This is a genomic window from Piscinibacter lacus (genome assembly GCF_016735685.1).
GTDB lineage: Bacteria > Pseudomonadota > Gammaproteobacteria > Burkholderiales > Burkholderiaceae_C > Aquariibacter > Aquariibacter lacus.
The window spans coordinates 1-57,671 of sequence record NZ_JAERRA010000002.1 but is presented as its reverse complement, the minus strand read 5'-3'; the positions used below and the strand labels follow the sequence as shown (position 1 = coordinate 57,671).

Genomic DNA, 57,671 nt, shown 5'->3' with positions numbered 1-57,671 from the left:
CTCATGTTGCCGGGCACGATCATGGTGTTGTTGGTTCGCGCGAGCTGGGCATAGGCCTCGACGGCGCGCTCGGCCACCTTGAGCTGCACGGCCTGCTCGCCGCCGGGCTCGCGGATGGCCGCAGCGATCTTGCGGATGGCTTCGGCGGTGGCCTCGGCGACGGCGCCAATGGCGGCGGCCTCGCCCTGGGCCTTGTTGATCTCGGCCTGCTTCTCGCCCTCGGAGCGGGCGATGAAGCTCTCGCGCTCGCCGGTGGCGATGTTGATCTGTTCCTGCTTGCGGCCTTCGGACGCGGCGATCAGGCCGCGCTTCTCGCGTTCGGCGGTGATCTGCTGCTGCATCGCGCGCAGGATCTCGGCCGGCGGCGTCAAGTCCTTGATCTCATAGCGCAGCACCTTCACGCCCCAGTTCAGCGCGGCTTCGTCCAGCGCGCTGACGACGGCGCTGTTGATGGCCTCGCGTTCCTCGAAGGTCTTGTCCAGCTCCATCTTGCCGATCACGCTGCGCAGCGTGGTCTGGGCCAGTTGGGTGATCGCGGCGACGTAGTTGCTGGAGCCATAGCTCGCCCGCATCGGGTCGGTCACCTGGAAATACAGCACGCCGTCGACGGTGAGCTGGGTGTTGTCGCGGGTGATGCAGACCTGGCTGGGCACGTCGAGCGGGATCTCCTTGAGCGAGTGCTTGTAGGCCAGGCGGTCGATGAAGGGCACCAGTAGGTTCAGGCCGGGGGTGAGCGTGGCGTGGTACTTGCCGAGCCGCTCGACGACCCAGGCGTTCTGCTGCGGCACGATGCGCAGCGACTGGCTGACGAAGACGATGACCGCGATCAGCAGGACGAAGGCAATGGCTTCCATGGGGCGGGCTCCGGGGCAGGGCGGGCGCGGTGGGGGCACCGGCCGGGGGTCTTCAGGGCTGGGCGGCTTTAAGCACGAGGCGGTTACCCTCGATGGCGACGATGACATGCCAGCCGGGCTGCGGCGTGCCCGGGCCGGCATGGCGGGCCTGCCAGCGCGCGCCGCGGTACTGCACCTCGGACAGGCCCTGGGGCGACCAGGCCGGCACGTCGACCCGGCTGCCGAGGTCGAGGTTCATGTTGGCGTCCTGCGCGGCCGGAGGCCGGGGTCGGCGGCTGCGGACCTGGATCCAGCCGGCCACCGCCAGCCCGCCGGTGGCCGCGGCGGCCAGCAACTGCCCGCTCAGGGACAGGCCCAGCAGGGCGGCCAGGGCGCCGGCCACGGCGCCCAGGGCCAGCATCAGCAGGAAGAAGGTGCCGCTGGTCAGCTCGGCAATCACCAGCACGCCGGCCAGCACCCACCACAGGGTGCTCGGGCTGAATCCAGTGTCCATGGTCGGGGTCCTTCTCGGCGGCGCGTGATCCAGGCCGGCCCGCGGCCCGTCGCCACAGTATGGCCTGCGGGGCCGCCACGGTCCGTCGGTCGCGGGGTATCTCGTGTCTGTCACCCAGCCATCACGGTGCGCTTCGGGCCTGCCCCTACACTGATCCGCTGGGTCGTCCGACCCGCTCCCGAACCGCCCTTCCGACCCCTGCCGCCATGCTGCGTTTCCGCTTTCCCATCGTCATCATTGACGAGGACTACCGCTCGGACAACACCTCCGGCCTCGGCATCCGCGCGCTGGCGGACGCGATCGAGAAAGAGGGCATGGAAGTGCTCGGCGTCACCAGCTACGGCGACCTGAGCCAGTTCGCGCAACAGCAGAGCCGGGCCAGCGCCTTCATCCTGTCGATCGACGACGAGGAGTTCACCCAGGGCCCGGACCTCGACCCGGCCGTGCTGAGCCTGCGCAAGTTCATCGCCGAGATTCGCTTCCGCAACCCGGACATCCCGATCTACCTCTACGGCGAGACGCGCACCAGCCAGCACCTGCCCAACGATGTGCTGCGCGAACTGCACGGCTTCATCCACATGTTCGAGGACACGCCGGAGTTCGTGGCCCGCCACATCATCCGCGAGGCCAAGAGCTACCTCGACAGTCTGGCGCCGCCCTTCTTCAAGGCGCTGATGGACTATGCGCAGGACGGCTCCTACAGCTGGCACTGCCCGGGGCACTCGGGCGGCGTGGCCTTCCTGAAGAGCCCGGTCGGCCAGATGTTCCACCAGTTCTTCGGCGAGAACATGCTGCGCGCCGACGTCTGCAATGCGGTCGAGGAACTCGGCCAACTGCTGGACCACACCGGCCCGATCGCGCAGAGCGAGAAGAATGCCGCGCGCATCTTCAATGCCGACCACTGCTTCTTCGTCACCAACGGCACCAGCACCAGCAACAAGATGGTCTGGCACCACACGGTGGCGCCGGGCGATGTGGTGGTGGTCGACCGCAACTGCCACAAGAGCATCCTGCACAGCATCATCATGACCGGCGCGGTGCCGGTCTTCCTGACGCCCACGCGCAATCACTACGGGATCATCGGCCCCATCCCCGAGAGCGAGTTCGAGCCCGAGACCATCCGCCGCAAGGTCGCCGCCAACCCGCTGCTGCAGGGCGTGGACCCGGCCACCGTGAAGCCGCGCATCCTCACCCTCACGCAGAGCACCTACGACGGGGTGCTCTACAACACCGAGACGATCAAGGCCAAGCTCGACGGCTGGATCGACACCCTGCACTTCGACGAGGCCTGGCTGCCGCATGCGGCCTTCCACCCCTTCTACGGCAGCTTCCACGCCATGGGCAAGAACCGCCCGCGGCCCAAGCAGGCGGTGGTCTATGCCACCCAGTCCACCCACAAGTTGCTGGCAGGCCTCAGCCAGGCCAGCCAAGTGCTGGTGCAGGACGCGCAGCAGCAGAAGCTGGACCGCCACCTCTTCAACGAGGCTTACCTGATGCACACCAGCACCAGCCCGCAGTACGCCATCATCGCGAGCTGCGACGTGGCCGCCGCGATGATGGAGCCGCCCGCCGGCACCGCGCTGGTCGAGGAGAGCATCCGCGAGGCGCTGGACTTCCGCCGCGCGATGCGCAAGGTCGACACCGAGTTCGGCCACGACTGGTGGTTCAAGGTCTGGGGCCCGGATGCCCTGGTCGACGAAGGTATCGGCCGCGCCGACGGCTGGATGCTGCATGCCGACGAGGTTTGGCACGGCTTCGGCCCACTGGCCGCGGGCTTCAACATGCTCGACCCGATCAAGTCCACCCTGATCACGCCGGGCCTGGACATGGACGGCAAGTTCGCCGAAACCGGCATCCCGGCGTCCATCGTCACCAAGTTCCTGGCCGAGCATGGCGTGGTCGTCGAGAAGACCGGCCTCTACAGCTTCTTCATCATGTTCACCATCGGCATCACCAAGGGCCGCTGGAACACCCTGCTGACCGCGTTGCAGCAGTTCAAGGACGACTACGACCGCAACCAGCCGATGTGGCGCGTGCTGCCCGAGTTCGTCGCCAAGCACCCGCGCTATGAGCGCATGGGCTTGCGTGATCTCTGCCAGGCCATCCACACCATGTATGCCCAGGGCGACATCGCGCGGCTGACCACCGAGATGTACCTGTCCGACCTGCAGCCCGCGATGAAGCCGGCCGATGCCTATGCGCGCATCGCGCATCGCGACACCGAGCGGGTGGAGATCGACCAGCTCGAAGGCCGCATCACGACCAGCCTGCTGACCCCCTATCCGCCGGGCATTCCGCTGCTGATCCCGGGCGAGCGCTTCAACAAGAAGATCGTCGACTACCTGCGCTTCGTGCGCCAGTTCAACGAGGCCTTTCCCGGCTTTGCGACCGATGTGCACGGCCTCGTCGAAGAAGAAGGCCCGGACGGCCAGAAGCGCTACGGCGTGGACTGCGTGCGCAGCGCGGCCTGAAGCCTGGCCCGGCCGGCCGGACGCCGGCCGGCTCGCGCCAGTCTCACTTGCGCAGCAGGAACTTGGGGATGCCCGGGCGGCGCAGCCAGCCGATCCCGCGGCCGATCCCGTTGCGCGTCGATTGCCCCAGCTTCTTCAGCCAGATGCGGTTGGGCAGGTAGCGCACGTTCTGCACCGCGTACTGCCTGTAGAGCTGCTGCAGCCGCGAGCGCTTGAGGCAGCTCTGCTTGTCGATGCCGCGGGTGCGCCACTCTTCGTTCATCCAGTGGAAGACATGCCAGTCCGGGTGGAACTTGGGCATGCCCTGACCGTACTCGACCACCACGTCCCAGCGGTCGAGGTTGCTGAAGTCGCGGCGGATGTACTTCGTCAGGCCGAACTGCCGGATCCCCTCGTTCAGGATCTCGATCGGCAGCAGCCAGTTGGTGTTATCGGCATCGACGCAGGCCATCGCCCGCTCGTGGCAATGCCGCATCAGCTCGGAGCCCTTGGGCGCCTTCATCACATTGCCCACCACCGGCAGCACGTCGTGCTCGCGGAAGGCGTATTCGGTGTCGATGTCCAGCGGCCGCAGGCAGGTGACGTCCATGTCGCTCCACCAGCCGCCCACCTCGTGCAGCAGCTTGTAGCGGAAGATGTCCGAGAAGCCGGCGTAGCTGCCCTTGCCGTGGCCCCACTGGTTGCGATGCTTGTAGTTGAAGACCTGCTCGCGGGGAATGATCTCGCTGGCATCGCGGCGCACCACGCCCGGCGGCAAGTCCTGGGTCAGCACGTCGTAATGCCACAGCACGAACTGGTGGCCGTGGGCCAGGTAGGACTGCATCGTCAGCAGCTCGATCGGACTCAGATGCGTGCCGATCCACATGCCGTGCACCACAAGGTTGTCGGCCTTCATGGGCTGTGCGCTGCCGGGCGGTTGTGAGGAGGGAGCGGCACGGCCGGCTTCAGGCCGCGCTGGCGTCCAGGCCGCCCATGACCTGGCGGAAACCGGCGTCCACATAGGTGATCTCGCCGGTCACGCCGCCGGCAAGGTCCGACATCAGGAAAGCCACCACATTGCCGACATCGTCGATGCTGACATTGCGGCGCAGCGGCGCGGTCTGCTCGACCACGTCGAGGATCTTGCCGAAGCCCTTGATGCCGGAGGCGGCCAGCGTCTTGATCGGGCCGGCCGACACGCCGTTGACGCGCACGCCGCGCGGCCCCAGGCCGGCAGCCAGGTAGCGCACGCTGGCCTCCAGCGAGGCTTTGGCCAGGCCCATGGTGTTGTAGTTGGGAACGGCGCGCTCGGCGCCCAGGTAGGTGAGGGTGGTCAGCGCGGCGGTGGCGCTCAGGCGCGGCGCAGCAGCCTTAGCCATGGCCGGGAAGCTGTAGGCCGAAATGTCGTGGGCGATGCGGAAGCCCTCGCGCGACAGGCCGTCCAGGAACTCGCCGGCAATCGCCTCGCGCGGGGCGAAGCCGATGGAGTGGACGAAGCCGTCGAAGCTCGGCCAGGCTTCGCCCAGCTCGGCGAACAGGCGCTCAATCTGCGCGTCCTCGGCCACGTCGCAGTCGAAGACCAGGCGGCTGCCGAACTCGGCCGCGAACTCGGTGATGCGCGACTTGAAGCGCTCGCCCTGGTAGCTGAAGGCCAGCTCGGCGCCCTCGCGGTGGCAGGCCCGGGCGATGCCGTAGGCGATGGAACGGTTGGACAGCAGTCCGGTGATCAGCAGCTTCTTGCCGGCGAGGAATCCCATGGTCTTCTCCTGGAGCCGGGCCGCGTCCGGAACGGCGCGCACCCTGGGTAGGCGTCGGATTCTGTCACCGCCCCGGGCCTTGACACCTGCTCTTGCTTGCCGCTACTACCGATTGCGGCTAGAATCCGTCCTTCGCTAGACCATGCCGATAGACAAAGAAAGGGCGGGATATCCGGCCCTTTTTTTATGCCTGCGTCATATGCGGCCCTCGATCGCCTTGCCCGTCCTGCCCGCCTTGCCTTTTGGCGCGCGGCGCGGCCGCAGGAGGCTGCGGGCCACGGCAGGCTCGGTCTGGCGACTTTCGGAGGGCCTTCCCGGCCCCGCAGGTCCGCGACGGCGGGGCGCCCAGGCGCCGGCTGGCGACGGTCGCAAGGCGCCGGGTCGGGTGGGACGCCGGGGGTCGCCGGCCGTCATGGTTTTTTGCTCCGCAAGGAGCCCGGATCACCCGCCCACACGACTGCATGAACGGCCCTGCCGCCATCGAAACGACCGTCACCGGCCTCGGCTACGAGCTGGTCGAGATCGAACGCGCCGCCCAGGGCCTGCTGCGGATCACCATCGACCGCCTGCCCGGCCGGGCTTACCCTTCCGGCGGCGGCGAATTCATCACGGTCGAGGATTGCGAGCTGGTCACCCGGCAGCTTCAGTACGTGCTCGAAGTCGAGGGCGTCGACTACCACCGGCTGGAGGTCTCCTCCCCTGGCCTGGACCGGCCGCTGAAGACCGAGGCGCATTTCGCCCGCTTCGTCGGCGAGCAGGTCCGCATCTCGCTTAAGCAGCCCTTCCAGGGGCGCAAGCATTACGAAGGCCGTCTGGCCGCTGCCACCGGCCCCGAGGCCGGCTGGGAGCTGCATTTCCACGACGGCAAGACCGACCAGGTGCTGGGCTTCGCGCTCGCCGAGCTGCGCGAATCGCGCCTGGTCCCGGTCATCGATTTCAAGGGGCGCAAGGCGCGCGGCACGCCGCCGCCCGCGCCCGTGCAGGAACACGGAGGTCACGAAGAATGAACCGCGAACTGTTGATGCTGGTCGATGCGATCTCGCGCGAGAAGAACGTCGATCGCGAGGTGGTGTTCGGCGCCGTCGAGCTGGCCCTGGCCTCGGCCAGCAAGAAGTTCCACGGCGCGGAAGTCGACATGCGCGTCTCGATCGACCGCGAGACGGGCGAGTACGAGACCTTCCGCCGCTGGCTGGTCGTGCCCGACAGCGCGGGCCTGCAGTCGCCCGATGCCGAGGAGCTGCTGTCCGACGCGCAGGACCGCATCCCCGACATCGAGGAAGGCGACTACATCGAGGAAACCGTCGAGTCGGTGCCGATCGGCCGCATCGGCGCGCAGGCGGCCAAGCAGGTCATCCTGCAGAAGATCCGCGACGCCGAGCGCGAGCAACTGCTCAACGACTTCCTGTCGCGTGGCGACAAGGTCTTCGTCGGCACGGTCAAGCGCGCCGACAAGGGCGACCTGATCGTCGAGTCGGGCCGGGTCGAGGGCCGCCTCAAGCGCAGCGAGATGATCCCCAAGGAGAATCTGCGCACGGGCGACCGCGTGCGGGCCTACATCGGCGAGGTCGACACCACCGTGCGCGGCCCGCAGATCATGCTGTCGCGCAGCTCGCCGAGCTTCATGACCGAGCTGTTCCGCCAGGAAGTGCCCGAGATCGAGCAGGGCCTGCTGGAGATCAAGAGCTGCGCCCGCGATGCCGGCAGCCGCGCCAAGATCGCCGTGCTCTCGCATGACAAGCGGGTCGACCCGATCGGCACCTGCGTCGGCGTGCGTGGCTCGCGCGTGACCGCGGTGACCAATGAGCTGGCCGGCGAGCGGGTCGACATCGTGCTGTGGTCCGAGGATCCGGCGCAGTTCGTGATCGGCGCGCTGGCCCCGGCCAATGTGCAGAGCATCGTCGTCGACGAGGAACGCCATGCCATGGACGTGGTGGTCGACGAGGAAAACCTCGCGATCGCCATCGGCCGTGGCGGCCAGAACGTGCGCCTGGCCAGCGAGCTGACCGGCTGGCGCATCAACATCATGACCGCCGAGGAATCCCAGGCCAAGCAGGCCGAGGAGGTCGACCACATCCGCGTGCTCTTCACCGAGAAGCTCGATGTGGACGCCGAGGTGGCCGACATCCTGATCGCCGAGGGCTTCACCAGCCTCGAAGAGGTGGCCTATGTGCCGCTGCAGGAAATGCTCGAAATCGAGGCCTTCGACGAGGACACCGTCAACGAGCTGCGCACCCGGGCCAAGGATGCGCTGCTGACGATGGAGATCGCGAAGGAAGAGAAGCTGGAGGAGGTCTCCCAGGACCTCCGCGATCTCGACGGCCTGAACGCCGAGATGATCGCCAAGCTGGCCGATGGCGGGATCCACACCCGCGACGACCTGGCCGACCTGGCCGTCGACGAACTGGTCGAGATGACCGCTGTCGACGAAGCCCAGGCCAAGGCGCTGATCATGAAGGCGCGCGAACACTGGTTCGACGTTTGAGCGCTGCCCGCGCCGCACGCCGCCCTTCATCGATCAAGCACGCAGAACACCAAGGATTTCGCCCATGGCAGTGACCACCGTCGCCCAGTTTGCCGCCGAGTTGAACCGTCCGGCCAACGCCCTGCTGGAGCAGCTCCAGGCCGCCGGTGTGGCCAAGGGCTCCGTCAGCGACGTGCTCAACGAGGCCGACAAGGAACGTCTGCTTGACTACCTGCGCCAGTCCCACGGCACCGCCGGCGGGGACCGCAAGAAGATCACGCTGACCCGCAAGTCCACCTCCGAGATCAAGCAGGCCGATGCCACCGGCAAGGCCCGCACGATCCAGGTCGAGGTGCGCAAGAAGCGCGTCTTCGTCAAGCGCGATGACGCGCCGCTCGATGCAGGCGCCCAGGCCGCCGCCGAAGAGGTGGCCGAGGCCGAGCGCTTCGACGCCGAGGCCCAGGCCGCCGCCGAGGCCGAAGCCGCCGCCGAGGCCCAGCGCCGCGCCGACGAGGCCCGCGCCGCGGCCGAAGCCGAGGCCGCCGAGCGTGCCCGCCAGGACGAGGAAGCCCGCCGTGCCGACGAGGCCCGCCGCGCAGCCGAGGCCGCCGAGGCCGAGGCGCGCGCGGCCGAGGCCAAGGCGCAGGTGCAGATCGCCCAGGACCAGGTCCAGGCCTCGGCCGACGAGGCCCAGGCCGCCCGCAAGGTGGCCCAGCAACTGTCCCGCGATCGCGTGCAGGCCGAAGTGAGCGCTGCCCGCGCCGCAGCGGCCGGTCCGCTCCACCGCACGATGACCGCAGCCCCCGCACCGGCGCCTGCGCCGGCCCCTGCTGCGGCACCGGCCCCCACGCCGGCACCGGCTCCTGTCGCTGCGGCCACGCCGGCCGCGCCTGCACCGGCCGAGGCACCCGCCGCCGCGCCCAAGCCCACGCTGCGCGTGGTCAAGGCGGCCGACATCGAGGCCGAGGAGAAGGCCCGCCAGGTCGAGGCCGACAAGCGCCGCAAGGCGGCCGAGGCCGAGGCTGCGGCCATCCGCGCCATGATGTCCGCGCCGCGCAAGGTGCTGACCGCCAAGAAGCCGGAAGAGCCGGCCAAGCCCGCTGCCGCACCCGCCAAGGACGGCATCAAGGGCACCATCCACAAGCCTGCGGCGAAGCCGGGCGCCCCGGGCGCCGGCACGAGCGCCGCCAAGCCGGGCGAGAAGAAGTCCGTCAAGTCCGAGAAGCTCTCGTCGAGCTGGGCCGACGATGCCGCCAAGAAGCGCGCCGCCGCCGGCAAGGGCGGGGGCAGCGGCCGCAGCGACAACAGCCGCGGGGGCTGGAAGGCGCCGCGCGGCGGCCGCCGTGGCGACCGGGGCGACAGCGAGTCGACCTTCGTCGCGCCGACCGAAGCCCAGGTCTACGAGGTGCATGTGCCCGAGACCATCTCGGTGGCCGACCTCGCGCACAAGATGTCGGTCAAGGCCAGCGAGGTCATCAAGAAGATGATGCTGCTGGGCCAGATGGTCACCATCAACCAGCAGCTCGACCAGGAGACGGCGATGATCGTCGTCGAGGAAATGGGTCACAAGGCCTTCGCGGCCAAGCTCGACGACCCCGATGCCTTCCTGGAAGAGGAACACGCCGCGCAGGACGTCGAGTCCCTGCCGCGTCCGCCGGTCGTCACCGTGATGGGCCACGTCGACCACGGCAAGACCTCGCTGCTCGACCGCATCCGTGCGGCGCGCGTGGCGGCGGGCGAGGCCGGTGGCATCACCCAGCACATCGGCGCCTACCACGTCGAGACCGAGCGGGGCGTGATCACCTTCCTCGACACCCCGGGCCACGAGGCCTTCACGGCCATGCGGGCCCGCGGCGCCAAGGCCACCGACATCGTCATCCTGGTGGTGGCGGCCGACGACGGCGTGATGCCGCAGACCAAGGAAGCCATCCACCACGCGAAGGCGGCCGGCGTGCCCATCGTCGTGGCGATGAACAAGATCGACAAGCCCGATGCCAACCTGGAGCGCCTGAAGGGCGAACTGGTGGCCGAGCAGGTCGTGCCCGAGGAATTCGGCGGCGAATCGCCCTTCGTCCCGGTGTCGGCCAAGACCGGTCTGGGCATCGACGCGCTGCTCGAACAGGTGCTGCTGCAAGCCGAAGTGCTGGAGCTGACCGCCCCGGTCGAGGCGCATGCCAAGGGCCTGGTGATCGAAGCCAAGCTCGACAAGGGCCGCGGTCCGGTCGCCACCGTGCTGGTGCAGAGCGGCACGCTGAAGAAGGGCGATGTGGTGCTGGCCGGCGCAAGCTACGGCCGCGTCCGCGCCATGATCGACGAGGACGGCAAGACCACCGACAGCGCCGGCCCCTCGATCCCGGTCGAGATCCAGGGCCTGACCGAGGTGCCGGCCGCCGGCGACGAGTTCATGGTGCTGTCCGACGAGCGCCGCGCCCGCGAGATCGCCACCTTCCGCCAGGGCAAGTACCGCGACGTGAAGCTGGCCAAGCAGCGCGCCGCCACGCTCGAGAACATGTTCGAGAACCTCGGCCAGGGTGCGGCCCAGATGCTGCCGCTGATCGTCAAGGCCGACGTGCAGGGTTCGCAGGAGGCGCTGGCCACCTCGCTGCTCAAGCTGTCGACGCCCGAGGTCAAGGTGCAGATCGTGCACGCCGCGGTCGGTGGCATCAGCGAGTCCGACGTCAACCTGGCGATCGCCTCCAAGGCGGTCATCATCGGCTTCAACACGCGGGCCGATTCCGGTGCGCGCAAGCTGGCCGAAGGCAATGGCGTCGACCTGCGCTACTACAACATCATTTACGACGCGGTCGACGAGATCAAGGCGGCGATGGGCGGCATGCTGGCGCCCGAGCAGCGCGAGGAGATCATCGGCACGGCCGAGATCCGCACGGTCTTCGTCGCCTCCAAGATCGGCACGGTGGCAGGTTGCATGGTCACGCACGGCAAGGTCACGCGCAATGCGCGCTTCCGCCTGCTGCGCGAGAACGTGGTCATCTACACCGGCGAGCTCGATTCGCTCAAGCGCATGAAGGACGATGTGCGCGAAGTGGCCGAAGGTTTCGAGTGCGGCATCAAGCTCAAGAACTACAACGACATCAAGGAGCTGGATGTGCTGGAAATCTTCGAGATCAAGGAGATCGCGCGCACGCTCTGACCGCCCGCCGGTCGCAGACCCTGCACCCGACCTTCGCGGCCCGGCGGCCCGCCTGCTGCCGGGCCGTCTCGTTTACGCCCCGACCCCCTGAGCCCTCGCCCGCATGCGAACCAAGCGCAACCTTCCGAACCGCAGCTTCCGCGTCGCCGACCAGATCCAGCGCGATCTGTCGGAGCTGATCCGCGAGCTGAAGGATCCGCGCGTCGGCCTGCTGACGATCAGCGGCGTGCAGGTGACGCCCGACTATGCGCATGCCACCGTGCATTTCTCGCTGCTGGTCGGCGACCCGGTGGCTTGCGAGGAAGGCCTGAACGAGGCCGCCGGCTTCCTGCGCAACGGCCTGTTCAAGCGCCTGTCGATCCACACCGTGCCGACGCTGAAGTTCCGCTTCGACCGCACCACCGAGCGCGCGGCCGACATGAATGCGCTGATCGCGCAGGCCAATGCCAGCCGCGCGCTCGACGACGAGCCCGGCCCGACCTGAAGCCCATGCGCCCGAACACCGTCCGTCCTGCCCGCCTGCCGCGCCGCGCGCTGCATGGCGTGCTGCTGCTCGACAAGCCGCTGGGCTGGACGAGCAATGACGCGCTGCAGAAGGTCAAGGGCATGATGCGCGCCGAAAAGGCCGGCCACACCGGCACGCTCGATCCGCTGGCCAGCGGTCTGCTGCCGCTGTGCCTGGGCGCGGCGACCAAGTTCAGCCAGGTCAGCCTGGACGCCGACAAGACCTACCGCGCCACGCTCCAGCTTGGCGAGACCCGCGTCGGCGGCGACCGCGAGGGCGAAGTGCTGCTGCGCCGCCCCGAGGCCCTGGCCGCGCTGGACGCGCCACGCCTCGAAGCCGCCTGCGCCGCACTGCGCGGCCCGCAGTGGCAGACGCCGCCGATGCAGTCCGCGCTCAAGCACGAGGGCCGTGCGCTATACGACTACGCGCGCGCCGGCATCGAGATCGCGCGCGAACCGCGCCGCATCACGGTTCACAGCCTCGACATCCGCCACTGGCACGCTGACACGCTGGAGATCGACGTCCGCGTGAGCAAAGGCACTTACATCCGACAACTGGCCGAGGACCTGGGCGAGGCCCTGGGCTGCGGCGCGCACTTGGCCGGCCTGCGCCGTTTGGCCAGCGGGCCCGTGGGCCTGGATGCGGCGCTGACGCTGGACGCTTTGCAGGCCCTGACCCCGGCCGAGCGCGAGGCCCGCCTGCTGCCGCCGGACGTGCTGCTGGCCGACTGGCCCGCCCACACGCTGGACACCGAGGACGCCGCCCGCTTCCTGACCGGCCTGCGCCGCCGCGTGAAGGCGGCCGATGCCGAGGGCGTGCGCGTCTACGGCCCGCCGCCGCCGGCGGCCTGGGCGGCCGGCCACCGCGCGCCGGTCTTCCTCGGCAGCGCCCGCATCGTGGCCGGCGAGCTGATTCCCCTGCGCCTGCTGAGCCCGCCCGAGGTGCAGGCCCTGGCCGAAGGCCCGGGACCGATGCCCGAACGCCCACCGGACGATCCCGTCCGGGCGGCCCCGGCCCTGGCCGGCTGAGCCTCCCGCGCGGGCCGGCCGCTGCAGCCGAGCCCGCCCACCGACCGCCGCCCGGCGGTTGGCCCCCGGTCGGCGTGCCGCTTGCATGCCGTCCGCAGCCTCCTTGCGATGCGGCCCAAGCCGCGCCGCGCCCGCATCCGAACGCACCGAGAGAGTTCCATGAGCACGTCCCGCCAGATTCGCAATGTCGCGATCATTGCCCACGTCGACCACGGCAAGACCACCCTGGTCGACCAGCTGCTGCGTCAGAGCGGCACCTTCGCCGAGCACGAGAAGGTCGTCGACACCGTGATGGACAACAACGCGATCGAACGCGAGCGCGGCATCACCATCCTGGCCAAGAACTGCGCCGTGAGCTGGGAAGGCACGCACATCAACATCGTCGACACCCCGGGCCACGCCGACTTCGGCGGCGAGGTGGAGCGCGCGCTTTCGATGGTCGACGGCGTGGTGCTGCTGATCGATGCGCAGGAAGGCCCGATGCCGCAGACGCGCTTCGTCACCAAGAAGGCCCTGGCCCTGGGCCTCAAGCCCATCGTGCTGGTCAACAAGGTCGACAAGCCCGGGGCCAAGCCGCAGGCCGTGGTGAATGCCGCCTTCGACCTGTTCGACAAGCTCGGCGCGACCGACGAGCAGCTCGACTTCCCGGTGGTCTATGCCTCGGGCATCAACGGCTGGTCCTCGCTGGAAGAGGGCGCGCCGGGCGAGCAATGGGGCCCGGACATGTCGGCCCTGTTCAACACCATCCTCAAGCATGTGCCGCCGCAGCAGGGCGACCCGGCGGCGCCGCTGCAACTGCAGATCTCGGCGCTGGACTACTCCAGCTTCGTCGGCCGCATCGGTGTGGGCCGCATCAGCGCCGGCACGATCAAGCCCAACATGGACGTGGTGGTGATGGAGGGTCCGGACGGCAAGACCGTGAAGGGCCGCATCAACCAGGTGCTGACCTTCCAGGGCCTGGACCGCGTGCAGACCACCGAGGCCGGCCCCGGCGACATCGTGCTGATCAACGGCATCGAGGAGATCGGCATCGGCGTCACGGTGACCGACCCGCTCAACCCATCGCCGCTGCCCATGCTCAAGGTCGACGAGCCGACGCTGACGATGAACTTCTGCGTCAACACCAGCCCGCTGGCCGGTCGTGAAGGCAAGTTCGTCACCAGCCGCCAGATCTGGGACCGGCTGCAGAAGGAGCTGCAATCGAATGTGGCGCTGCGCGTCAAGGAGACCGACGAGGACGGCATCTTCGAAGTCTGCGGCCGAGGCGAACTGCACCTGACCATCCTGCTGGAGAACATGCGCCGCGAGGGCTACGAGCTGGCCGTGTCCAAGCCGCGCGTGATGTTCAAGGACATCGACGGCGTGAAGAGCGAGCCCATGGAGCTGGTCACCGCCGACGTCGAGGAACAGCACCAGGGCGGCGTGATGCAGGCCCTGGGCCTGCGCAAGGGCGAGATGATCAACATGGAGCCCGATGGCCACGGCCGCGTGCGCCTGGAGTACCGCATCCCGGCGCGCGGCCTGATCGGCTTCAGCAACGAGTTCATGAACCTGACCCGCGGCTCGGGCCTGATCTCGTCGATCTTCGACGGCTACGAGGCCCACAAGGGTGAGATCGGCGGCCGCAAGAACGGCGTGCTGATCAGCATGGACGACGGCGAGATCTTCACCTACGCCCTGGGCAAGCTCGACGACCGCGGTCGCATGTTCGTCAAGCCCAACGACCCGGTCTACGAAGGCATGATCGTCGGCATCCACAGCCGCGACAACGACCTCGTCGTCAACGCCACCCGCACCAAGCAGCTGACCAACTTCCGCGTCAGCGGCAAGGAAGACGCGATCAAGATCACCCCGCCGATCGAGTGCACGCTGGAGTACGGCGTGGACTTCATCGACGACGACGAGCTGGTCGAGATCACGCCCAAGAGCATCCGCCTTCGCAAGCGCCACCTGAAGGAGCATGAGCGCAAGCGGGCCAGCCGCGAGATGGTGGCCTGAGGCCGCTGCGCCTGCGCCGCGGGAGCTGAGCATGCAGATCCCGACCCCGCGCCTTCGGCTTGAAGTCGAGCTCGGCGGCCCCGTCGACGGGGCGCCGCTGCTGATGATCATGGGCCTGGGCATGCAGCTCATCGACTGGCCCGAGGGCCTGGTCGGCATGCTGCACGACCGCGGCTTCCGCACGATCCGCTTCGACAACCGCGATGTCGGCCTGTCCGAGCGCTTCGAGGCGCTCGGCACGCCCAATCTGGCATGGCAGGGCCTGAAGCACTGGCTGAATCTGCCCGTCCATGCGCCCTACACCCTGGACGCGCTGGCCGAGGACAGCCTGGCGCTACTTGACGCGCTGGGCCTGGCCCGCGTGCATGTGCTGGGCATCTCGATGGGCGGCATGGTGGCGCAACTGCTGGCCGCCCAGTCGCCCGGGCGCGTGCGCAGCCTCGCCTTGCTGATGAGCAGCAGCGGCGCGCGCGATCTGCCGGGGCCGCGTCCGCGCGTCCGCCAGGTGATGCTCTCGAGACCGGCCAGCATGCTGGAAGAGGCGGTGGTCGAGCATCAGGTCAAGGTCTTCACGGCCATCGGCAGCCCGGGTTTCCCGCCCGACCCGGACACCCTGCGTGCGCAGTGCCGCCGCGCGGTGCACCGCAGCCGTCAAGGCGGGCCGGGCGCGGCTTCGGGCTATGCCCGGCAGCTCGCGGCCGTGGTGGCCAGCCCCGACCGCAGCCCGCTCCTGCCCGCCCTGCGCCTGCCGACCGTGGTGGTCCATGGCCTGGACGACCCCTTGCTGCCCCCGGCCTGCGGCGAGCAGTTGGCGCGCCTGATCCCGGGCGCGCGGCTGGAGCTGATTCCTGGCCTGGGCCACGACCTGCCGCCTGCACTGTGGCCGCGTCTGGCCGATGCCGTGGCGGCCAATGCCCTGCGCGAGCCAGCGGCTTGAACGATCCGGCCGCGCGCGATCCTGGCGACGATTCCGTGACCACCGCTTCCAGCCTGATCCCCGCCGGGCCGGTCTCGCCCTGGCGCGTCTGCGTCGCGCCCATGCTGGACTGGACCGACCGCCACTGCCGCGTCTTCCACCGCCTGCTGAGCCGCCGCGCGCGGCTCTACACCGAGATGGTGACCACCGGCGCGCTGCTGCATGGCGACCAGGGGCGGCATCTCGATTTCGACGCGCGTGAGCACCCGCTTGCCCTGCAACTCGGCGGCAGCGAGCCGGCCGACCTGGCCGCCTGCGCCAAGCTGGCCGAGGCCTGGGGCTACGACGAGGTCAACCTGAACTGCGGCTGCCCGAGCAGCCGGGTGCAGCGCGGTGCCTTCGGCGCCTGCCTGATGGCCGAGCCGGCGCGGGTGGCCGAGGGGGTGAAGGCCATGCGCGAGGCGGTGGCGATCCCGGTCACCGTCAAGCACCGCATCGGCCTGGGTCGCGTCGAAGACTACGGCTTCGTGCGCGACTTCGTCGGCACCGTGGCCGAGGCCGGCTGCACGCTCTTCATCGTCCACGCCCGCAATGCCTGGCTGGACGGCCTGAGCCCCAAGGACAACCGCGAGGTGCCGCCGCTGCGCCACGACTGGGCGCAGCGCCTGAAGCGCGACTTCCCGCAGCTCGGCATCGTCGTCAATGGCGGCCTGGCCGAGCTGCCGGACCTGGCCGCGCAGCTTGCGCAACTCGATGGCGTGATGGTCGGCCGCGCCGCTTACCACCAGCCCTGGCGCCTGGCCGGATGGGATGCCGCCTTCTTCGGCGAGCCCGCGCCGGCCACCGCGGCCAGCCGCGATGCGGTGGAGGCTGCGCTGGTCGATTACATGGCGGCCCTGCCGGCGGGCACCCCGTGGACGCATGTGGCGCGCCACATGCTGGGCCTGCGCGACGGCCAGCCCGGCGCACGGCGCTGGCGTCAGATCTGGTCCGACCATCGGCTCAAGGCCGAGCCGGTGCGGCAGGTGGCGGCGCTGGCGCGACAAGCTTGTCACGATGCTGAGGCAGGCTCCACGGTACCGGCCTGAACGAGGGGCAGGGCGTGTTTCGATGGTCGCCGGGTGGCCGCGGCGCACGGGTCAGGGCATAGAATTTCTGGCAGTCCTCGGCACACACCTCGCTTGTGTCGGCGCTTGAATCGGGCGGATGCATCCCGTCCCCACCCAGCCGCGGATGGCTGCTCCGGACCGGATTTGCCGGTCGTCCGCTTTCCACACAATGCGAGTCCGAGGGGGTTTCCTAAGTGAACAAGAGTGAGCTGATCGACCTGATTGCCCAGCAAGCCGACATCTCCAAGGCCGCTGCCGGCCGCGCGCTGGAGGCGCTGATCACCGGCGTGACCAAGAGCCTCAAGAAGGGCGACAGCGTCTCGCTCGTCGGCTTCGGCACCTTCGCGGTGACCAAGCGCGCCGGCCGGGTCGGCCGCAACCCGCGCACCGGCGCGGAGATCAAGATCAAGTCCGCCAAGGTGCCGAAGTTCCGGCCCGGCAAGGCGCTCAAGGACGCCTTGAACTGAGGGGCGCAGGCCCCTGGGCATCGATCGGTGCGGGTGCTTAGCTCAGTCGGTAGAGCGGCGCCCTTACAAGGCGTAGGTCGGGGGTTCGAGCCCCTCAGCACCCACCAACGCACCGGTCCGGCCCCGACGGCTACACTGCGGCGCCCGCAACCCGGGGCCCCGGATACAAGGCGAACCCCGGTTCGCCTTTTTCGTTTCTCAAGCGCTGCGCACCGTCCACGATGTTCGACTTTGTCCGCAACAACCAGCGGGTCCTGCAGTTCGTTCTCGTGCTGCTGATCTTCCCGTCCTTTGTCTTCCTCGGCCTGCAGGGCTACGAGGGCTTCAACGAGGGCGGCGGCGACGCCGCCGAGGTCGGTGACCTGAAGATCAGCACCGCCGAGTGGGATGCCACCCACCGCGACAACATCGAGCGCCTGCGCGCCCAGGATGCCGAGCTCGACATCAAGCAGCTCGACACGCCCGAAGCCCGCGAGCAGACCCTGCTGAGCATGCTGCGCGAGCGCACCCTGCTGTTCGCCGCGCTGAAGCAGCACCTGGCGATCTCCGACGAGCGCCTGATGCGCCTGTTCCAGACGAATGCGGATTTCGCCTTCCTGCGCAACCCCGATGGCACGCTCAATCGCACATTGATCGAGGCTCAGGGCATGAGCGTGGAGCAGTTCGAGGCCCGGCTGCGCCAGGACCTGGCGGTGCGCCAGGTGCTGCTGGGCATCGGCAACAGCCCCACCGGCTCCAGCGTGGCCGCCGAATCGGCCCTCGACGCCCTGATGCAGCGTCGTGAGGTGCGCTTGGCCCGTTTCGAGGCGGGCCGCTACCTTGCGCAAGCCCAGCCGAGCGAGGCCGACATTGAGGCCCACTACAAGGATCCGGCGAATGCCGAGGCGCTGTCGACGCCCGAGCGGCTGAAGATCGAATACCTCGTGCTCGATGCCACCCAGATCGCCGCCAAGATCGAGCTGAGCGAGGCCGAGGTGCAGGCCGCCTACGACGCCAACATCGCGCTCTACAGCCAGCCCGAGGAGCGACGCGCCCGCCACATCCTCATCCAGTCCGATCCCAAGGATCCGGCCGAGAAGCGGGCCGCGGCCCAGGCCAAGGCGGCCGAGATCCTGGCCCTGCTGCGCGCCAAGCCCGAGCGCTTTGCCGAGCTGGCCAAGGAGCGCTCCGAGGACAGCGGCTCCGCCAGCAAGGGCGGCGACCTCGACTACTTCGGCCGTGGCGCGATGGCCAAGCCCTTCGAGGACATGGTCTTCAAGATGCCGGTCGGCGCGATCAGCGAGATCGTCGAGACCGAATTCGGCCTGCACATCATCCAGACCACCGGCGAGCGCGGCAAGGGCAAGCGCAGCTTCGCCGAGGTGCGCGAGGAGATCGAAGGCAGCCTGCGCAAGGAGCGCGCGCAGAAGCTCTACGCCGAACAGGCCGAGACCTTCAGCAACCTTGTCTACGAACAGTCCGACAGCCTGGCGCCGGCCGCCGAGAAGCTGGGCCTGACCGTGCAGACGGCCTCGCTGATCGGCCGTTCGCCCGTCAAGGACGACAAGGTCAGTCCGATGGGCAATGCCAAGTTCGTGGCCGCGGTCTTTGCCGAGCCGGTGCTGAAGGAAAAGCGCAACACCGATGCGGTCGACCTGGGCGGCAACCGCCTTGCGGCAGCTCGCGTCGTCGACTACCGCGAGAAGCGCAAGCTCAGCGTCGAGGAAGCGCGCGAGATCGTCCGCAGCCGTGTCGCCCTGGCCCTGGCGGCCGAGCAGGCCCGCAAGGACGGGCAGGCCGCGCTTGCGGCCTGGAAGACCGCAGAAGGTGCTGCCGCGGCCGAGGCAGGCCTGACCGCCCCGGTGAGCATCTCCCGCCCGAACCCCCAGGGCCTGACGGAAGCGGCCATGAATGCTGTGCTGGCCGCGCCCCCCGACAAGCTGCCCACCCTGCTTGGCATCGACCTGGGCGGTGACGGCTACCTGATCGCCCGCGTCGACAAGGTGCTGCCCCGCGACCCGGCAGCCGGCGATGCCAAGCAGCTCAAGGAGCAGTACGCTGCCCTCTGGGCCTCGGTCGAATCCGATGCCTATGTCGAAACGTTGAAGGCGCGCTACAAGGCACGCGTCCTCGCGCCCAAGGCGGTCAAGCCGGCTGAAGCGGCATCGCGCTGAGCTATACTTTGGCCTCTTTGGTGGCTGTAGCTCAGTTGGTAGAGTCCCAGATTGTGATTCTGGTCGTCGTGGGTTCGAGTCCCATCAGCCACCCCACCTGAGATTTGATCAAGCCAAGGGCCCTGACTTCGGAAGAAGTCAGGGCCCTCTGTCATTGAGGCCGCGGATCGGGCTCCGATGGGCTCAGCTCTCGGCGATCAGCGACCAGCTTGCGCTGGCATAGACCGTCGCGCCATCGGCGCTGCCATACTCCGCGTAGGCGGGGTTGCTGGGCACGCCGTGCCAGCCGCCCGGAGTCTTGCCCTCGCGGTAGATGCGGGCGTGCAGCCGCCCATGCGCATCGAGCACGAGCACCGGCCGGCCGGGCGTCGGCCGCAGGTTGCGATCCCAGACCATCAGGGTGCCGGTCGGGCGCTCGGGTGCGAGCGCCTCGTCTTCCAGCACCGTCTTGAACGTGGATGGCCCCCTCCCTGGGTTGGTCATCAGCGTCTCCGGATTCAGCAGGGCAGGCTTGGTGAATTCCTCGGGCAGCAGCTCCGGGTCCCACGCCTCGACTTGGGCGGGTGAACGCATGCGCTGCGGCGAAGCGAAGGGGCGAAGGTCGTGATCCGTCGGGTCCGCGCCGTACAGACGTTCCCACTCCGAGGCAGCAATCGTCTCGTCATAGAGCGCCAGGACATTGAGTCCGAAGTGATCAGCGATACGTCGTGCGGTCTCGTGCGACGGGCTGCGAACACGGCCGCTGCAGATCTTGTGCAGCGTGGGCTGGAAGCCGGGTGTCCCCATGGCCTTGGCCACAGGGAGGGCGCCCCCCGCATCCTCCACAAGACGCCGGATGAGCTTGTGAGGTGACATGCACTCACTATGCACCAGCGTGGAATGCGCATCTGCATGACATCAAGGGCAAAAAGACACATCCAATTCCACTCAGCATAGCAAGCGTGATGCAAGGGAATACTGCCTGACCGCGCGCAAGCGTCGACTCTGTAACGCGCACTGCACCTATGCTTTAGAGCATAACTGCACCGAGGGCCGGATGCTTGAGAAGCACAAAGAGTGAGCCTGAGGACGATTCGTCCATGCACTTGTAACGTGCTGTTCTTGCATGGAGATCCACGCTGGGCGACCACCCCCCCTTGAACACAGGGTGCTGTATGCAGGCAAGTCACAACAGAGAGCTGAAGCTTGCATGAAGACCGCTTGTATCCATACGTATCATTGACTGCTTGTTTACCATATGCTGACTATGCGACGAGTGCGAATGCTCGTGGCGCGGCAGCACCGGCATGAACGCGCCCGCTGGCGCGATCCATCGGAAGAAGCAAGGCAAGACATCACGTCAAGGAGTTGAGCTATGGGTCAAAGGACAGGGATCAGCGCGGACGTCTCGTCCTTGTTCTCTCGTTTGGGGCTGGGCGGGATCGAGTCCTACCGGCACTTCTCGCCGCGCTCGCTGCGGGGCGAGGCGGCGGCAAGGCCTTTGCACGAAGGCACCGCCAGGCAGCCGGCCGATGTCGATCAAAAGCCCGGCCCGATGGACTTGGCGGACGACGCTCGCCCCGATTCCGAAGCGGTACGCGTCAGTGCCGCGGCGCCGGCCGCGCGGCCCGAGCCGCAGCTCGTGCAGGGGGATGCACTTCAAGCCTCCGCAGAGCTTGATGCCGACGTGGATGGCCACGACGCGCTGACCCTTTCGCGTGTCGAGACACTGCCGTCGTCGCCCCCGGAGACAGAGACCTTACCGGCCTCACCGCGCGAGGACGACCTCCACCGCAACTTCACCTCCAGCACCCTGCCGCCCGCTTCGCTGATGGACGAGGCCGAGCTGCTCACCTCGCTCACGCCGCAACCGGGCGCCAGCTTCGAGCTGCCGGGCCTGGGCAGGGTCAACCTCGATTTCCGGCCGTCGCAGGCGGTGGAGCGGGCCGCGCCGGAGCGCACGCCGCGCGTCGTCTTCCACTCCATCCAGGGCGGGGCAGGTGTCAGCACCCTGGCGACCGGCCTGGCGGCGCAACTGGCGCAGGCCGGCTGGGCGCCGCGCATCCTTGACCTCAAGGGCACGGCCGAGGCCAGCCTCTTCTTCCCGCAGGCGCGCCGGGTGCCGGGCGCCGATGCCCTGGTGCTGGGCCGCGAGGGCGGGCCGCATGCCGTGGGCCTGCTCTGCCCTTCGACGCTGGACATCCCCGGCCACGGCGTCTGGCCGGTCTCGCTGATCGAGCGCTGCGAGCCGCAGTGCCGCGAGCTGTTCAGCGGACTGGCCGGCCAGGCCTTCATGATCTGCGACCTGCCTTCGGGTCACCATGAGCTGTGGCGCCGTTCCCTGGCCGATGCCGACCTGAACGTGATTCCGCTGCGCCCCGACGCCTTTGCGCTGCGCGCCGCCGAGGCCATGCTGCGGGTGCTTGAAGGCGAGCCCGGCAAGGCCCTGTTCGTGCTGAACACCTTCGACCCGGACGACCTCGTGCACCGACAGGTCGAAGCTTCGCTTCGCGAGCTGCTCGGACCGCAACTGGCCAGCCTGCCCGTCCTGCGCGATGCCGGCCTTGCCGCCAGCATGCTCAAGGGCGAGCCCTTCGCAGCCGAGCTGTTCCGTGGCGCCGGCTTCCAGGCCCTGTACGCGCATTGCGCGCTGGCCGCCCTGCAGCGGCTGCATCAGGCCTGATCCATGACGATTGAGAAGAACAAGCCCCTGCGGGGGCTGGGGAGCGGCTTTGCCTTCTGGGTGACCGTGCTGCTCGTGCTGGCGGTGATGGCGCCGATGGTGGTGGTGCCGCTGGACTGGCAGGGCCAGACCCTCATCTCGGTGCTGCTCTGCGTCTTCGCCTGGATCACGGCGCGGCGCATGCAGGGCCGGCGCTGGGTGACGCTGGTGCTGATCGGCATCTCGATCTACCTCACCTCGCGCTACGCCTACTGGCGCTTCACCGAGACCCTGGGCTTCGACGACCCGCGCTACGGCTGGGTCGACTACGTCGCCACCTTCGCGCTGCTCGGCGCCGAGGTCTATGCCTGGGTCATCCTCTTCCTCGGCTACATGCAGACCGCGCGGCCGCTGAACCGCAAGCCGGTGCCGATCGAGCGGCCGCTTGAGGACTGGCCGCATGTCGATGTCTACATCCCCACCTACAACGAGCCGCTGTCGGTGGTGGAGCCGACCATCATCGCCGCGCTGCACATCGACTGGCCGCGCGACAAGCTGCATGTCCACGTGCTCGACGACGGCACGCGCGATGAATTCCGCGCCTTTGCCGAGCGTGTCGGCGCCGGCTACATCGTCCGCGCGCAGCACACCCATGCCAAGGCCGGCAACCTCAACCATGCGATAACGAAGACGCACGGCGAGTTCATCGCCATCTTCGACTGCGACCACGTGCCGGCCCGCTCCTTCCTGCAGGTCACCATGGGCTGGATGCTGCGCGACCCGAAGATCGCGCTGCTCCAGACGCCCCACCACTTCTATTCGCCGGACCCCTTCGAGCGCAACCTCGGCCTCTTCCACGTCGTGCCCAACGAGGGCGAGCTGTTCTACGGCATCGTGCAGGACGGCAACGACCTCTGGGATGCCACCTTCTTCTGCGGCTCCTGCGCGGTGATGCGCCGCGACGCGCTGGAAGGCATCGGCGGCATCGCCGTCGAGACCGTCACCGAGGACGCCCACACCGCGCTCAAGCTGCAACGCCTGGGCTGGCGCACGGCGTACCTGAACATCCCGCAGGCCGCAGGCCTTGCCACCGAGAACCTGGCCAGCCACGTGGGCCAGCGCATCCGCTGGGCGCGCGGCATGACGCAGATCTTCCGCATCGACAACCCGCTGCTCGGCCGCGGGCTCAGCCTGTGGCAGCGCCTGTGCTACCTGAACGCGATGGCGCACTTCCTGTTTTCGATCCCGCGCCTCGTCTTCCTCACCGCACCGCTGGCCTTCCTGCTGCTCGACCTGCGGGTGCTCAGCGCCTATGCGCTGACCTTCGCCGCCTACTCGCTGCCCCACCTGGTCATGGCCAACATGACCAACTCCATCATCCAGGGCAGCCACCGGCATTCCTTCTGGAGCGAGGTCTACGAGACCGTGCTCGCGCCCTACATCCTGCTGCCGACGCTGCTGGCGCTCGTCAACCCCAAGCTGGGCAAGTTCAACGTCACGGCCAAGGGCGGCCTGATCGAGAAGGCCTATTTCGACCGCCGCATCGCCCGGCCCTACATGATCCTGTGGGGCCTGAACTTCGCCGGCCTGGTGGCGGCTGCCGTGCGCCTGGGCCTGGGGGCCGGCGAGGAGACCGCCACCGTCTGGATGACCGCCATCTGGACCGTCTACAACATGGTGATCATCGGCGCCGTTCTGGCCGTGGCCCGCGAGCAGCGCCAGTTGCGCGACCACGTGCGCGTGCCGCTGGAGGTGCCGGTGCAGCTCAGCAGCCCGCGCGGCCTGCAGGCGGCGCAGACGGTCGACATGTCCGACGGCGGCCTCAGCCTGCGCAGCCTCGATCCCCGCCGCCCGCTGACCTTCGAGGAAGGCAGCGAGCTGCTGCTCGACTGGAGCGGCGAGACCCATGCCCTGCCGGTTCGCTGGGTCGCTGGCGATGGCGCCTCGGCCCCGATGCGCCTGGCCTTCCTTGATCTGCAACTTCCGGAGCGTGTCAACGTGGTCCGACTCCTCTACACCCGTGCCGACGCCTGGCTCGGCCTGGGCGAATCCCGCGAGCCGGACCGCCCGCTGGCCAGCCTGGGCCTGCTTGCCCGCCTGGCCTGGCGCGGCAGCCGCGGCATGGTCGGCAGCCTGCTGGGCGGCCGCAGTGCCCCCGCAGCGGCGCTGCTGCTGGCCCTGGGGGGCCTGGGCGCCGGCCTGCTGCCCGGCCCGGCCGAAGCCGCCCCCGCGCGCCGCCCGGCGCCGGTGGAGATCGTCGAGCAAGCGCCGCCGCCCGGCCCCGGCTTCTCCGGCCAGTGGACCCTGGCCCAGATGGGCCTGCGCCAGGGCATGCGCCTGAGCGGCGTCAACGGCCAGCAGGCGCTGTACTTCGACATCCCGCAGGAGAAGCTGGTGCGTTCGGCCAGCGTCACCGTCAAGCTGCGCCATTCGCCTGCGCTGCTGGCCAAGCTCAGCCAGATCAACGTCTACCTGAACGGCTCGCTGCAATCGACCTATTCGGTCACCACCTCGGCCGAGGGGGCCAGCGACAAGCTCGACACCCGCGTGTTCGAGGTGCCGCTCGACGTGTATGCCCTCAAGGGCAGCAACAGCCTGTCCTTCCAGCTCCTCGGCCACTACACCCTGACCTGCGAGGACCCGACGCACAGCTCGCTGTGGGCCGAGATCCTGCCCGACACCCTGCTGCGCCTGGACGGCAGCGTGCTGCGCCTGAGCGACCGCCTGCGCCGCCTGCCCGCGCCCTTCCTGCAGCGCTGGGGCCAGGGCCAGCCCGAGCCGGTGCAGGTGCAGTTGCCGGCCAACCCCGGCGGCCCGGTGCTGGAGGCGGCAGGCATCGTCGCTTCCTGGATCGGCACCACCGCGCGCAATGCCACGCCGCGCTTCCGCGTGGCCGAAGGCGCCAGCCTGCCGCGCGGCCATGTCATCGCCCTGATCAGCAGCGCCGCCGGCCTGCCCGCCTGGGCCGAGGGCATGGGCCTGCCCCAGGCCACCGGGCCGATGCTGCTGGTGCGCGACCACCCCAGCGATGTCGGCAGCTCGGTGCTGCTGCTCTACGGCCGCAACGGCGACGAGCTGCGCAGCGCCGCCCAGGCCCTGGCCCTGGGCCAGCATGGCCTGGCGGGCGACGAGACCCTGGTGCGCGAGCTGAACCTGCCTGCGCCGCGCGGCATCAACGATGCGCCGCGCTGGGCCTCCACGTCGCGGCCGATCAAGCTCGGCGAGCTGGTCGAGCTGGAGCGCCTGCAAGTCAGCAATGCCGGCTATGTGAACGTGCCCTTCCAGTTGCCGCCGGACCTGTTTTTCTGGAACCGCAAGTCCGCGCCCCTGACCCTGGCCTACACCTACAACCCGACGCCGCTGGGCAAGCAGTCGGCGCTGACGGTGAATGTGAACGACCTGTTCGCCGGCTCCTCGCCGCTGAGCGGTTCGCTCGATGCGGCCTCCCAGGCCGTCGAATACACCATCGGCCTGCCGACCGACCGGCTCTACCCGCAGGACAACAAGCTCGACATCTACTTCGGCTTCCAGATCGCGAAGGAAGGCGAGTGCAAGGACACCACGCCCGACACCCTGCGCGGCGCCCTGCTGGCCGATTCCAAGCTCGACCTGGTGGGCGTGCCCAACTTCATCAAGCTCCCCAACCTCGCCGTGTTCGGTAACGGCGGCTACCCCTACACCCGCCAGGTCGACTTCGCGCGCACGGCGGTGGTAATGGGCGACAGCGTCTCGCCCGGCGCGGCCTCGCTCTTCCTGAGCCTGATGGCGCACTGGGGCGGCCAGACCGGCTACCCCGCGCTGCGCCTGAGCGTGCTCAACCCCGCCGAGGCCCAGGCCCAGGCCGACAAGGACCTGATCGTCTTCGGCGAGCCCGGCCGCCAGCCCCTGCTGTCGAGCTGGGGCGAGCACCTGCCGCTGCGGGTCGGCAGCTCGGGCGGCGTGCAGCAGCAGGAGCTGGTCTGGAGCTGGAGCCGCCTGGCCCGCTTGCAGCCCTGGTGGCAGACCTTCGACGGTGAAGTCGGCGCCGGCGCGCTCGGCCAGTTGCTGGGGCAGGGCGTCTGGCCGCAGGCCCTGATCCAGCAGATCGTCTCGCCGCTGCACGACGAGCGCAGCGCCTCGCTGCTGATCGCCCGCGATGCCGAAGGCTGGAACCTGCTCGCCCAGGCCCTGCTGGATGGCGAGGCCCGGGCCGGCGTCTTCGGCAATGTCTCGGTGCTGACCGGCGACGGCAAGACCCGCTCCTTCATCGTCGAGTCGCCCGACTACACCCTGGGCAGCCTGCCGCCCTGGACCTGGCTGAGCTGGCGCCTGCACCATGCGCCCTGGGTCATCGCGGTCGTCGTGGCCCTGGCCGCCCTGCTGCAGGCCTTCATCCTGGGCATCTGGCTGCGCCGCCGCAGCCGCCGCCGGCTGGGAGAGAAGGCTTGATGCGTGCGTGGATCCTCGCCCTGCTCGTCCTGTTGCTGCCCGGCTGCGCGCCGGCCGCCTCGCCGGCGGAGTGGCAGACGAGCTGGCGGGCCTACAAGAAGGAATTCCTGAGCCCGGACGGCCGGGTCGTCGATCCCCTGGGCCTCGTCACCACCTCGGAGGGCCAGGCCTACGGCATGTTCTTCGCGCTGGTGGCCGACGACCGCGCGGCCTTCGACAAGCTCCTGGCCTGGACCCAGTCCAACCTGGCGGGCGGCGACCTCAGCCGTCAACTGCCGGCCTGGCGCTGGGGCCAGCTCGGGGGCGAGCGCTGGGGCGTGCTCGACGAGAACAGCGCCTCCGACGCCGACCTGTGGATGGCCTATGCCCTGATCGAGGCCGAGCGCCTGTGGAAGCAGCCGCGCTATGGCCAGCTCGGCCGCGCGCTGCTCGACCTGATCGCCCGCGACGAGGTGCTGCTGCTGCCGCCCTGGGGCCCCACGCTGATGCTGGGCCGGGTCGGCAGCTCGCAGGGCGAAGGCCGCTACCTGCTCAACCCCAGCTACCTCACGCTGCCGCTCTTTCTGCGCCTGGCCGAGGCCGATCCGGCCGGCCCCTGGCAGGGCCTGGCCGATGCGATGCCGGCCTTCCTCGCCAAGCTCGCGCCCATCGGCCTGGCGCCGGACTGGGTCATCTACAACGCCGCCCAGCAGCGCTTCGAGGGCGCGCCCAGCGGCCGCAGCGGCAGCTACGACGCCATCCGCGTCTACCTCTGGGCCGGCCTCAGCCATCCCGCCAGCCCGGGGGCGCCCGCCATCAGCCAGACGCTCAAGGGCATGGCCCAGGCCGTGGCGCGCCATGGCCAGGTGCCGCGCGAGGTCGATCCCTCCGACGGCAGCCTGCGCGGCCAGGGGCCGGTGGGCTTCAGCGCGGCCCTGCTGCCGCTGCTGCGCCAGCTCGGCCTGGCCGACGGCCCGCTGCAGCAGGACGTGAAGCGGCAACGCCAGAAGAGCGGCCTCTACGGCCAACCCGCCATGTATTACGACCAGAACCTGGCGCTGTTCGCTCTGGGCCATCTCGGCGGTGTCTACCGCTTTGATGCCCAGGGCCGCTTGCAGCGCGGTGGAGGTGCACGATGAGCTTGCCCCGCTGGGGATGGACGCTGCTGCTGCACGGGGCCCTGGCCCTGCCGGCGGCCTGGGCGGTCACGCCCGAGGACCTGCGCTTCCTGCGCGAGAAGGCCAGCGCGCTGGAAACCCGCGGCCGGGGCGACCTGGCCGCCGAAACCTGGCGCCAACTGCTGACCGTCGCGCCCGACGATGCCGAGGCCATCGGCCGGCTCGGCCTGCTGGACGCCGGCGCCGGCCGCCGCAAGGAGGCACAGGACGCGCTCGCCCGCCTGCGCACCGTGGCGCCCAATGCGCCCTGGGTGGCCCGGCTGGAGCAGCAGCTTGCCCTGCCGCCCGAAGGCCGCGGCCTGATCCAAGACGGCGGTCAAGCCCAGGCGCGGGGCGACCATGCCGCCGCGCTCAAGCTCTACGACCAGGCCCTGGCCGGCAGCGAGCCGCCGCCGCCGCTGGCCGATGCCTACTTCAAGGCCCTGGCCAAGACCCCGGGCGGCAAGGCCGCCGCCCAGCGCCGGCTGCGGGCGCTGATTGCCGCCGAGCCCGACCAGCCGCGCTATGCCCTCGTCCTGGGCGAACTGCTGAGCTACGACGCGCCCACCCGCCGCGAGGGCGTGAGCCTGCTGCTGCCCTTGCAGGACCGGTCGGACGACATCGGCCCCGCCGCCCGCCAGGCCGTGGCCCAGGCCAAGCGCTGGGGCATTCCCGGCGGCATGCCGCGGGCCGGCACGGTGGTGGCGCAGGCGGCACCCGAGCGCCGGGTGGCCGCACCCCAAGCGGCTCCGGCGCCGCGGATCGAGCCGCCGCCGCCGCGACCGGCGCCGCGCATGGCCGAGGCTGCGCCGCGGGCCGCCGCCGCCGCTCCTTCGGCCCGACTGGGCAGCCTGCCGCCCGCACCGCGACCGCGTCGCGTGCAGCCGGTCGAGTCTTCCGAGGCGCCCGCGCCCAGCCTGGCCGCGGCCCCCAGCCGCGCGCCGCAGCCCGCCGCCGGCGCCGAGGGCAGCGAGCTGCAAGCCGGCTATGCCGCCCTGCGCGCCGGCAAGCTGGACGAGGCCGAGCGTCACTTCCTGAGCCTGAGCGGTCGCAATCCCGAGGCCACGGCCTATGTGGAAGGGCTGGCCGAAGTCCGCATGGCCCAGCGCCGCTACCCCGATGCGCTGGAGCTGTTCGACCGCCTGCCCGCCTCGCCCAAGACCGAGGGCCGCATGCGCGAAGCCATGGGCTATGGCGCGCTGGAGATCGCCGCGGCCGAGGCCGAGGCCGGCCGCCCGCGCGAGGCGCTGCGCTATTACCTCCGCGCCGACGAGCTGCTGCCCAGGCAGATCGAGGTGCTGATCGGCCTGGCCCGCGCCCAATCGGCTTCGGGCGAGCGCGAAGAGGCGCTCGACACCCTGGGCCGCGCCCTGCAGTTGCAGCCCGAGAACCTGGGCCTGTGGCAGACGCAGAACGACTTGCTGGCCCAGGCTGGCCAGTACGACAGTCTGCTGGCCAGCGAGGCCCGCATGCCCGCCAAGGTGCGCAACAGCCTGGGTCGCCAGATCGGCCACCAGCTCGCCATCGCCCAGGCGGCGCAGCAGACGGGCGACCGCGAGCGCAGCCGCAAGGCCCTGGACAGCGCCTTCCTGCTGCACCGCACGGCCCCGCCGGGCCAGCAACTGCAACTGGCCTGGCTGCTGCGCGAACAAGGCGAGGCCGGCTTGCTGCAATCGGTGATGGGCCGCCTGGCCGAGGCCAAGCTCGACGCCGACCAGCAGCGCCAGTTCCAGCAACTGCGCCTGCTGCAAGCTGAGGCCCAGGCCCAGGCTGCGCTGGAACGCGGCGACCTCAACACCGCGCGCAAGGCCGCCGGCAGCCTGGAGGCCAGCAGCGCCCGCAAGCTGAATGCCGACATCGCGCTCAAGACCGCTTGGCAGCAATACGAGGCCAAGCAGGATGCCGCGCTCTACCGCAACCTGATCGGCCTCTACGAGACCCCCGGCCTCAGCGAGGACCAGACCCGCCAGGTGCGCGAGCTCTTCCGCTACGGCGGCGACCGCGAGGCCGGCGCCCTGATGCAACGCAAGCGCCACGACGATGCCGCAGCGATCTACGAGCACCTCGCCGGCCTCTTCCCCGACGAGGCGCACTACCCGCGCCAGCTTGCCAATGTGCGCCTGGCCGCCGGCCAGCCGGCCCAGGCCCTGGCCCTGCTGCGCGAGCTGCCGGATCCGGCCACGCCGGCCGAGTACCGCGCCGCCGTCGGCGCCGCACTCGGCGCGGGCGACCGCCGCCAGGCCGCCGCCTGGGTCGACGAGGCCCTGCAGCAGTTCCCCGAAGACCGCAGCCTGCTCGGCCTGGCCGCCCAGGTCGACGAGGCCAGCGGCCGCTATGGCCAGGCTCTCAAGCGCTATGAATCCGTGCTGGGCAGCACGCCGGGCGCGGCCCCGGCCGGCCGCCGCTACGCACCGTCCGCCGCCCCTGCCGCGGCCCCCGCCCCTGTCCGCCTGCCGGCCTTTGCCGGCGGAGATGCCCCATGAGCCTGCGACCGATGACGACTTCGACGCTGCCTTCCCGCCCCCTGCTGCTGGTCGCTGCCCTGGCCGCCGCCTGGGCCCTGCCCAGCCAGGCCCAGGACGCCACCCGCCGCCTGCAGGACGAACTGCTGTCCATGCAGGCCGAGAGCGAGAAGCTCGACCAGCAGCTCCGCCTGGTGCGGCAGATCGAGGACATGCGCCGCCAGCTTGCCGAGAAGCGCGCCGCGCTGATCCGCAGCCTGAATGGCGAGGACCTGCCGGCCGAGGCCCTGGTCGTGCGCGAGCGCGGCGAAGCCGCCAGCCTGCGCGATGCTCCCAGCCTGCGCGAGGTGGCCGCCCCGGCCGAGCCGGCCGGCCCGCGCGGCCGGGTCAGCACCGCGCTGTCGGGCCAGGCGCCGCGCGCCCAGTCCCTCGAAGCCCGGCCGGCAGCGGCCGAAGCCCCCGTCCTCGCCGCCAGCCCGCGGGCCGAGCTGCCCGCCCGTGCCCCGGTCGCGCCGCGCAGCCCCGCGCCGCCGCCCGTGGCGCCGGCGCCCAGCCCCTCGCTGGCCGAGATCTACGGCGTGCGGCCCGCCGCGCCGGCCGCGGCTGCTGCCGCCCCGGCCGCCCGCCTGGCGCAGACCGAGCCGCCCGCCGCCCCGCCCCGGTCCGCCGCCGCAGCCGGCCTGAATGCCCGCGAGCGCCAGGACACCGAGCGCCGCATCGCCGAGCTGAAGGCGCGCATGAGCGGCTGGCTGGACGGCGGCGCGTCCTACCGCCAGCGCTCGGGCACCGAGGGCCTGAGCACGCTCAGCGAGATCGATGTGCGGGCCGAGGGCTCCACCGTGCTCGGCGCCCTGGGCCGTGTCACCGCCTCGGCCACCGTGGTCAACCTCGATGCCGGAGGCCCGGCCAGCAGCGCCGATGCGGCCCTGGTCGGCACCAACCTCGGCCGGGTCGGCACGCCGATCGCGCCCGAGAGCACGGCCACCGGCCTGGCGCTCAATCTGCAACTCGACCAGGGAAGCTGGCAGGTCGATGTCGGCACCACGCCGCTGGGCTTTCCGCTCAGCACCTGGGTCGGCGGCCTGGTCTGGTCGCCCAGCGGCACGCCGCTGCGCCTGGAGCTGGCGCGCCGGCCGATCACCGACAGCCTGCTGTCCTATGCCGGCCTCGACGATCCGGTCACTGGCGACACCTGGGGCGGCGTGATCAGCCACAGCGTGCAGATCGGCGCCTACGACAGCGACGGCGATTACCAACCCTACGGCTCGGTGCTCTTCGGCACGCTCAACGGCACCGACGTGGTCAGCAACCGCCGCTTCCAGGCCAATGCCGGCGTGCGGGTGCCGCTGGACCTCGGCTCGGACCAGGACCAGATCGAGATCGGCGCCGACCTGCTGGTGATGAGCTACCAGCGCAACCTCAGCGGCTTCACCTACGGCCACGGCGGCTACTTCAGCCCGCGCGAGTACTACCGGCCCAGCCTGACCGCCGCCTGGACGCACGGTGGCGACGACGTGGTCTGGAGCCTGAAGGGCCGCCTGGGCTGGCAGATGGCCCGCGAGGACGACAGCCCCTACTTCCCGAACCGCCCCAGCCTGCAACGCAGCACCGGCAACCGCTTTTATGAAGCGCAGCGCAACACCGGCGCGGCCTATGGCCTGGAAGGCGCCGCGGCCTGGCGCATGAGCCCCAACCTGAAGGCCGGCGGCTGGCTGCGCACCGAGTACAGCCCGAACTACAACGACGTGGCCGGCGGCCTCTACCTGCAGTACTTCTTCGACGCCCAGCCCAGCCCGCCCGAGCTGCACACCAACTGGCCGGGCCAGCCCTGATCGGCGCGGGCCGGCCCGGGCTCGCGCTGGCCCCGTGGCGCGCAGGCGCTGCGCATCAAGTCTGGAGACGTCGGCCGGCGGTGATCCGCCGACTGCGTTCAGCGCCGCGCGTCCAGCGCGTCGGCGAGCGTGTCGGCCACCGCCTCGGCCGGCGTTTCGGCGGCGATCACGTGGCGCCAGGGCAGGCTGCGCAGCCAGGTCATCTGGCGCTTGGCCAGTTGCCGGGTGGCGGCGGCGCCTTCCTCGGCCCAGCGGGCGCGGGCGGCGGGCGGCAGCGGGCCGGCCACGGCGGCCGGGTGGCCCTGGGCGGCCAGCGCATCCAGCACGGCCCAGCCCTGGCGGTAGCCCACGCAGCGCATCGAGGGCAGCTCGGGATGCAGGTCGCCGCGGGCGCGCAGGGCGCGCAGCTCGTCGGGCAGGGCGCCGTCCAGCATGGCCTCGAAGCGTTGGGCGATGCGGGCATGCAGGCCGCTGCGGTCCTGCGGCTCCAGGCTGAAGAGCAGGGTGTCGGCCGGGCCGCTGTCGGCGCGGGCCGGCTTGTCGAAGCGCCCGCTGTGGAAGGCCGACAGCGGCCGGCCGCTGGCCCGCCACACCTCCAGCGCGCGGCCCACCCGCTGCCGGTCGCCGGGCGCCAGGCGGGCGGCGCTGGCCGGGTCCACCGCCGCCAGCTCGGCATGCAGGGCCGGCCAGCCGCGGGCGGCGGCCTCGGCCTCGATCTGCGCGCGCAGCGCAGGGTCGGCGGGCGGCAGCTCGTCCAGGCCGTCGAACAGGGCCTTGAAGTACAGCATCGTCCCGCCGACCAGCAGGGGCAGCGCGCCGCGCGCCGCGATGTCGGCCATCGCCGCCTGCGCCTCGGCCACGAAGCGGGCGGCCGAAAAGGGCTCGGCCGGGTCGATCACGTCGATCAGGTGGTGCGGAACCGCCGCCCGCTCGGCTGCGCTGGGCTTGGCCGTGCCGCAGTCCATGCCGCGGTAGACCAGGGCCGAATCGACGCTGACGATCTCCACCGCCAGGCCATGGCGCGCGCGCAGCCGCGCGGCCAGGGCCAGGGCCGCCGCCGTCTTGCCGCTGGCGGTGGGGCCGGCCAGGGCCAGGCGCAGGCCGGGCCTCATCGCCCACCCCCCGCGCCCCGGCCCGGCCGGGCCGCGCCGCCGCTCAGTCGAACTTTTCCCACGGGGCGAGGTAGCGCCACTGGCCCGGCGGCAGCGAGGCCAGCGCCACGCGGCCGATGCGCACGCGCTTGAGGCCCGTCACCTTCAGGCCGACCAGCTCGCACATCCGGCGGATCTGCCGCTTGCGGCCCTCGCGCAGCACGAAGCGCAGCGTCGTCTCGTTCTGCCACGACACCCGCGCCGGCCGCAGCGCCTTTCCGTCCAGGCTCAGGCCATGACGCAGGGTCAGCACGCGATCCTCGGGGAAGAGGGTCTTCAGATCGGCTTCGGCGCCCAGCTCGGGCCGCTCGAACCATTCCACGCGGACCAGGTACTCCTTCTCCACGCCGTTGTCGTCGTCCTCCTCGCGCTCGCCGATCAGCGTGCGCGCAATGCGGCCGTCCTGCGTCAGCACCAGCAGGCCGGAGGAATCCACATCCAGCCGCCCCGCAACCGCCAGATGCCGCAGATGGTGGGCCTGCCAGTCGATGCCGCTGGCATCGGCGCCCGAGCGGTTCTCCGGCGTCACCAGGGTGATGGCGGGCTGGTGCCCGTCCTCTGCCTGGCCGCTCACCAGGCCCACCGGCTTGTGCAGCAGCACCGTCACCTGACGCGATTGCAGCTCGCGGGCGCGCGGGTCGATCTCCACCTGCTGGCTGGGCAGCACGCGGGCGCCCAGGGTGTCCACCACCTGGCCGTCCACCTTCACCCACCCGGCGGCGATCCAGTCGTCGGCCTCGCGGCGCGAGGCATGGCCCAGCTCCGCCAGGCGCTTCGACAGGCGCAGCGAGCCCGGCGCGTGGGCCGGGAAATCGTCGTCCTCATCGTCCGCGTCGCGTGCGGCCGGGCGGCCATAAGCGCCGCGTGCCGAAGCCTGCGGCTGCGGCCAACCCGACCGTGCCGGCCCGCCCTGCGACCCCGCGCGATCCCGATCGCCCTGCGGGCCGCCGCCCCAGGCGCCGCCCCCGCCACCGCCCTGCGGGCCGCGACGCTCGTCGGGGCGGAAGCCCTCCGACCGGCCACCACGCGGATCGAAGCGCGGGCCCCCCTCGCGCGGGCCGCGGTCGTCGAAGCGCGGGCGGTCACTGCCGGGGCCGCTCTGGGCACCGAAGCGGGGACGGTCTCCACCCGGACCGCCCTGGCCGCCGAAGCGGGGCCGATCTCCGCCGGGACCGCCTTGGCCGCCGAAGCGGGGGCGATCCCCACCCGGGCCGCCTTGGCCGCCGAAGCGGGGGCGATCCCCACCGGGGCCGCCTTGGCCGCCGAAGCGCGGGCGATCTCCGCCCGGGCCGCCTTGACCGCCGAAGCGCGGGCGATCTCCGCCCGAACCACCCTGGCTGCCGAAGCGCGGCCGATCCCCGCCCGAACCCCGCGGGTCCTCATGCCGGAAACCGCCTTCACGGCGCGGGCCGCGGTCGCCGCCGAAGCGATCGGTGCCGCCGCTGCGCTCGCCGTCTGGCCGCGGGCCGCGCGGCTCGAAGCGCGGGCCGGGGCCGCGATCCTGCGGGCCCCCGCGATGATCGGGCCGGGGGCCGAAGCGCGGGCGCTCGTCCGGGCCTTCGCCGGCGCGGCGGAAGGCCGGGTCGGGGCGCGGGCCGCGCGGTCGCTCGTCCCGCGGCGGCGCCCAGCCGCTGCCCTCGCCCTCGCGCGGCGGGCGGAAGCCGGCCTCACGCGGCGGCGCCGGCCGGCGGTCGTTGCCGAAGCTGCCGCCCGGGCCGCTGCGGCGCCGGTCGTCAAAGCGCGGGCCGCCGTCCTCGCGGCGCGGGCCGTCGCGGAAGCCGCCGCCCTCCGGCCGCGGACCCTGGCGGAAGCCACCGCCCTCGGGCCGCGGGCCGCCAAAGCGCGGGCGCTCGCCGCGCTCGCCCCGGGGGTCGGGCCGGGGGCGCTCGTCGCGCCAGCCGCCGGGGGCGGCGCCGCGCTCGGGCCGCGGGCTGCGCGGGGCCTCGCCGTCGCGGCGCGGGCCGCCGAAGGCCGGGCGATCACCGCGCGGCGGACGGCCCGGATCGGGCAGCACGCGGGCCGGCGCTTCGTCGCGCTGCTGCTTCTCGTGCTTCTCGTGCTTCTGGTGCAGGTGGCGGCCGGTCGGCGTGATGCCGCGCACGGGACTGCGCTTGTCCTGGCGCCGGTCCGCTTGCGGACGGGGCGACTTGGGGGGGAGCTTGAGGGTGGCCATGGTGGCAGGCCCCGGGCGGGGCGATGGCAGGGGCGGCGCCGAAGACAGATCGGGGCGCGGCCCGGGCCCGCGTTGCCTCTCGGCAAGGGCGGGGGAGGGGGTCAGCCGGGCGCCTCAAGGGGCCCGGACGCGGTGCGGGGGCGGCTGGAGGCCGGTCCGCTGCGGGGGTGGATTGGACCATGGTGCGGCGCGAAGCCTCAGCCACCCTCTCGCCCACCCATCACGATCACCGCCATCCCCGCCAGGGCCAGGCCCGCCCCGAGCCAGTCGCTGGGCCGGGGCTTGAGGCCGTCCACGCCCCACAGCCACAGCAGGGCCACCGCGATGTAGACCCCGCCATACGCCGCATAGACCCGGCCGGAAGCCGCCGGATGCAGGCTGAGCAACCACGCGAACAGGGCCAGGCTGGCGGCACCCGGCAACAGCCACCAGGCGCTGCGCCCCTGGCTGAGCCAGAGGCTGGGCAAGTAGCAGCCGACGATCTCGGCCAGGGCGGTGAGCACGAAGAGGCTGAAGGTTTTGAGAAGGTCCATGGACGAGGGAGCGAGCCAGATCCGTGCCGCCGGCAGCCTGAGCCCAGGCGCAAGTGCCGAAACGGCCGCAGGTGTCAGTCAAAGCTTGGCCGGGCCGTGGAACGACGTCGGTCCGGCGACATGCCATCGGCCTTGTTCGAATGAGCCGCCTAATGCGCTTGGCAAGTGCCCCGAAGGAGGGGGCCGCCCTCAGGAGGCCGGAGCGTGTAACGTCGGCGCGTTTGGAACATTGGGCGTCAAGCGGCAGGTGCTGGGTTGATGTCTAAAGTACGTCGGGCACAGCATCATGCCTGGCCCAACATGAGGAGCAAACAATGAAATTTCGATCCATCCCCTTAGTTATGGCGGTACTTCTTACAGGTTGCGCAACTACCAGCGTCAAGGAATACCAAGCGCCAGATGGCACATCCATAAAGACTGTCAAATGCACTTCCGATCCGTCAAAGTGTTTTGAGCAGGCATCTCAGACTTGCCCCAGCGGAGGCAGTTATCGTGTCATATCAAGCGAAAGTCATGCCGGTGGATTGATTGCAGATATTCTGCCTGGCCCTGTAACTTGGTACTCCATGACCTATGCCTGTGGTCCATCAGACGGAAAAATGCCCGACTTCAAATTCACAGGGGAACGCTATGTACCTCCGCCTCAGACTCCTGCGCCCGTTATTATTAAGCAAAAACCTACAACGACCAATTGCACAACAATAGGCAGCTCGGTGAATTGCAGCACCTATTGACGATGAAATCCGCCAAGATTCTTTCCGATCTCATAAGCTCGGCCACTGGAGCAAAAGCCCACTATGACATTTGGTGGGCACAAGTGAGTGATGCCAAGCCACAACTCGCTGGCGTCATGAGCAAGCACAGCGACTTCTTCCGCGCATCGCAAGATGCGCACTACACCGCCTGCTTCATCTACTTGGCGCACCTGTTCGACAAACGCTCTGATTCGTCGTCGTTACCAAACTATCTGGCGGTCGTGCGCAGCATTGCCGAGCCCACGAAGTTTCAAGATATCGAGGCACGCTTCTCTTCATTGGCTAGTCGGGCGACCCCTCTCATCACGGTGCGCCATAAGACGGTTGCCCACATCGACGCCGCCCTATCCGAGAAAGATGTATTCGGCCCGCTCAATATCACTTGGAAAGAAGTACGGAGCATCATCCACGATGCCGCCGCGTTCGTGGAGCAACTCGCTGGCGCCCCTCATCAAGGCGCTACTGGTATTCCGCGCGACGGAAGGCTCGGCGAAGCCACGTTGAGTCTTCTTCGTGCCCTCAAGTGACCCGCCGGTGCCTAACCAATCATTCCACCGCACGCTGCGCGATAAAGCCGCGCAGCGTCTGGTGAATTCAAACGCTAGGCCTCACGAGCATTGCGATGGACAATTCCTACCCTTTTCTGCGCTTCCACACTGGGGCACGATCCTTCCTCGCTCGATCAAAGCAGCACATCGAGGCGTTTGAGACTACAGAAGCTCTGGAACATATTTTTTACGCAGCGCTCGAATTGAGATTTGGGATCGAAGCACGGCTAAACGAGTACCTTGGCCCAGCACTCAAGTCGATCGGCAAGGACAAGAAGGACATCTCGGATTACGTTGCAACAAAGCTGTTGAAGCGCCTTCTGGCGATTGATCCGGATGCAGGGCGAGCAAGCACAGTACGACTGACAAACGAACAGCGCGGCCGCGCCACAGTCTTACAGTTCACACCGGTCTCGGGGCGCCTAGCAGCGATTCACGGACAGTTGGGCGAACTACTGCACTTCAAGTTCTTCACGAACAACGAACACTGGATGATGCGCAAGCCCCTCGGGGGCAAGCCTCATCGCTCAGTTGCAGATTACCTTCCACTTATCAAGGAAGGCATCAATGAACTGGAACACGCCACAAGCGGATCGCTCCTGTCAAGTCCAAAGTTCACGCGTCTCGTCGAAGAAGTCATCGAAGAATCAACTGGTGAACCACCAGCCGACGGTGAGGCCTAACCCGGTCACCGCCCCCTCATAAACAACCCATCCAACTCCCTCAAACTGATCTGCCGCCACGTCGGCCGGCCGTGGTTGCATTGGTCGGCGCGGGCGGTGGTTTCCATGTCGCGCAGCAGGGCGTCCATTTCAGGCAGGGTGAGGCGGCGGTTGGCGCGCACGGCGCCGTGGCAGGCCATGGTGGCGAGCAGTTCGTCGCGGGCGCGTTCGACCAGGCGGCTGCCGTCGACCTGGGCGAGTTCGGCCAGCACGGCGCGCAGCAGGGTGGGCAGGTCGGCGTCGGGCAGGGCGGCGGGGCGGCTGCGCAGGGCCAGGGCGGTGGCGGAGAGCGGGGCCACGTCCAGGCCAAGCTGGTTCAGGGCCTGGGCATGCTGTTCGGCGGTGGCGATTTCGGTGGGGGTGGCCGGCAGCACCACGGGGATGAGCAGGGGCTGGGCGGACAGGGCCAGCTCGGCATGCCGGGCTTTCAGGCGTTCGTAGACGACGCGTTCGTGCGCGGCATGGATGTCGACGATGAGCAGGCCCTGGCGGTTTTCGGCCAGCAGGTAGACGCCGCCGAGCTGGGCCAGGGCGCGGCCCAGGGGGCGGTCGTCGTCGGAGGCGGGCAAGGCGGGGGTGGGGTCCGCGTCGGGCGACCGCGGCGTGGCGGTGGGGCCGACGGCTGCGCCCGTGAGGGCGGGGTCGTGGCCGGGTGCGCCGGCTTCGGGGGCGGGCTGGGGGCCGGTGGGGGCCGCAGCTTCAGCTTCCGCCGCGGCCCGCGCGTCGGCGGCCAGGCGCCAGGCGCCGGGGGGCTCGTTCACGTTGAAGGGCGCCGGGCGGCCGAAGTCCAGGGCGCTGTTGCCGCGCCAGGCGGGCGGGGCGGGGTAGGGCAGGGTGGGGCCGGTTCCGGGCGATGAGGCGCTGCGCTCGGGCCATCCGGCGGCCAGCGCGCCGGGCGCGGCCCGGTCGGGGGTGGGGGCTCCGGGCGTTGCGGCCCAGGCGGTGGAGGGCCCGGTGGCCGAGGCGCCCGGGCCGTCTGCCCCCGGGGCCAGGCCGTCGCTGGATGCTTCCCCCAGCGGCGCCAGCCCGCGCGCCGCCAGCAGCGGCGCGGCGCCGGCGGCCTGGGGGCGGCGTTCGGCCAGGGCGGCGTCCAGCGCGTGGAAGACGGCCTGATGCACTTCGCGGCCGTCGCGGAAGCGCACTTCCACCTTGGCGGGGTGCACGTTCACGTCCACCCGCTCGGGCGGCACGCTCAGCCACAGCAAGTAGATGGGCTGGCGCTGGCCGTGCAGCACGTCTTCGTAGGCGCTGCGCACGGCGTGGGCGATGAGCTTGTCGCGGATGTAGCGGCCGTTCAGGTAGAGGTATTGCTGGTCGGCGCGGCTGCGGGCGTGGTCGGGCAGGCCGATGCGGCCGGCCACTTCCACCGCGCCCTGGCGGCGGGCGGGCAGGGGGCGGCTGCCGCGGACGAAGTCGGCGCCGAGCACGGCTTCCAGCCGCTGGGCCAGGCGGGCCTGGGCGCGGGCTTCGGCCTCGGCGGGCGGGGTGGCGGGGTCGGCGGCGTCCGGGGCCAGGGCGCGCCACTGGGCGATCAGCCGGCCTTCATGCCACACGGCAAAGCCGACCTCGGGCCGGGCCAGGGCGTGGCGGCGCAGGGCTTCCAGGCCGTGGGCCAGCTCGGTGGCTTCGCTCTTGAGGAATTTGCGGCGGGCGGGGGTGTTGAAGAAGAGCTCGCGCACTTCCACCGTGGTGCCCACGCCGCGGGCGGCGGCGGCCAGCTCGCCGCTGCGGGCGTCAAGGCGCATGGCGTGGGGCGCCTCGGCGGTGCGGCTGGCCAGGCTCATTTCCGAGACGGAGGCGATCGCCGCCAGCGCCTCGCCGCGAAAGCCCAGGCTGGCCACGGCTTCCAGCTCGCCCAGGCTGGCGATCTTGCTGGTGGCATGGCGCTGCAGGGCCAGGGGCAGTTCGGCGGCGGGGATGCCGGCGCCGTCGTCCTCCACCACGATGCGGCGGATGCCGCCGCCTTCGAGCTTGACGGTGATCTGCGTGGCGCCGGCATCGAGCGCGTTGTCGACGAGCTCGCGCAGCACGGAGGCGGGGCGCTCGACCACCTCCCCGGCCGCGATCTGGCTGATGAGTTCATCGGGCAGGGGGCGGATCGCGCGCCGTTCGGGCGGCTGCGGGGGCAGGGTCATGGGCGGGATTCTAGGAAGCGGGGCGGCGCGGCCCGGCCCCGCCCCGGCCCGCGGGCAGCCCGGTGCGGGGCGGGGGCTTCACCCCCGTGTCACAGGCGGGGCCGAGCATGTGCGGTTCTCACGACACGGAGCCCCTGCGATGCGAGCCCAAGCCCCTCATTTCCCCCTGCGCCGCCTGGTGCTGTCGCTGGCCCTGGGCCTGGCCCTCTCGGCCTGTGGTGGCAGCGACAACGATCCGCCCCCGGCTCCGCCGCTGCCCGAAACCGCCTTCAGCCTGCAAGTGCTGCACGTGGCCGACATGGATTCCGGCGGTGACCTGGTGGCTAACAGCAAGGCCATCTCCGCGCTGGTGAACAAGTTCCGCGCCGAGCAGCCGGCCCGCACCGTCTTCCTGTCCTCGGGCGACAACTACATCCCCGGCCCCTTCTTCAATGCGGCCGACGATGTCTCGCTGGCCCCCGAGCTGGGCGTCACCGGCGCCGGCCGCGGTGACATCGAGATCCTCAACCTGATGGGCCTGCAAGCCAGCGCGGTGGGCAACCACGATCTGGACCTGGGCACCAATTTCTTCAGCGGGCTGATCGGCGCCGGCGGCGCCTGGCGCGGCGCGCGCTTCCCCTATCTGTCGACCAACCTCGACTTCAGCACCGACAGCAACCTGGCCAGCCGCGCGCCGGCCAGCAACAACGGCGCCGAGGCCTCGACCCTGGTCGGCGGCCGCCTGGCCAGCCATGCGGTGATCACCGTGGACGGGCAGCGCATCGGCGTGGTGGGTGCCTCCACCCCGACGCTGGCCAGCATCACCTCCACCGGCGGCATCGGCATCCGCCCCAGCGGCGCGCTGGCGGCGGACCTGGACGCGCTGGCCGCCAGCATCCAGCCGGCCGTCGACACCCTGCGCAGCCAGGGCATCGACAAGATCGTGCTGCTGGCCCACATGCAGCAGATCGAGGTGGAGCAGGGCCTGGCCACCCGCCTGCGCGGCGTGGACCTGATCGTGGCCGGCGGCTCCAACACCCGCCTCTTCGACAGCAACGACGTGCCGCGCAGCGGCGAGACCGGCCGCGGCAACTACCCGCTCAGCTTCACCTCGCCGGCCGGCGAGCCGGTGCTGGTGGTGAATGTGGACGCCGACTACAAGTACCTCGGCCGCATCGTGCTGCCCTTCGATGCGCAGGGCCGCATCATCCCGGGCCGGCTCGACAGCACCGTTAACGGCGCCTATGCCACCGATGCTGCCGGCCTCACCCGCCAGGGCCTGAGCGTGGCGAATGCCGAGCCGGGCGTGGCGGCCGTGGCCGACAAGATCGCCGCCGTGATCGCCGCCAAGGACGGCGCCATCGCCGGGGGCAGCAGCGTCTACCTGGAAGGCGACCGCACCTTCGTGCGCAACCAGGAGACCAACCTCGGCAACCTGACGGCCGATGCCAACCTGGCCTATGCGCAGACGGTGGACGCGAGCGCCGCGATCTCGCTGAAGAACGGCGGCGGCATCCGCTCATCGATCGGCGCCTTCGACGTGGCGCCCGGCGCCACCACCGGCAGCCGGGGCCCGACCCGTGCCAACCCGGCGGCCAGCAAGCTGGCGGGCGATGTCTCGCAGCTCGACATCGAGTTCGCGCTGCGCTTCAACAACGGCCTCTCGCTGGTGACGGTGACGGCGGCCGAGCTGAAGGCGCTGATCGAGCACGGCGTGTCGGACTGGACGCCCACCTCCACCCAGGGCAAGTTCCCGCAGGTGGGCGGCATGCGCTTCAGCTTCGATCCCAGCCAGCCGGCGGGCTCGCGCGTGCGCACCCTGGTGGTCGACGATCCGAACGGCGCGGCGGCTGGCGCGACGCCGCTGACCGTGGTGTCCGGCGGTGTGGTGGTGGCCCCGGCCGGCACCAGCTTCCGGATGGTGACGCTGGACTTCCTGGCCAACGGTGGCGACAGCTACCCCTTCGCCAGCCTGAGCGCGCCCAACCGCATCGACCAGGTGGCTTCCGGCGTGACCAAGACCTACGCCACCGTCGGCGCCGAGCAGCAGGCCCTGGCCGCCTTCCTGGCTGCGCGCTTCCCGCGCGCCATGCCCTTCGCGTCGGCCGACACCGCGCCGGCCAGCGATGTGCGCATCCAGAACCTCTCGCTGCGCAGCGACGGCCTGGCCACGCCCTGAGCCTGGCCCTCGGGCTCAGGCACTGAGCCCCGAAAACGAACAAGGCGCCCCGCGGGGCGCCTTGTTCATGGCGGGTCCGGTCGACGAACGTGCCGGGCCCGGCTGGGGCAGGCTCAGGCCTGGGGCGCGGCTTCCAGGTGGTAGGCGGTCACGCGCTCGACCTCGTTCTTGCTGCCCAGCACCACGGCCACGCGCTGGTGCAACTGGTCCGGCGCGATGTCCAGGATGCGCTGGTGGCCGTTGGTGGCGGCACCGCCAGCCTGCTCGACGATGAAGCCCATGGGGTTGGCCTCGTACATCAGGCGCAGCTTGCCGGCCTTGTGCGGCTCGCGCTTGTCCCAGGGGTACATGAAGATGCCGCCGCGGCTGAGGATGCGATGCACGTCGGCCACCATCGAGGCGATCCAGCGCATGTTGAAGTCCTTGCCGCGCGGGCCCTCCTTGCCGGCCAGGCATTCGTCGATGTAGCGCTTGACCGGGGCATCCCAGTGGCGCACGTTGGACATGTTGATCGAGAACTCCTTGGTGTCCTCGGGGATGCGGACCTGGTCCTCGGTCAGCACCCAACTGCCCTGCTCGCGGTCCAGCGTGAACATGGCCACGCCGGCGCCGACGGTGATCACCAGGGTGGTCTGGGGGCCGTAGACGCAGTAGCCGGCGGCGACCTGGTCGCGGCCGGGCTGCAGGAAGTCCTCGGTGCTGACGCCGGCCTGCTCGCCGGGCTTCTTCAGCACGGAGAAGATGGTGCCGATCGACACGTTCACGTCGATGTTGCTGCTGCCGTCGAGGGGATCGAACAGCAGCAGGTATTCGCCCTGGGGATAGCGGTTGGGCACGACGTGGATGGCGTCCATCTCCTCGCTGGCCATGGCGGCCAGCGCACCGCCCCACTCATTGGCCTCGATCAGCACCTCGTTGGCGATGATGTCGAGCTTCTTCTGCACCTCGCCCTGCACGTTCTCGGTCTCGGCGGTGCCGAGCACGCCGCCGAGCGCGCCCTTGTTCACGCTGATCGCGATGCTCTTGCAGGCGCGGGCCACCACTTCCAGCAGCAGGCGCAGTTGCGGGCTGATGCGGCCGTGGTCGCGCTGCTGCTCGACGAGGTACTGGGTGAGGGAAATGCGGCGACTCATGGGGCGTCCGGTGGGGCGTTGAAAAAGGGTTTCAGTCGGCGAGCGCGCGGTCGAGGATCTCGCGCAGGTCGTCCGACACCTCGCTGCGCGCCGCGGCGCGTTGCAGGGCCTCCAGCGCAGCACTGCGGTAGGGCTCGGCGAGGATGCGCCAGCGGTCCATCGCGCGGGCGAAGCGGGCGGCCAGCTTGGGGTTGAAGGCGTCGATCTCGGCCAGCTTCTCGACCCACAGCACATAGCCGGCGGCATCGGCGCGGTGGAAGGCGGCCGGGTTGTGCACGGTCAGGTTGAACAGCAGGCTGCGCGCGCGGTTGGGGTTCTTCAGCGTGAAGTCCGGATGCAGGCACAGGGCACGCACGCGCTGGAACACGCTGCCGGCCTGGGCGCCGAGCGGTTCGGGCGCAGCGGCCTGCAGCGCGAACCACTTGTCGATCACCAGGGCCTCGTCGCGGAACAGGGCGTGGAAGCGCTCCAGCGCCGGGCCGGCCAGCTCGGCCTGGGCGTGAACCAGGGCGCTGAGCGCGCCGAAGCGCTCGCTCATGTGCTTGCCGTCCTTCACGCGCTGGTAGGCGCGGCCGGGCCAGACGGGGTCGCCACGGCGGGTGGCGTCCAGGCACAGCATGGCCAGGGCCAGGTTGGCCAGGGCGCGGCGGCCCATGCTTTCGGCGTCGGGGCGGTAGCCACCGCGGTCGGGATGGGCCTCGAAGGCCTCGGCCCAGTCGCTGGCCAGCTCGGCCGCGAGCTGCTGGCGGGCCGATTCGCGCACCGCATGCACGCGCTGCGGGTCAAGCGGCGTGCCTTCGGCGGCCAGGGCATCGGCCAGCAGGCCTTCGCTGGGCAGGCTCAGGGCGAGGGCGCGGAAGGCGGGCGACAAGCCGGCATCGCGCAGCACGGCCGCCAGGGCCTGCACCAGGCCGGCCGACAACGGCGCGGCGGCGGCCGGGCCCTCGGCGCGCACGCGGGCCAGCAGCTCGGCCTGCATGAGCTGCTGGCCGGCTTCCCAGCGCTTGAAGGCGTCGGCATCGTGGCGCAGCAGGTGCAGCAGGCCGGCCGCGTCCAGCCCGTCGTCCAGCAGCACCGGCGCCGAGAAGCCGCGCAGCAGCGAGGGCACCGGCGCCGCCGGCCCGGCCGGCAGGCCGACGAAGCGGAAGTGGGCCTCGGCGCCGTCCAGCACCAGCACGCGCTCGGTGGGGGCGCCGGCCGGGTCTTCGCCGTCGAGCTGCAGCGGCAGGGCCTGGCCGGCCGCATCGAGCAGGCCCAGGCGCACCGGCAGCAGCCAGGGCTGCTTCTCGGGCTGGCCGGGGCTGGGCAGGCCGTGCTGGCGCAGGGTCAGCGTCCAGGCGCCGGCTTGGTCATCCCAAGTGCTGCGCGCTTGCAGGCGCGGCGTGCCGGCCTGTGCATACCAGCGCTTGAAGATTTCGAGCTGCTTCGCCAGCACCGAGCCGGGGTTGGCATCGGCAATCGCCTGGGCGAAGTCGTCGCAGGTGACGGCCTGGCCGTCGTGGCGCTGGAAGTAGAGGTCCATGCCGGCGCGGAAGCCGGCCTCGCCGACGAGGGTGTGCATCATGCGCACGACCTCGGCGCCCTTCTCGTAGACGGTGGCGGTGTAGAAGTTGTCGATGGCCTGGTAGGCATCGGGCCGCACCGGATGGGCCATCGGGCCGGCATCCTCGGGGAACTGCATCTGGCGCAGGCCGCGCACGTCCTCGATGCGGCGCACCGCGCGGGCCGAAGGGCTGGCCGCCATGTCCATGCTGAACTGCTGGTCGCGGAAGACGGTGAGGCCTTCCTTCAGCGAAAGCTGGAACCAGTCGCGGCAGGTCACGCGGTTGCCGGTCCAGTTGTGGAAGTACTCGTGGGCGACGACGCTCTCGATGCCGTCGTAGTCCACATCGGTCGCGGTGGCCGGGCTGGCCAGCACGAACTTGGAGTTGAAGATGTTCAGCCCCTTGTTCTCCATCGCGCCCATGTTGAAGTCGCTGACCGCGACGATCATGAAGCGCTCCAGGTCCAGCGGCAGGCCGAAGCGCGCCTCGTCCCAGGCGATCGAGGCCATCAGCGAGCGCATCGCATGCTCGGTCTTGTCGAGGTCGCCGGCGCGCACCCAGACCTGCAAGAGATGCTCGCTGCCGGCGCGGCTGCGGATGCGCTGCTCGCGCGCCACCAGATCGGCGGCCACCAGGGCGAAGAGGTAGCTGGGCTTGGGATGCGGGTCGTGCCAGACGGCTTCGTGCCGGCCGCCGTTCAGATCGCGCTGGCTTTGCAGGTTGCCGTTGGCCAGCAGCACCGGGTAGCGGGCCTTGTCGGCGCGCAGCGTGACGGTGTAGACCGACATCACGTCGGGCCGGTCGAGGAAGTAGCTGATGCGGCGGAAGCCCTCGGCCTCGCACTGGGTGAAGAAGCCGCCGCCGGAGGTGTAGAGGCCGAGCAGCTCGGTGTTCTTCTCGGGCGCCAGGCCGACCTTGATCTCCAGCACGAAGCGGCCCTCGGGCGGCTGCTCGATCACCAGCTCCTCGCGGCCGCCTTCTTCCTTGTCGACGCGGAAGCTCACGCTCTGGCCATTGGCCAGCACGCGGGCCAGGCTCAGGCCTTCGCCGACCAGGCGCAGGGGCTGCGGCGCGGCGGCGGCATCGCGCTCGATGCTCAGCCGGCTCAGCACCACGGTGCGGGCCGGGTCCAGATCGAAGACCAGCTCGACGGCCGGGATGCGGTAGGCCGGCGGGGTGTAGGCCTCGCGGCGGATCAGGGGGGCGGTGCCTTCGCGCATGGGAGGAGGGTGCTGGGGGATCCGGGGGCAGGGTGGGCCGGGCCGCATGCAGCCGACCGCTCCGATTCAGTGTAGTGGCGGGTCGCGGGCCGGCCGGCCCGCGACCGGGGGGCGCCTCAGCGCGTCGCGGCGGTGCCGAAAGGCTTGCCGCGCAGGCGGTCGCCCGGCTTGAGGCCCTTGCGCTCGAACCAGCCCTGGTTCATCTCCAGCGCCATGCGCACCGGCTCTTTCGAGCAGTGGCTTTCCAGGCTCTGCGGCTGCATGTCGGCGGTGTTGACGATGCTGCCGTCGTCGCGCAGGAAGGCAATCGTCAGCGGCAGCAGGGTGTTCTTCATCCAGAAGCACTGCGTGCCGGGCTGCTCGAAGATGAAGAGCATGCCGGCCTGGGCGGGCATGCTGGGGCGGTGCATCAGGCCGATCTCGCGCTGGGCCGGGGTCCGGGCGATCTCGGCCTGGATCCTGTGCATGCCGGCGCTGAGCGTTTCCACCGGCAGGCGCTGCGGGCTCTGGGCGGCCAGCAGCGGTACGAACAGCAGGCCGGCCAGGGCCAGCAGGCCGCGCCGGGCGGCAGGGGACGGGGCTTTGATCTGCATCAGCGTGAACCTCGGGGCCAGCTTCTAGAGTAGCGCAGCGGCACCGGCCCCGGCCTGCCGCGGCCCCGACAATTGCCGCTTGCCTGCCCTGAACGCCGACCCCTCCGACCGCCCCGTCCTGCCGCCGCTCGATGCGCGGGCCCGTGCCGCCCTGGATGACGAGGCCGGCCTGGCCGGCTCGACGCGCTGGTTCGACGCGCCCGACGGCAGCCGCCGAGCCGAGACCCGCCTGGCCCTCTCAGGCCTGTACTGCGCCGGCTGCGCGGGCGTGATCGAGGCGGCGCTGCGGGCCCTGCCCGGCGTCGAGCGGGCCGAGGTGCAAGGTAGCGCCGAGCGGGCCCAGGTCTGCTGGCGGCCGGATGCGCTGCGTGCCTCGCAACTGGTCGAGGCCGTGCGCGCCGCCGGCTACGGCGCCCACCCGGCCCGCAGCGAGGCCGCGCTGGACGCCCGCACCCGCGAGGGCCGCCGCGCGCTGTGGCGGCTGTTCGTGGCTTGGTTCTGCATGATGCAGGTGATGATGCTGGCCACGCCCAGCTATGTCAGCAGCCCCGGCGAGCTGGCGCCCGACCTGGAGCAACTGCTGCGCTGGGGCGGCTGGGTGCTCAGCCTGCCGGTGCTGCTGTTCTCGGCCGGCCCCTTCTTCGGCGGCGCGCTGCGCGGCCTACGCCAGGGCCGGGTGGTGATGGACCTGCCGGTGGCGCTGGGCCTGCTGATCGCCTTCCTGGCCTCGACCGCCGCCACCTTCGAGCCCGGCCCGCCCGGCCCGGGCGGCGACCTGGGCGGCGAGGTCTGGTTCGATTCGCTCACCATGTTCGTTGCCTTCCTGCTGGCCGGCCGCTGGCTGGAGCTGCGTGGCCGCGAGCGGGTGGCCCGCGCGCTGGACAGCCTGCTGCGCGAGCTGCCCGACAGCGTCGAGCGCCGCGATGCCGAGGGCCGCATCGAGACGGTGGCCGTCGCCCGCCTGCTCGTCGGCGACACGCTGCGCGTGCAGCCCGGCCAGGCCGTGCCGGCCGATGGCCTGCTGGTCGAAGGCCGCAGCAGCTTCGACGAGGCCCTGCTCAACGGCGAATCCCGCCCGGTGCCGCGCGGCCCCGGCGAGGCGGTGGTGGCCGGCAGCCTGAACCTGGCCGCTCCGGTCTGGATGCGGGTGCAGGCCCTGGGCGCCGACACCCGGCGCGCCCAGGTCGTCGAGCTGATGGAGCGCGCCCGCAGCGCCCGGCCCGCGCTGGCGCGCACCGCCGACCGCTGGGCCGGGCCCTTCCTGCTGGGCGTGCTGCTGCTGGCGGCCGGCGCCTGGGCGGTGTGGCAGTCGATCGATCCGGCCCAGGCCCTGCCGGTGGCGGTGGCGGTGCTGATCGTCACCTGCCCCTGCGCCCTGTCGCTGGCTGCGCCGGCCACCCTGCTGGCCGCAGCGGGCGGCCTGGCGCGGCGCGGCGTGCTGGTGCAGCGGCTCGATGCCATCGAGGCCCTGGCCCGCATCGACACCGCCTGCTTCGACAAGACCGGCACGCTCAGCGAAGACCGCCTGCGCCTGGCCGAGATCCGCGGCGGCCCGGCTGCCCCGGCCGAGCGCGCGGCATGGATCGCCCGGGCGCTGGCGCTGGCGGCCGGCTCCAGCCATCCCCTGTCGCGGGCGCTGGCCCAGCTTGGCGCGGCGCATGCCGATGCGCCGCAGTTCGTCGGCGACCGGGTGGACGAGCCCGGTGCCGGCCTGGCCGCGAGCGATGTCGAGGGTCGCACCTGGCGCCTGGGCTCGGCCGCCTGGGTGGGGCCGGGCGCCGAGGCCCTGGCCGAGCCGGCGCGCCCGGCCGGCCTGCGGCCGTGGAAGGGCTGGCCGGTGGTCTTCCTGGCGCCGCAGCCGCTGGCCGAGGGCGAGCAGGCCATGGCCTTCGAGTTCGACGAAAGCCTGCGCGAGGGTGCGCTGCCCCTGCTGGCCGCGCTGCATGCCGAGGGCCTGGCGCTGGAGCTGCTGAGCGGCGACCGCCCCGCCGCCGTGCAGGCCTTCGGCGCGCGGCTGCGCGAGGCCGGCGCGCCGGCCATGCGCTTGCAGGCCGCCGCGACCCCGCAGCTCAAGCTCGCCCGCTTGCAGGAACTCCAGGCCGAGGGCCACCGCGTGCTGATGGTCGGCGACGGCCTGAACGACGGCCCGGTGCTGGCCCAGGCCGATGTCTCCGTGGCCCTGGGCCACGGCGCGGCGCTGAGCCAGCAGCAGGCCGACCTGGTCGTGCTCGGCAGCCGGCTGCCGGAGGTTGCCGCCGCCCGCCAGCGGGCGCGCAAGGCCCTGGCCATCGTGCGGCAGAACCTGGCCTGGGCCCTGCTGTACAACCTGTTGGCGCTGCCCCTGGCCGTCAGCGGCAGCCTGGCGCCGTGGGTTGCGGGCCTGGGCATGGCCTTCAGCTCGCTCTTCGTCGTCGGCAATGCGCTGCGCGCCGGGCGCTGAGCCGCGGCGTCGATCGGAAGCCCCATGGACATCCTCTACTTGCTCGTGCCCCTGTCCGTGCTGCTGGTGCTGGGCCTGATCGCCTTGTTCGCCTGGGCCTTGCACCGCGGCCAGTTCGACGACCTGGAGCGCGAGGGCCAGCGCCTGATGGAGTCCCCCGACGGGCCGGGCCCGGCACCGGCCGCGCCCGCGCCGGCCCGCCCGGCGGCGACGGCATCGCCCGAATTGCCGCCCGACTGAGCCCCATCTGTCGGCGGCGGCCCACGGCCCGCCACAAGCTTGATCCGCATCAAGCCGCGCAGGGGCCGGGCTCCGAACAATCGGTGCATCCGATTCGTAGGAGTGTCAAATGAGTGTCTCCCTGCCGGACGCCGAGCCGGCGTACCACGACCGCCCGGTGCGTCTCTTCGCGCTGGCGACCGTGTTCTGGGGCGTGGTGGGCATGTCGCTGGGCGTGTTCATCGCCGCGCAACTGGCCTGGCCGGCGCTGAACTTCGACATCCCCTGGCTGAGCTACGGCCGCCTGCGGCCGCTGCACACCAATGCGGTGATCTTCGCCTTCGGCGGCTGCGCGCTGATGGCCACGTCCTTCCACGTGGTGCAGCGCACCTGCCGCGCGCGGCTGTTCGCGCCGGGGCTGGCCGATGCGGTCTTCTGGGGCTGGCAGGCGGTCATCGTGGCCGCCGTCATCAGCTTGCCGCTGGGCTACACCCAGGCCAAGGAATATGCCGAGCTGGAATGGCCGATCGACCTGCTGATCACCTTGGTCTGGGTGGCCTATGCGGTGGTCTTCTTCGGCACCGTGGCCCGGCGCGCGGTGCGCCACATCTATGTGGCGAACTGGTTCTTCGGCGCCTTCATCTTGGCCGTGGCCCTGCTGCACGTGGTCAACAGCGCGGCCCTGCCGGCCGACATGATGAAGAGCTACTCGGCCTATGCCGGCGTGCAGGATGCGATGGTGCAGTGGTGGTACGGCCATAACGCGGTCGGCTTCTTCCTGACCGCAGGCTTCCTGGGGATGATGTATTACTACATCCCCAAGCAGGCCGAGCGCCCGGTCTACAGCTACCGCCTGTCGATCGTGCACTTCTGGGCGCTGATCTTCACCTACATGTGGGCGGGCCCCCACCACCTGCACTACACCGCGCTGCCCGACTGGGCGCAGAGCATCGGCATGGTCTTCAGCTTGGTGCTGCTGGCGCCGAGCTGGGGCGGGATGATCAACGGGATCATGACCCTCAGCGGGGCCTGGCACAAGCTGCGCGACGACCCGATCCTGAAGTTCCTGATCGTCAGCCTGTCCTTCTACGGCATGTCGACCTTCGAGGGGCCGATGATGGCCATCAAGACGGTCAATGCCCTGAGCCACTACACCGACTGGACGATCGGCCACGTGCACAGCGGCGCCCTGGGCTGGGTGGGCTTCATCACCATGGGCTCGATGTACTACCTGATCCCGCGCATGTTCGGCCGCACGACCATGTACAGCACGCGGGCCATCGAGCTGCACTTCTGGATCGCGACCCTGGGCATCGTGCTCTACATCGCCGCGATGTGGATCGCCGGCGTGATGCAGGGCCTGATGTGGCGTGCCGTGCATGAGGACGGCACCCTGGTGTACAGCTTCGTCGAGAGCGTGAAGGCCACCTTCCCCTTCTACGTGGTGCGCCTGGTCGGCGGCCTGATGTACTTGGGCGGCATGCTGCTGATGGCCTGGAATGTGGTGATGACGGTGCGCGCCGGCCGCGTGCCGCAAGCCGCCGCCCAGCCGGCCCCGCCGGCGGATGCGGCCCTGCAGCCAGCCCGCGCCTGAGCCCCGGAGGACCCGATGAGCAACACGCACGACGCCCCCCCGGTCAAGACCTTCAGCCACGAGCGCATCGAGACCAGCAGCTTCCTCATGATCGTCCTGACCCTGGTGGTGCTGACGATCGGCGGCCTGGTCGAGATCGTCCCGCTGTTCTTCCAGCGCAGCACCACGCAGGCGGTCGAGGGCCTCAAGCCCTACACCGCGCTGCAGGTGCTGGGCCGCGACATCTATGTGCGCGAGGGTTGCTACAACTGCCACTCGCAGATGATCCGGCCCTTCCGCGCCGAGGTGCTGCGCTACGGCCCCTACTCGCAGGCCGGCGAGTTCGTCTACGACCGGCCCTTCCAGTGGGGCAGCAAGCGCACCGGCCCCGACCTGCACCGCGTCGGTGGCCGCTACTCGGACGAATGGCACCGCATCCACCTGATCAATCCGCGTGATCTGGTGCCCGAGTCCAACATGCCCGCCTACCCGTGGCTGGCCACCGCGACGGTGGCGCCCGAGAGCATCGCGCCGCGCATGGAGGTGCTGCGCACCCTGGGCGCGCCCTACAGCGATGCCGAGATCGCCGGCTCCGCCGAGGCCGTCAAGGGCAAGACCGAGATCGAGGCGCTGATCGCCTACCTGCAGGTGCTCGGCACCGCGGTGAAGTGACGGCGCAAGGAGAGCTTCGATGGATGTGAACACCCTGCGCAGCGTGGTGACGCTGCTGTCCTTCCTGGCCTTCGGCTGGATCGTCTGGCGCGCCTGGCGCAAGGGCGCTCAGGCCGATCACGCCGCGGCCGCCCGCCTGCCTTTCGAGGATGCGCCCTCGGCGCCCCCGGCCCCCACCCGCCAGGGAGCTGCGCAATGAGCGACTTCTTCTCGCAAGGCTGGCATGTCTACATCGCCGCGGTCACGGTGGTCGGCCTGATCGCCTGCCTGGTGCTGCTGTTTGCCGCAAGCCGCCGCACCATCGTCATCGGTGCCGACGGCAAGGAGGACCCGACCACCGGCCATGTGTGGGACGGTGACCTGCGCGAGCTGAACAACCCGCTCCCGCGCTGGTGGATGATCCTCTTCGTGCTGACGGTGATCTTCTCGGCCGTCTACCTGGTGCTCTTCCCGGGCCTGGGCAGCCGGGTCGGCACGCTGGGCTGGAGTTCGGCCGGCGAATACACCAAGGAGCAGCAGACCGAGCAGCAGGCAGTGGCGCCGATCTATGCCGCCTTCGATGCCAAGTCGCCCGAGCAACTGGTGGCCGATCCCGCCGCCCGTGCGCTGGGCGAGCGGCTCTTCCTGTCGAACTGCGCGCAGTGCCACGGCTCGGACGGCCGCGGCAGCAAGGGTTTCCCCAACCTGACCGATGGCGACTGGCTGTGGGGCGGCGAGCATGCCCGCATCGTCGAGACCATCGCCGCAGGCCGCCAGGGGATGATGCCGCCCATGGGGGCTGCCATCGGCGGGACCGAGGAGGTGCGCCAGCTTGCCCACTATGTGCTGAGCCTGTCGGGCAGCGCGCACAACAACATTGCCGCGCAACTGGGCCGCGAGCGCTTCGCGAGCTGCGCTGGCTGCCACGGCGCCAAGGGCGAGGGCAACCCGATGCTGGGCGCGCCGCGCCTGAACGACAAGGTCTGGCTGCACGGCTGGGGCGAGGCCGCCATCATCCGCATGGTCAACGAGGGCAAGCACAACGTGATGCCGGCCTTCGCCGAGCGCATGAGCCCGAGCCAGATCCGCGTGCTGGCCGCCTATGTCGAAGGCCTGGGCAGCCGCAAGCCCGGCGAGCTGAAGACGGCGTCCACCCCCGCCGCGACCGGCCCGACCGCGACGGTGGCCCGATGAGCAGCCGCCTGGAGCCCTTCAAGCCCCTGCCGGCCGAGGCGGCTCCGGCCGCGCGCCGCAAGACCATCTGGATGTATGCGGCCGGGCCCAAGATCCAGCCCAAGACCGTCAAGGGCTGGTTCAACCACTGGCGCTGGGTCATGGTCTGGTTCACCCAGTTGCTCTTCTACGGCCTGCCCTGGCTGCCGTGGAACGGCCGGCCGGCGCTGCTCTTCGACCTGGAGGCGCGACGCTTCTACATCTTCGACCTGCTGCTCTACCCGCAGGACTTCATCTACCTGACGGGCCTGCTCATCCTCTGCGCCTACGGGCTCTTCCTGTTCACCGCGGTGGCGGGGCGGCAGTGGTGCGGCTACACCTGCCCGCAGACGGTCTACACCGAGATCTTCCTGTGGGTCGAGCACCGCATCGAGGGCGACCGCAGCGCCCGCCTGCGGCTGGATGCCGGCGGCATGACGGCCGAGAAGCTGCTGCGCCGCGGCGGCAAGCACCTGGTCTGGCTGGCCATCGGCTTGTGGACGGGTTTCAGCTTCGTCGGCTACTTCACCCCGATCCGCGAACTGGGGCAGGGCGTGCTGCACCTTCAGCTCGGTTCCTGGGAGAACTTCTGGGTGCTGTTCTACGGCTTCTCCACCTACGGCAACGCCGGCTTCATGCGCGAGCAGGTCTGCAAGTACATGTGCCCCTATGCGCGCTTCCAGAGCGCGATGTTCGACAAGGACACGCTGATCGTCGGCTACGACGCCCGCCGCGGCGAGCCGCGCACCCTCGGCGTCAAGGGCCCGGCGCTCGACGGCAGCGCCTCGAAGGGCGCCTGCATCGACTGCGGCCTGTGCGTGCAGGTCTGCCCGACCGGCATCGACATCCGCCAGGGCTTGCAGTACGAGTGCATCTCCTGCGCCGCATGCATCGACGCCTGCGACGGCGTGATGGACAAGCTCGGCCGGCCCAAGGGCCTGATCCGCTACGCGACCCAGCGTGGCCTGGAGGCGGGCGAGCGCGCGGCGCTGACGCTCAAGTCCATCTTCCGGCCGCGGGTGCTGGTCTACAGCCTCGTCATGGTGCTGATCTCGGCGGCCTTCGTCGGCAGCCTGGCCCTGCGTCCGCCGGTGCGGATGGACGTGGTGCGCGACCGCGGCGTGATGGCGCGCGAGGTCGAGGACGGCATCGTCGAAAACGTCTACCGCTTGCAGCTCATGAACCTGACCGAGCAGCCGCAGCGCCTGCGCATCGAGGTGCAGGGCCTGCCCGGCCTGCAGGCCGAGCTGCGCGGCTCGGCCGAGCTGGGCCCGGCCGAGACCCATCTGGTGCCGCTGGCGCTGCGGCTTGCGCCCGAGGCCGCCGCCGGGCTGGAGCGCGGCGCCACCCTGCCGGTCACACTGACCCTGGTGCGCGAGGCCGGCCCGTCCGGCCCCGAGCACCGGCTCGACGAGGCCACCACCTTCTACCTGCCGCGCTGAGCCCCGTCCGGGCTGCGCCGCTCCCATCGCAAGGAGTTCTCCATGAGCCGACCGAACCCGGCGCCATCCGCTTCCACGCCCTGGTGGCGCGAGGGCTTCATGTGGCTGGTGCTCGGCGGGCCGGCCGTGGTCGTGGTGGCCGGCGTGGCCACCGTCGTCATCGCCACCCGGGGCGCCGACACCCTGCTGCCGACCCGGCCGGTGCAGCTTGAGCGCAGCGCCGCCCCGGCGATGCAGGGCCGCAACCATGCGGTGACGCCGCTGCCCGCGCCCGCCGCGGCCCGCTGAGACGCGGCCGGCAGCCTCAGCCGCAGGCCTCGACGCGCTGGCGCAGCGCGGCCAGGTCGAGCAGCTTCAGCTCGCGCTGCTGCACGCGCAGCAGGCCTTCGTCCTGCAGCTTGCTGAAGGTGCGGCTGACGGTCTCCAGGCTCAGGCCCAGGTAGCTGCCGATTTCCTCGCGCGTCATCCGCAGCCGCAGGGCCTGGGCGGCATAGCCGCGGGCCTGCAAGCGCTGGCTGAGGTTGAGCAGGAAGGCGGCGACCCGCTCCTCGGCGCTCATGCGGCCGAGCATCAGCATCACGCCCTGGTCGCGCACGATCTCGCGGCTGAGGATGCGATGGAACTGGTGGGCCAGCGGCGGCAGGTCGTGGGTGATGCGTTCGAGGTCGGCGTAGGCGATCTCGCAGACCTGGCTGTCCTCCAGCGCGATCGCGTCGCAGGCATGGCGGTCACCGCCGATGCCGTCGAGGCCGAGCAGCTCGCCGGCCATCTGGAAGCCCGTCACCTGCGCCCGGCCGCCCTCGGAAGCCACCACGGTCTTGAAGAAACCACTGCGCACCGCATAGAGGCCGCGGAAGCTGTCGCCCGATTGGAACAGGGCCTGCCCGCGCGCCACCTTGCGCCGGCCGCCGACCAGGCCTTCGAGCCGGTCGAGATCGGCCTCGGCCAGGCCCAGCGGCAGGCAAAGCTCGCGCAACTGGCAGTTTGCGCAAGCCTCGCGCAGGGCGGGCAGCGAAGGCGGCGGATCGCCAGGCAGGGGCTTGGGGCTGAAGGGCAGGATCACGGCCATGGGCCGATTGTGCGCGGGCGCCATCCCGGGATGCGACAGGCTTGCGGTGCATCAAGCCATGCCCCCGGCGGGCGGCGCAAAGTCGGGTCCGGCGGCCGGGCCGTTCCGGCTGCCTTGATGCGCATGAAGCCTTCGTCGTGATCAGCCCGCTCCTGCTCAGCCTGGTCAGCGCCGCCGCCTTGCTCGGCCTGGCGGGCACGCCGCATTGCCTGGCCATGTGTGCCGCGCCCTGCGCAGCCGCCCAGCGCGCGGCCGGTGGCGGCCCGGCCGCGGCGCTGGGCTGGCAACTGGGCCGGGGCATGGTCTACACCCTGGCCGGGGCGGTGGCGGCCAGCGGTGCCGCCCCGCTGCAGGCCCTGTCGGGCGCCCAGGGGGTGCTGCGGCCGATCTTTCTGCTGATGCATCTGGCCACCCTGGCCCTGGGCCTGTGGCTGCTGCTGGCCGGCCGCTGGCCGGCGGTGCTGGAGGCCGGGCTGGAAGCCCTCAGCCAAGGCCTGCGCCGCAGGCTTCAGGCCCTGAAGCCTGCGGCGCGCGTGATCTGGCTGCAGCCGGCTGCGGCCGGCGGGCCCGCCGGCGTGTCGGCGCCGGCTTGCGGCGGCGCCGCATCCCGCCTGACCCGGGGCGCCTTGCTGGGCAGTGGCTGGATTCTGCTGCCCTGCGGCTTGCTGGCCTCGGCCCTCATCCTGGCCGTGCAGGCCCCCGGCCCGGCCGCGGGTGCCGCGGTGATGGCGGCCTTTGCCCTGGGCAGCGGTGGCGGCCTGGCCCTGCTGCCGCTGTTGCAGCGATCCGGTGCGGGCCAGCCCCGCGTCTGGGCGCAGCGTCTGGCCCTGCGCCTGGCCGGTGCGGCCCTGCTGGCCAGCGGGGCGTGGCTGGTCTGGCAAGGCGGGCACTTCCCCGGGCGCGATCTGTGCTGAGAAGGCGGGCGGCCCTGTCGGTCCGGTGTCAGTCTGCTGCCTAAAATGCGATCGCGTTTTGCATGGCAGTGGCGGTCACCATCATCCGCTGCCCTCGACCCACCCCCTCATCACCGAGCGGAGATTTCCCCCCCATGTACCAGCACATCCAGGTGCCCGCGGGCGGCCAGAAGATCACGGTCAACCCCGACTTCTCGCTGAACGTTCCCGACCAGCCCATCATTCCCTACATCGAGGGCGATGGCACCGGCTTCGACATCACGCCGGTGATGATCAAGGTGGTCGACGCCGCCGTCGAGAAGAGCTACGGCGGCACGCGCAAGATCCACTGGATGGAGATCTACGCGGGCGAGAAGTCCACCCGCATCTACGGCCCGGACGTGTGGCTGCCCGAAGAGACCCTGCAGGTGCTCAAGGAGTACGTGGTCTCGATCAAGGGCCCGCTGACCACCCCGGTCGGCGGCGGCATCCGCAGCCTGAACGTGGCGCTGCGCCAGGAACTGGACCTTTACGTATGCCTGCGCCCCATCCAGTACTTCAAGGGCGTGCCCAGCCCGGTCAAGGAGCCGGAGAAGACCGACATGGTCATCTTCCGCGAGAACTCCGAGGACATCTACGCCGGCATCGAGTTCGAGGCCCAGAGCGACAAGGCCAAGAAGCTCATCAAGTTCCTGCAGGATGAGTTCGGCGTCAAGAAGATCCGCTTCCCGGAGACCTCGGGCATCGGCATCAAGCCCGTCTCGCGCGAAGGCACCGAGCGCCTGGTGCGCAAGGCCATCCAGTACGCCATCGACAACGACAAGCCCAGCGTCACGCTCGTGCACAAGGGCAACATCATGAAGTTCACCGAAGGTGGCTTCCGCGACTGGGGCTACGGCCTGGCTCAGACCGAGTTCGGCGCCCAGCCCATCGACGGCGGCCCGTGGTGCAAGTTCAAGAACCCGAAGACCGGCAAGGACATCGTCATCAAGGACGCGATTGCCGACGCCTTCCTGCAGCAGATCCTGCTGCGCCCGGCCGAGTACAGCGTCATCGCCACGCTGAACCTGAACGGCGACTACATCTCTGACGCGCTCGCCGCCCAGGTCGGCGGCATCGGCATCGCCCCGGGCGCGAACCTGAGCGACAGCGTCGCGATGTTCGAGGCCACCCACGGCACCGCGCCCAAGTACGCCGGCAAGGACTATGTGAACCCGGGCTCGGAAATCCTCTCGGCCGAGATGATGCTGCGCCACATGGGCTGGTTCGAAGCCGCCGACCTGATCATCAGCAGCATGGAGCAATCCATCCTGAGCAAGAAGGTCACCTACGACTTCGCCCGCCTGCTGGAAGGCGCGACCCAGGTGAGCTGCTCGGGCTTCGGGCAGGTGATGATCGAGCACATGTGATCGATTGCCGCGGCGTCTCTTGACGCCGTGCAAGCCCCTGGCCTCTTTAAGAAGTCAGGGGCTTTTTCCTTTTTTGGCGTGGCTCGCGGCCGGCTCTAAGGGTCCGCAGGCGGAGTGACTGACCTGCCCCCAGTACCCGTACCAGGCTTTGTGAGGAATCCGCTTGGTTGAAGGAGATTACTCCTGGGTTTTCTGCGGCGCCGGCACGGCGCCGCCGGTTGTCTGGCGATGCTGCGCCGCGAACGTCGCTGGCGGCA

Annotated in this window: 42 protein-coding genes and 2 tRNA genes (1 of these 44 running past the window's edge); 31 read left to right on the top strand and 13 right to left on the bottom strand. The window is 70.5% G+C overall.

Going from position 1 to position 57,671, the window contains the following annotated elements; translation table 11 throughout:
* Nucleotides 1–854 carry the 5' portion of an SPFH domain-containing protein gene (locus JI742_RS10525; protein ID WP_201826659.1) on the bottom strand. 85 nt of this gene lie to the left of the window's left edge, so the window shows 854 of its 939 coding nt (coding positions 1–854); its start codon is at nt 852–854; its stop codon lies off the left edge, out of view.
* A 52-nt stretch (nt 855–906) separates the two neighbouring features.
* Entirely contained in the window at nt 907–1,347 is a 441-nt protein-coding gene (locus JI742_RS10520; protein WP_201826657.1) for an NfeD family protein, read from the bottom strand.
* A 206-nt stretch (nt 1,348–1,553) separates the two neighbouring features.
* Here JI742_RS10520 and JI742_RS10515 point away from each other — a divergent pair, with 206 nt between their 5' ends.
* Nucleotides 1,554–3,818 carry an arginine/lysine/ornithine decarboxylase gene (locus JI742_RS10515; protein ID WP_201826655.1) on the top strand — a complete coding sequence of 755 codons (2,265 nt, stop codon included), beginning with the start codon at nt 1,554–1,556 and terminating at the stop codon, nt 3,816–3,818.
* Between the two features lie 43 nt (nt 3,819–3,861).
* Here the strand turns inward: JI742_RS10515 and JI742_RS10510 are convergent, their stop codons facing one another.
* Together JI742_RS10510 and fabI are read right to left on the bottom strand one after the other, a co-directional pair.
* A complete protein-coding gene (locus tag JI742_RS10510) occupies nt 3,862–4,713 on the bottom strand; it encodes a glycosyltransferase (RefSeq protein ID WP_201826653.1) in 852 nt (283 codons plus the stop codon).
* A gap of 49 nt (nt 4,714–4,762) precedes the next feature.
* Nucleotides 4,763–5,554, bottom strand: coding sequence for an enoyl-ACP reductase FabI (fabI, locus tag JI742_RS10505; RefSeq protein ID WP_201826651.1), 792 nt, complete (start codon nt 5,552–5,554; stop codon nt 4,763–4,765).
* 461 nt (nt 5,555–6,015) lie between these two features.
* Between fabI and rimP the strand changes: the two genes are divergently transcribed.
* The 12 genes from rimP to JI742_RS10445 all read left to right on the top strand — a co-directional run bounded on the left by rimP (nt 6,016) and on the right by JI742_RS10445 (nt 19,438).
* Nucleotides 6,016–6,561: a ribosome maturation factor RimP gene (gene rimP, locus JI742_RS10500; protein ID WP_201826649.1), complete on the top strand. Its 546-nt coding sequence runs from the start codon at nt 6,016–6,018 to the stop codon at nt 6,559–6,561.
* Nucleotides 6,558–8,036, top strand: a complete 1,479-nt coding sequence (nusA, locus tag JI742_RS10495) for a transcription termination factor NusA (protein ID WP_201826647.1) — start codon at nt 6,558–6,560, stop codon at nt 8,034–8,036. Before rimP ends, nusA begins: the two co-directional genes overlap by 4 nt.
* Nucleotides 8,037–8,100: 64 nt before the next feature.
* Entirely contained in the window at nt 8,101–11,166 is a 3,066-nt protein-coding gene (gene infB / locus JI742_RS10490; protein WP_201826645.1) for a translation initiation factor IF-2, read from the top strand.
* Nucleotides 11,167–11,269: 103 nt separating this feature from the next.
* On the top strand, nt 11,270–11,650 hold the full coding sequence (rbfA, locus tag JI742_RS10485; RefSeq protein ID WP_201826643.1) for a 30S ribosome-binding factor RbfA: 381 nt from the start codon (nt 11,270–11,272) through the stop codon (nt 11,648–11,650).
* A 5-nt stretch (nt 11,651–11,655) separates the two neighbouring features.
* A complete protein-coding gene (truB, locus tag JI742_RS10480; RefSeq protein ID WP_201826641.1) occupies nt 11,656–12,699 on the top strand; it encodes a tRNA pseudouridine(55) synthase TruB in 1,044 nt (347 codons plus the stop codon).
* A 159-nt stretch (nt 12,700–12,858) separates the two neighbouring features.
* Complete coding sequence (typA, locus tag JI742_RS10475) at nt 12,859–14,697, top strand: translational GTPase TypA (RefSeq protein ID WP_201826639.1); 1,839 nt, start codon at nt 12,859–12,861, stop codon at nt 14,695–14,697.
* A 31-nt stretch (nt 14,698–14,728) separates the two neighbouring features.
* Entirely contained in the window at nt 14,729–15,634 is a 906-nt protein-coding gene (locus JI742_RS10470) for an alpha/beta fold hydrolase (RefSeq protein WP_201826637.1), read from the top strand.
* 35 nt (nt 15,635–15,669) lie between these two features.
* Nucleotides 15,670–16,701 carry a tRNA dihydrouridine(20/20a) synthase DusA gene (gene dusA, locus JI742_RS10465; protein WP_350309665.1) on the top strand — a complete coding sequence of 344 codons (1,032 nt, stop codon included), beginning with the start codon at nt 15,670–15,672 and terminating at the stop codon, nt 16,699–16,701.
* 215 nt (nt 16,702–16,916) lie between these two features.
* Entirely contained in the window at nt 16,917–17,189 is a 273-nt protein-coding gene (locus JI742_RS10460; RefSeq protein ID WP_182662448.1) for an HU family DNA-binding protein, read from the top strand.
* Between the two features lie 31 nt (nt 17,190–17,220).
* Nucleotides 17,221–17,296, top strand: a tRNA-Val gene (locus tag JI742_RS10455).
* Nucleotides 17,297–17,410: 114 nt separating this feature from the next.
* On the top strand, nt 17,411–19,342 hold the full coding sequence (locus JI742_RS10450; protein WP_201826635.1) for a peptidylprolyl isomerase: 1,932 nt from the start codon (nt 17,411–17,413) through the stop codon (nt 19,340–19,342).
* Nucleotides 19,343–19,362: 20 nt separating this feature from the next.
* Nucleotides 19,363–19,438, top strand: a tRNA-His gene (locus JI742_RS10445).
* Nucleotides 19,439–19,525: 87 nt separating this feature from the next.
* On the opposite strand, the gene JI742_RS10440 is transcribed toward JI742_RS10445, so the two are convergent.
* Nucleotides 19,526–20,197, bottom strand: a complete 672-nt coding sequence (locus JI742_RS10440; RefSeq protein WP_201826633.1) for a hypothetical protein — start codon at nt 20,195–20,197, stop codon at nt 19,526–19,528.
* Nucleotides 20,198–21,008: 811 nt separating this feature from the next.
* Here JI742_RS10440 and JI742_RS10435 point away from each other — a divergent pair.
* From JI742_RS10435 to JI742_RS10415, 5 genes are read left to right on the top strand one after another with little or no spacing between them, the layout of a single operon-like run.
* Nucleotides 21,009–22,004, top strand: coding sequence for a ParA family protein (locus JI742_RS10435; RefSeq protein ID WP_201826631.1), 996 nt, complete (start codon nt 21,009–21,011; stop codon nt 22,002–22,004).
* A gap of 3 nt (nt 22,005–22,007) precedes the next feature.
* A complete protein-coding gene (gene bcsA / locus JI742_RS10430) occupies nt 22,008–26,411 on the top strand; it encodes a UDP-forming cellulose synthase catalytic subunit (RefSeq protein WP_201826629.1) in 4,404 nt (1,467 codons plus the stop codon).
* On the top strand, nt 26,411–27,529 hold the full coding sequence (bcsZ, locus tag JI742_RS10425; RefSeq protein WP_201826627.1) for a cellulose synthase complex periplasmic endoglucanase BcsZ: 1,119 nt from the start codon (nt 26,411–26,413) through the stop codon (nt 27,527–27,529). Before bcsA ends, bcsZ begins: the two co-directional genes overlap by 1 nt.
* Nucleotides 27,526–30,030 (top strand): tetratricopeptide repeat protein, encoded by a 2,505-nt coding sequence (locus JI742_RS10420; protein WP_201826625.1) that lies wholly within the window; start codon nt 27,526–27,528, stop codon nt 30,028–30,030. Before bcsZ ends, JI742_RS10420 begins: the two co-directional genes overlap by 4 nt.
* Nucleotides 30,027–31,841: a cellulose synthase subunit BcsC-related outer membrane protein gene (locus JI742_RS10415; RefSeq protein ID WP_201826623.1), complete on the top strand. Its 1,815-nt coding sequence runs from the start codon at nt 30,027–30,029 to the stop codon at nt 31,839–31,841. Before JI742_RS10420 ends, JI742_RS10415 begins: the two co-directional genes overlap by 4 nt.
* A 98-nt stretch (nt 31,842–31,939) precedes the next feature.
* Here the strand turns inward: JI742_RS10415 and miaA are convergent, their stop codons facing one another.
* The 3 genes from miaA to JI742_RS10400 form a co-directional block, all read right to left on the bottom strand.
* Entirely contained in the window at nt 31,940–32,953 is a 1,014-nt protein-coding gene (gene miaA / locus JI742_RS10410) for a tRNA (adenosine(37)-N6)-dimethylallyltransferase MiaA (RefSeq protein WP_201826621.1), read from the bottom strand.
* Between the two features lie 43 nt (nt 32,954–32,996).
* A complete protein-coding gene (locus JI742_RS10405; protein ID WP_201826619.1) occupies nt 32,997–35,165 on the bottom strand; it encodes a pseudouridine synthase in 2,169 nt (722 codons plus the stop codon).
* 197 nt (nt 35,166–35,362) lie between these two features.
* Nucleotides 35,363–35,698, bottom strand: coding sequence for a YnfA family protein (locus tag JI742_RS10400; protein WP_201826617.1), 336 nt, complete (start codon nt 35,696–35,698; stop codon nt 35,363–35,365).
* A gap of 736 nt (nt 35,699–36,434) precedes the next feature.
* Here JI742_RS10400 and JI742_RS10395 point away from each other — a divergent pair.
* Together JI742_RS10395 and JI742_RS10390 are read left to right on the top strand one after the other, a co-directional pair.
* Entirely contained in the window at nt 36,435–36,980 is a 546-nt protein-coding gene (locus JI742_RS10395; RefSeq protein ID WP_201826615.1) for an AbiU2 domain-containing protein, read from the top strand.
* A gap of 95 nt (nt 36,981–37,075) precedes the next feature.
* Complete coding sequence (locus JI742_RS10390; protein WP_201826613.1) at nt 37,076–37,684, top strand: hypothetical protein; 609 nt, start codon at nt 37,076–37,078, stop codon at nt 37,682–37,684.
* Nucleotides 37,685–37,689: 5 nt separating this feature from the next.
* On the opposite strand, the gene mutL is transcribed toward JI742_RS10390, so the two are convergent.
* Complete coding sequence (gene mutL / locus JI742_RS10385) at nt 37,690–39,858, bottom strand: DNA mismatch repair endonuclease MutL (RefSeq protein ID WP_201826611.1); 2,169 nt, start codon at nt 39,856–39,858, stop codon at nt 37,690–37,692.
* A gap of 139 nt (nt 39,859–39,997) precedes the next feature.
* Here mutL and JI742_RS10380 point away from each other — a divergent pair, with 139 nt between their 5' ends.
* Nucleotides 39,998–42,016 carry a bifunctional metallophosphatase/5'-nucleotidase gene (locus tag JI742_RS10380; RefSeq protein ID WP_236677004.1) on the top strand — a complete coding sequence of 673 codons (2,019 nt, stop codon included), beginning with the start codon at nt 39,998–40,000 and terminating at the stop codon, nt 42,014–42,016.
* Nucleotides 42,017–42,129: 113 nt separating this feature from the next.
* Here JI742_RS10380 and JI742_RS10375 read toward each other — a convergent pair whose 3' ends face one another.
* The 3 genes from JI742_RS10375 to JI742_RS10365 form a co-directional block, all read right to left on the bottom strand.
* Nucleotides 42,130–43,149 (bottom strand): class 1 fructose-bisphosphatase, encoded by a 1,020-nt coding sequence (locus JI742_RS10375; protein WP_201826609.1) that lies wholly within the window; start codon nt 43,147–43,149, stop codon nt 42,130–42,132.
* A 31-nt stretch (nt 43,150–43,180) separates the two neighbouring features.
* Nucleotides 43,181–45,913 carry an aminopeptidase N gene (pepN, locus tag JI742_RS10370; protein ID WP_201826607.1) on the bottom strand — a complete coding sequence of 911 codons (2,733 nt, stop codon included), beginning with the start codon at nt 45,911–45,913 and terminating at the stop codon, nt 43,181–43,183.
* A gap of 116 nt (nt 45,914–46,029) precedes the next feature.
* On the bottom strand, nt 46,030–46,506 hold the full coding sequence (locus JI742_RS10365) for a DUF192 domain-containing protein (protein WP_201826606.1): 477 nt from the start codon (nt 46,504–46,506) through the stop codon (nt 46,030–46,032).
* A 79-nt stretch (nt 46,507–46,585) separates the two neighbouring features.
* Here JI742_RS10365 and JI742_RS10360 point away from each other — a divergent pair, with 79 nt between their 5' ends.
* The 8 genes from JI742_RS10360 to JI742_RS10325 all read left to right on the top strand — a co-directional run bounded on the left by JI742_RS10360 (nt 46,586) and on the right by JI742_RS10325 (nt 54,331).
* Complete coding sequence (locus JI742_RS10360; RefSeq protein ID WP_236677003.1) at nt 46,586–48,946, top strand: heavy metal translocating P-type ATPase; 2,361 nt, start codon at nt 46,586–46,588, stop codon at nt 48,944–48,946.
* A gap of 24 nt (nt 48,947–48,970) precedes the next feature.
* On the top strand, nt 48,971–49,186 hold the full coding sequence (gene ccoS, locus JI742_RS10355; protein WP_201826604.1) for a cbb3-type cytochrome oxidase assembly protein CcoS: 216 nt from the start codon (nt 48,971–48,973) through the stop codon (nt 49,184–49,186).
* Between the two features lie 109 nt (nt 49,187–49,295).
* The gene (gene ccoN / locus JI742_RS10350) at nt 49,296–50,759 is read left to right on the top strand and encodes a cytochrome-c oxidase, cbb3-type subunit I (RefSeq protein WP_201826602.1); all 1,464 of its coding nucleotides are present in this window, start codon (nt 49,296–49,298) and stop codon (nt 50,757–50,759) included.
* Between the two features lie 15 nt (nt 50,760–50,774).
* Nucleotides 50,775–51,410: a cytochrome-c oxidase, cbb3-type subunit II gene (ccoO, locus tag JI742_RS10345; RefSeq protein ID WP_201826600.1), complete on the top strand. Its 636-nt coding sequence runs from the start codon at nt 50,775–50,777 to the stop codon at nt 51,408–51,410.
* A 19-nt stretch (nt 51,411–51,429) separates the two neighbouring features.
* On the top strand, nt 51,430–51,609 hold the full coding sequence (locus JI742_RS10340; RefSeq protein ID WP_201826598.1) for a CcoQ/FixQ family Cbb3-type cytochrome c oxidase assembly chaperone: 180 nt from the start codon (nt 51,430–51,432) through the stop codon (nt 51,607–51,609).
* The gene (ccoP, locus tag JI742_RS10335; RefSeq protein ID WP_201826596.1) at nt 51,606–52,583 is read left to right on the top strand and encodes a cytochrome-c oxidase, cbb3-type subunit III; all 978 of its coding nucleotides are present in this window, start codon (nt 51,606–51,608) and stop codon (nt 52,581–52,583) included. The genes JI742_RS10340 and ccoP overlap by 4 nt, the downstream gene beginning before the upstream one ends.
* Complete coding sequence (gene ccoG / locus JI742_RS10330) at nt 52,580–54,043, top strand: cytochrome c oxidase accessory protein CcoG (protein ID WP_201826589.1); 1,464 nt, start codon at nt 52,580–52,582, stop codon at nt 54,041–54,043. The genes ccoP and ccoG overlap by 4 nt, the downstream gene beginning before the upstream one ends.
* Nucleotides 54,044–54,085: 42 nt before the next feature.
* Nucleotides 54,086–54,331, top strand: a complete 246-nt coding sequence (locus tag JI742_RS10325; protein ID WP_201826582.1) for a nitrogen fixation protein FixH — start codon at nt 54,086–54,088, stop codon at nt 54,329–54,331.
* Nucleotides 54,332–54,347: 16 nt separating this feature from the next.
* On the opposite strand, the gene fnr is transcribed toward JI742_RS10325, so the two are convergent.
* Nucleotides 54,348–55,112 (bottom strand): fumarate/nitrate reduction transcriptional regulator Fnr, encoded by a 765-nt coding sequence (gene fnr, locus JI742_RS10320; RefSeq protein ID WP_201826580.1) that lies wholly within the window; start codon nt 55,110–55,112, stop codon nt 54,348–54,350.
* 137 nt (nt 55,113–55,249) lie between these two features.
* Here fnr and JI742_RS10315 point away from each other — a divergent pair, with 137 nt between their 5' ends.
* Together JI742_RS10315 and icd are read left to right on the top strand one after the other, a co-directional pair.
* The gene (locus JI742_RS10315; RefSeq protein WP_201826578.1) at nt 55,250–56,026 is read left to right on the top strand and encodes an urease accessory protein UreH domain-containing protein; all 777 of its coding nucleotides are present in this window, start codon (nt 55,250–55,252) and stop codon (nt 56,024–56,026) included.
* Between the two features lie 134 nt (nt 56,027–56,160).
* The gene (gene icd / locus JI742_RS10310; protein WP_201826576.1) at nt 56,161–57,414 is read left to right on the top strand and encodes an NADP-dependent isocitrate dehydrogenase; all 1,254 of its coding nucleotides are present in this window, start codon (nt 56,161–56,163) and stop codon (nt 57,412–57,414) included.
* Nucleotides 57,415–57,671 lie beyond the last annotated feature (257 nt).

Excerpts from the sequence above, each read along its gene's own strand:
- ccoG (WP_201826589.1), top strand. The coding sequence starts at position 52,580 with ATGAGCAGCCGCCTGGAGCCCTTCAAGCCCCTGCCGGCCGAGGCGGCT.
- JI742_RS10470 (WP_201826637.1), top strand. The coding sequence starts at position 14,729 with ATGCAGATCCCGACCCCGCGCCTTCGGCTTGAAGTCGAGCTCGGCGGC.
- fnr (WP_201826580.1), bottom strand. The coding sequence starts at position 55,112 with ATGGCCGTGATCCTGCCCTTCAGCCCCAAGCCCCTGCCTGGCGATCCG.
- JI742_RS10440 (WP_201826633.1), bottom strand. The coding sequence starts at position 20,197 with ATGTCACCTCACAAGCTCATCCGGCGTCTTGTGGAGGATGCGGGGGGC.
- JI742_RS10450 (WP_201826635.1), top strand. The coding sequence starts at position 17,411 with ATGTTCGACTTTGTCCGCAACAACCAGCGGGTCCTGCAGTTCGTTCTC.
- ccoN (WP_201826602.1), top strand. The coding sequence starts at position 49,296 with ATGAGTGTCTCCCTGCCGGACGCCGAGCCGGCGTACCACGACCGCCCG.
- miaA (WP_201826621.1), bottom strand. The coding sequence starts at position 32,953 with ATGAGGCCCGGCCTGCGCCTGGCCCTGGCCGGCCCCACCGCCAGCGGC.
- JI742_RS10420 (WP_201826625.1), top strand. The coding sequence starts at position 27,526 with ATGAGCTTGCCCCGCTGGGGATGGACGCTGCTGCTGCACGGGGCCCTG.
- ccoS (WP_201826604.1), top strand. The coding sequence starts at position 48,971 with ATGGACATCCTCTACTTGCTCGTGCCCCTGTCCGTGCTGCTGGTGCTG.
- ccoO (WP_201826600.1), top strand. The coding sequence starts at position 50,775 with ATGAGCAACACGCACGACGCCCCCCCGGTCAAGACCTTCAGCCACGAG.
- JI742_RS10510 (WP_201826653.1), bottom strand. The coding sequence starts at position 4,713 with ATGAAGGCCGACAACCTTGTGGTGCACGGCATGTGGATCGGCACGCAT.
- icd (WP_201826576.1), top strand. The coding sequence starts at position 56,161 with ATGTACCAGCACATCCAGGTGCCCGCGGGCGGCCAGAAGATCACGGTC.
- JI742_RS10380 (WP_236677004.1), top strand. The coding sequence starts at position 39,998 with ATGCGAGCCCAAGCCCCTCATTTCCCCCTGCGCCGCCTGGTGCTGTCG.
- truB (WP_201826641.1), top strand. The coding sequence starts at position 11,656 with ATGCGCCCGAACACCGTCCGTCCTGCCCGCCTGCCGCGCCGCGCGCTG.
- JI742_RS10375 (WP_201826609.1), bottom strand. The coding sequence starts at position 43,149 with ATGAGTCGCCGCATTTCCCTCACCCAGTACCTCGTCGAGCAGCAGCGC.
- typA (WP_201826639.1), top strand. The coding sequence starts at position 12,859 with ATGAGCACGTCCCGCCAGATTCGCAATGTCGCGATCATTGCCCACGTC.
- JI742_RS10520 (WP_201826657.1), bottom strand. The coding sequence starts at position 1,347 with ATGGACACTGGATTCAGCCCGAGCACCCTGTGGTGGGTGCTGGCCGGC.
- ccoP (WP_201826596.1), top strand. The coding sequence starts at position 51,606 with ATGAGCGACTTCTTCTCGCAAGGCTGGCATGTCTACATCGCCGCGGTC.
- JI742_RS10340 (WP_201826598.1), top strand. The coding sequence starts at position 51,430 with ATGGATGTGAACACCCTGCGCAGCGTGGTGACGCTGCTGTCCTTCCTG.
- rimP (WP_201826649.1), top strand. The coding sequence starts at position 6,016 with ATGAACGGCCCTGCCGCCATCGAAACGACCGTCACCGGCCTCGGCTAC.
- fabI (WP_201826651.1), bottom strand. The coding sequence starts at position 5,554 with ATGGGATTCCTCGCCGGCAAGAAGCTGCTGATCACCGGACTGCTGTCC.
- bcsA (WP_201826629.1), top strand. The coding sequence starts at position 22,008 with ATGACGATTGAGAAGAACAAGCCCCTGCGGGGGCTGGGGAGCGGCTTT.
- JI742_RS10325 (WP_201826582.1), top strand. The coding sequence starts at position 54,086 with ATGAGCCGACCGAACCCGGCGCCATCCGCTTCCACGCCCTGGTGGCGC.
- rbfA (WP_201826643.1), top strand. The coding sequence starts at position 11,270 with ATGCGAACCAAGCGCAACCTTCCGAACCGCAGCTTCCGCGTCGCCGAC.
- JI742_RS10405 (WP_201826619.1), bottom strand. The coding sequence starts at position 35,165 with ATGGCCACCCTCAAGCTCCCCCCCAAGTCGCCCCGTCCGCAAGCGGAC.
- JI742_RS10395 (WP_201826615.1), top strand. The coding sequence starts at position 36,435 with ATGAAATCCGCCAAGATTCTTTCCGATCTCATAAGCTCGGCCACTGGA.
- JI742_RS10390 (WP_201826613.1), top strand. The coding sequence starts at position 37,076 with ATGGACAATTCCTACCCTTTTCTGCGCTTCCACACTGGGGCACGATCC.
- bcsZ (WP_201826627.1), top strand. The coding sequence starts at position 26,411 with ATGCGTGCGTGGATCCTCGCCCTGCTCGTCCTGTTGCTGCCCGGCTGC.
- JI742_RS10365 (WP_201826606.1), bottom strand. The coding sequence starts at position 46,506 with ATGCAGATCAAAGCCCCGTCCCCTGCCGCCCGGCGCGGCCTGCTGGCC.
- mutL (WP_201826611.1), bottom strand. The coding sequence starts at position 39,858 with ATGACCCTGCCCCCGCAGCCGCCCGAACGGCGCGCGATCCGCCCCCTG.
- JI742_RS10415 (WP_201826623.1), top strand. The coding sequence starts at position 30,027 with ATGAGCCTGCGACCGATGACGACTTCGACGCTGCCTTCCCGCCCCCTG.
- JI742_RS10400 (WP_201826617.1), bottom strand. The coding sequence starts at position 35,698 with ATGGACCTTCTCAAAACCTTCAGCCTCTTCGTGCTCACCGCCCTGGCC.
- pepN (WP_201826607.1), bottom strand. The coding sequence starts at position 45,913 with ATGCGCGAAGGCACCGCCCCCCTGATCCGCCGCGAGGCCTACACCCCG.
- infB (WP_201826645.1), top strand. The coding sequence starts at position 8,101 with ATGGCAGTGACCACCGTCGCCCAGTTTGCCGCCGAGTTGAACCGTCCG.
- JI742_RS10515 (WP_201826655.1), top strand. The coding sequence starts at position 1,554 with ATGCTGCGTTTCCGCTTTCCCATCGTCATCATTGACGAGGACTACCGC.
- nusA (WP_201826647.1), top strand. The coding sequence starts at position 6,558 with ATGAACCGCGAACTGTTGATGCTGGTCGATGCGATCTCGCGCGAGAAG.